This window comes from Deinococcus aetherius, from assembly GCF_025997855.1.
Lineage (GTDB): Bacteria > Deinococcota > Deinococci > Deinococcales > Deinococcaceae > Deinococcus > Deinococcus aetherius.
Genome location: NZ_AP026560.1, coordinates 2,831,417 through 2,886,262, shown reverse-complemented (window position 1 = coordinate 2,886,262; position 54,846 = coordinate 2,831,417). Strand labels below are relative to the sequence as shown.

At 70.3% G+C, this 54,846-nt stretch carries 58 protein-coding genes, 3 tRNA genes and 1 pseudogene (2 of these 62 only partly in view); 21 read left to right on the top strand and 41 right to left on the bottom strand.

Annotated features, from left to right (window positions below; translation table 11 throughout):
* Positions 1-240, top strand: the final stretch of a protein-coding gene (locus tag DAETH_RS14880; RefSeq protein ID WP_264775660.1) for an enoyl-CoA hydratase-related protein. Its footprint begins 546 nt before the window's first position; only the last 240 of its 786 coding nucleotides appear in the window; its start codon lies off the left edge, out of view; it ends in the stop codon at positions 238-240.
* A gap of 154 nt (positions 241-394) precedes the next feature.
* A complete protein-coding gene (locus DAETH_RS14875; protein WP_264775659.1) occupies positions 395-766 on the top strand; it encodes a hypothetical protein in 372 nt (123 codons plus the stop codon).
* A gap of 281 nt (positions 767-1,047) precedes the next feature.
* Here DAETH_RS14875 and DAETH_RS14870 read toward each other — a convergent pair whose 3' ends face one another.
* From DAETH_RS14870 to DAETH_RS14830, 9 genes are all read right to left on the bottom strand, one after another.
* Complete coding sequence (locus DAETH_RS14870; protein ID WP_264775658.1) at positions 1,048-1,872, bottom strand: hypothetical protein; 825 nt, start codon at positions 1,870-1,872, stop codon at positions 1,048-1,050.
* 132 nt (positions 1,873-2,004) lie between these two features.
* Positions 2,005-2,400, bottom strand: coding sequence for an MGMT family protein (locus tag DAETH_RS14865; protein WP_264775657.1), 396 nt, complete (start codon positions 2,398-2,400; stop codon positions 2,005-2,007).
* Complete coding sequence (locus DAETH_RS14860; protein ID WP_264775656.1) at positions 2,390-2,848, bottom strand: DinB family protein; 459 nt, start codon at positions 2,846-2,848, stop codon at positions 2,390-2,392. Before DAETH_RS14860 ends, DAETH_RS14865 begins: the two co-directional genes overlap by 11 nt.
* Before the next feature lie 39 nt (positions 2,849-2,887).
* Entirely contained in the window at positions 2,888-3,742 is an 855-nt protein-coding gene (locus DAETH_RS14855; protein ID WP_264775655.1) for a menaquinone biosynthetic enzyme MqnA/MqnD family protein, read from the bottom strand.
* A 118-nt stretch (positions 3,743-3,860) separates the two neighbouring features.
* A complete protein-coding gene (locus DAETH_RS14850; protein ID WP_264775654.1) occupies positions 3,861-4,178 on the bottom strand; it encodes a nuclear transport factor 2 family protein in 318 nt (105 codons plus the stop codon).
* A 14-nt stretch (positions 4,179-4,192) separates the two neighbouring features.
* Positions 4,193-4,618: a VOC family protein gene (locus tag DAETH_RS14845; RefSeq protein WP_264775653.1), complete on the bottom strand. Its 426-nt coding sequence runs from the start codon at positions 4,616-4,618 to the stop codon at positions 4,193-4,195.
* Positions 4,618-5,763, bottom strand: coding sequence for an aminofutalosine synthase MqnE (gene mqnE / locus DAETH_RS14840; protein WP_264775652.1), 1,146 nt, complete (start codon positions 5,761-5,763; stop codon positions 4,618-4,620). The genes DAETH_RS14845 and mqnE overlap by 1 nt, the downstream gene beginning before the upstream one ends.
* A gap of 65 nt (positions 5,764-5,828) precedes the next feature.
* A complete protein-coding gene (locus tag DAETH_RS14835; protein WP_264775651.1) occupies positions 5,829-6,488 on the bottom strand; it encodes an SMI1/KNR4 family protein in 660 nt (219 codons plus the stop codon).
* Between the two features lie 51 nt (positions 6,489-6,539).
* Positions 6,540-7,700 carry an AI-2E family transporter gene (locus tag DAETH_RS14830; protein ID WP_264775650.1) on the bottom strand — a complete coding sequence of 387 codons (1,161 nt, stop codon included), beginning with the start codon at positions 7,698-7,700 and terminating at the stop codon, positions 6,540-6,542.
* Between the two features lie 153 nt (positions 7,701-7,853).
* On the opposite strand from DAETH_RS14830, the gene DAETH_RS14825 reads away from it, so the two are divergent.
* The 4 genes from DAETH_RS14825 to DAETH_RS14810 are packed head-to-tail and all read left to right on the top strand — an operon-like array spanning position 7,854 to position 11,463.
* Positions 7,854-9,086, top strand: coding sequence for a class I SAM-dependent RNA methyltransferase (locus DAETH_RS14825; protein WP_264775649.1), 1,233 nt, complete (start codon positions 7,854-7,856; stop codon positions 9,084-9,086).
* Between the two features lie 41 nt (positions 9,087-9,127).
* Positions 9,128-9,517 carry a hypothetical protein gene (locus tag DAETH_RS14820; RefSeq protein ID WP_264775648.1) on the top strand — a complete coding sequence of 130 codons (390 nt, stop codon included), beginning with the start codon at positions 9,128-9,130 and terminating at the stop codon, positions 9,515-9,517.
* Between the two features lie 31 nt (positions 9,518-9,548).
* Positions 9,549-10,814 (top strand): NAD(P)/FAD-dependent oxidoreductase, encoded by a 1,266-nt coding sequence (locus tag DAETH_RS14815; protein WP_264775647.1) that lies wholly within the window; start codon positions 9,549-9,551, stop codon positions 10,812-10,814.
* 25 nt (positions 10,815-10,839) lie between these two features.
* Positions 10,840-11,463, top strand: coding sequence for a VOC family protein (locus tag DAETH_RS14810; protein WP_264775646.1), 624 nt, complete (start codon positions 10,840-10,842; stop codon positions 11,461-11,463).
* Positions 11,464-11,466: 3 nt separating this feature from the next.
* On the opposite strand, the gene DAETH_RS14805 is transcribed toward DAETH_RS14810, so the two are convergent.
* The 5 genes from DAETH_RS14805 to plsY all read right to left on the bottom strand — a co-directional run bounded on the left by DAETH_RS14805 (position 11,467) and on the right by plsY (position 15,008).
* Entirely contained in the window at positions 11,467-12,114 is a 648-nt protein-coding gene (locus DAETH_RS14805) for a rhomboid family intramembrane serine protease (RefSeq protein ID WP_264775645.1), read from the bottom strand.
* A gap of 71 nt (positions 12,115-12,185) precedes the next feature.
* Positions 12,186-13,205 carry an aspartate-semialdehyde dehydrogenase gene (locus tag DAETH_RS14800; protein ID WP_264775644.1) on the bottom strand — a complete coding sequence of 340 codons (1,020 nt, stop codon included), beginning with the start codon at positions 13,203-13,205 and terminating at the stop codon, positions 12,186-12,188.
* Between the two features lie 137 nt (positions 13,206-13,342).
* Positions 13,343-13,930, bottom strand: a complete 588-nt coding sequence (locus tag DAETH_RS14795) for a HEAT repeat domain-containing protein (RefSeq protein ID WP_264775643.1) — start codon at positions 13,928-13,930, stop codon at positions 13,343-13,345.
* 57 nt (positions 13,931-13,987) lie between these two features.
* Positions 13,988-14,290 (bottom strand): hypothetical protein, encoded by a 303-nt coding sequence (locus DAETH_RS14790; RefSeq protein WP_264775642.1) that lies wholly within the window; start codon positions 14,288-14,290, stop codon positions 13,988-13,990.
* A 124-nt stretch (positions 14,291-14,414) separates the two neighbouring features.
* Positions 14,415-15,008 (bottom strand): glycerol-3-phosphate 1-O-acyltransferase PlsY, encoded by a 594-nt coding sequence (gene plsY, locus DAETH_RS14785; protein ID WP_264775641.1) that lies wholly within the window; start codon positions 15,006-15,008, stop codon positions 14,415-14,417.
* A 91-nt stretch (positions 15,009-15,099) separates the two neighbouring features.
* Here plsY and DAETH_RS14780 point away from each other — a divergent pair, with 91 nt between their 5' ends.
* The 5 genes from DAETH_RS14780 to DAETH_RS14760 all read left to right on the top strand — a co-directional run bounded on the left by DAETH_RS14780 (position 15,100) and on the right by DAETH_RS14760 (position 21,353).
* The gene (locus tag DAETH_RS14780) at positions 15,100-16,617 is read left to right on the top strand and encodes a sensor domain-containing diguanylate cyclase (protein WP_264775640.1); all 1,518 of its coding nucleotides are present in this window, start codon (positions 15,100-15,102) and stop codon (positions 16,615-16,617) included.
* Between the two features lie 80 nt (positions 16,618-16,697).
* The gene (locus DAETH_RS14775; RefSeq protein ID WP_264775639.1) at positions 16,698-17,129 is read left to right on the top strand and encodes a VOC family protein; all 432 of its coding nucleotides are present in this window, start codon (positions 16,698-16,700) and stop codon (positions 17,127-17,129) included.
* Positions 17,130-17,173: 44 nt separating this feature from the next.
* On the top strand, positions 17,174-17,506 hold the full coding sequence (locus DAETH_RS14770) for a VanZ family protein (RefSeq protein WP_264777443.1): 333 nt from the start codon (positions 17,174-17,176) through the stop codon (positions 17,504-17,506).
* Positions 17,507-17,516: 10 nt separating this feature from the next.
* Positions 17,517-18,485 carry an AAA family ATPase gene (locus DAETH_RS14765; protein ID WP_264775638.1) on the top strand — a complete coding sequence of 323 codons (969 nt, stop codon included), beginning with the start codon at positions 17,517-17,519 and terminating at the stop codon, positions 18,483-18,485.
* 39 nt (positions 18,486-18,524) lie between these two features.
* The gene (locus DAETH_RS14760; protein WP_264775637.1) at positions 18,525-21,353 is read left to right on the top strand and encodes a transglutaminaseTgpA domain-containing protein; all 2,829 of its coding nucleotides are present in this window, start codon (positions 18,525-18,527) and stop codon (positions 21,351-21,353) included.
* Between the two features lie 53 nt (positions 21,354-21,406).
* Here the strand turns inward: DAETH_RS14760 and DAETH_RS14755 are convergent, their stop codons facing one another.
* The 5 genes from DAETH_RS14755 to moaA form a co-directional block, all read right to left on the bottom strand.
* Complete coding sequence (locus DAETH_RS14755; protein ID WP_264775636.1) at positions 21,407-22,108, bottom strand: histidine phosphatase family protein; 702 nt, start codon at positions 22,106-22,108, stop codon at positions 21,407-21,409.
* 50 nt (positions 22,109-22,158) lie between these two features.
* Positions 22,159-23,637 carry an ATP cone domain-containing protein gene (locus DAETH_RS14750; protein WP_264775635.1) on the bottom strand — a complete coding sequence of 493 codons (1,479 nt, stop codon included), beginning with the start codon at positions 23,635-23,637 and terminating at the stop codon, positions 22,159-22,161.
* A 122-nt stretch (positions 23,638-23,759) separates the two neighbouring features.
* The gene (locus DAETH_RS14745; RefSeq protein ID WP_264775634.1) at positions 23,760-24,383 is read right to left on the bottom strand and encodes a TetR/AcrR family transcriptional regulator; all 624 of its coding nucleotides are present in this window, start codon (positions 24,381-24,383) and stop codon (positions 23,760-23,762) included.
* A gap of 175 nt (positions 24,384-24,558) precedes the next feature.
* Positions 24,559-25,251, bottom strand: coding sequence for a GntR family transcriptional regulator (locus tag DAETH_RS14740; RefSeq protein WP_264775633.1), 693 nt, complete (start codon positions 25,249-25,251; stop codon positions 24,559-24,561).
* Between the two features lie 142 nt (positions 25,252-25,393).
* Positions 25,394-26,413, bottom strand: a complete 1,020-nt coding sequence (gene moaA, locus DAETH_RS14735; RefSeq protein WP_319993744.1) for a GTP 3',8-cyclase MoaA — start codon at positions 26,411-26,413, stop codon at positions 25,394-25,396.
* A gap of 227 nt (positions 26,414-26,640) precedes the next feature.
* On the opposite strand from moaA, the gene DAETH_RS14730 reads away from it, so the two are divergent.
* The 4 genes from DAETH_RS14730 (at position 26,641) to DAETH_RS14715 (ending at position 31,266) form a co-directional block, all read left to right on the top strand.
* Positions 26,641-26,940: a DUF485 domain-containing protein gene (locus tag DAETH_RS14730; RefSeq protein WP_264775632.1), complete on the top strand. Its 300-nt coding sequence runs from the start codon at positions 26,641-26,643 to the stop codon at positions 26,938-26,940.
* Positions 26,937-28,526 carry a solute symporter family protein gene (locus tag DAETH_RS14725; protein WP_264775631.1) on the top strand — a complete coding sequence of 530 codons (1,590 nt, stop codon included), beginning with the start codon at positions 26,937-26,939 and terminating at the stop codon, positions 28,524-28,526. Before DAETH_RS14730 ends, DAETH_RS14725 begins: the two co-directional genes overlap by 4 nt.
* A 222-nt stretch (positions 28,527-28,748) precedes the next feature.
* Positions 28,749-30,716 (top strand): acetate--CoA ligase, encoded by a 1,968-nt coding sequence (gene acs / locus DAETH_RS14720; protein ID WP_264775630.1) that lies wholly within the window; start codon positions 28,749-28,751, stop codon positions 30,714-30,716.
* 7 nt (positions 30,717-30,723) lie between these two features.
* Positions 30,724-31,266 (top strand): AAA family ATPase, encoded by a 543-nt coding sequence (locus DAETH_RS14715; protein ID WP_264775629.1) that lies wholly within the window; start codon positions 30,724-30,726, stop codon positions 31,264-31,266.
* A gap of 40 nt (positions 31,267-31,306) precedes the next feature.
* Here DAETH_RS14715 and DAETH_RS14710 read toward each other — a convergent pair whose 3' ends face one another.
* Entirely contained in the window at positions 31,307-32,473 is a 1,167-nt protein-coding gene (locus DAETH_RS14710; protein WP_264775628.1) for an aminotransferase class I/II-fold pyridoxal phosphate-dependent enzyme, read from the bottom strand.
* A gap of 137 nt (positions 32,474-32,610) precedes the next feature.
* Here DAETH_RS14710 and DAETH_RS14705 point away from each other — a divergent pair, with 137 nt between their 5' ends.
* Positions 32,611-32,847: a hypothetical protein gene (locus DAETH_RS14705; RefSeq protein ID WP_264775627.1), complete on the top strand. Its 237-nt coding sequence runs from the start codon at positions 32,611-32,613 to the stop codon at positions 32,845-32,847.
* Positions 32,848-33,032: 185 nt separating this feature from the next.
* On the opposite strand, the gene DAETH_RS14700 is transcribed toward DAETH_RS14705, so the two are convergent.
* The 3 genes from DAETH_RS14700 to lon form a co-directional block, all read right to left on the bottom strand.
* Positions 33,033-33,107 (bottom strand) — tRNA-Asn (locus DAETH_RS14700).
* Between the two features lie 70 nt (positions 33,108-33,177).
* Positions 33,178-33,705 (bottom strand): YqgE/AlgH family protein, encoded by a 528-nt coding sequence (locus DAETH_RS14695; protein ID WP_264775626.1) that lies wholly within the window; start codon positions 33,703-33,705, stop codon positions 33,178-33,180.
* A 115-nt stretch (positions 33,706-33,820) separates the two neighbouring features.
* Positions 33,821-36,286, bottom strand: a complete 2,466-nt coding sequence (gene lon, locus DAETH_RS14690) for an endopeptidase La (RefSeq protein ID WP_264775625.1) — start codon at positions 36,284-36,286, stop codon at positions 33,821-33,823.
* A gap of 275 nt (positions 36,287-36,561) precedes the next feature.
* Between lon and DAETH_RS14685 the strand changes: the two genes are divergently transcribed.
* Positions 36,562-37,647, top strand: coding sequence for an alpha/beta hydrolase (locus DAETH_RS14685; protein WP_264775624.1), 1,086 nt, complete (start codon positions 36,562-36,564; stop codon positions 37,645-37,647).
* Here the strand turns inward: DAETH_RS14685 and DAETH_RS14680 are convergent.
* Positions 37,644-38,786, bottom strand: coding sequence for an acyl-CoA dehydrogenase family protein (locus tag DAETH_RS14680; protein WP_264775623.1), 1,143 nt, complete (start codon positions 38,784-38,786; stop codon positions 37,644-37,646). The genes DAETH_RS14685 and DAETH_RS14680 overlap by 4 nt on opposite strands.
* Positions 38,787-38,955: 169 nt before the next feature.
* On the opposite strand from DAETH_RS14680, the gene DAETH_RS14675 reads away from it, so the two are divergent.
* The 3 genes and pseudogenes from DAETH_RS14675 to tig form a co-directional block, all read left to right on the top strand.
* A tRNA-His gene (locus tag DAETH_RS14675) sits at positions 38,956-39,032 on the top strand.
* A 62-nt stretch (positions 39,033-39,094) separates the two neighbouring features.
* Positions 39,095-39,180 (top strand) — tRNA-Leu (locus DAETH_RS14670).
* Positions 39,181-39,431: 251 nt separating this feature from the next.
* Positions 39,432-40,775, top strand: a pseudogene (gene tig / locus DAETH_RS14665) (trigger factor); the annotation flags it as partial.
* Positions 40,776-41,241: 466 nt separating this feature from the next.
* Here tig and DAETH_RS14660 read toward each other — a convergent pair.
* Positions 41,242-41,457 (bottom strand): helix-turn-helix domain-containing protein, encoded by a 216-nt coding sequence (locus DAETH_RS14660; protein ID WP_264775622.1) that lies wholly within the window; start codon positions 41,455-41,457, stop codon positions 41,242-41,244.
* A gap of 105 nt (positions 41,458-41,562) precedes the next feature.
* Here DAETH_RS14660 and DAETH_RS14655 point away from each other — a divergent pair, with 105 nt between their 5' ends.
* Positions 41,563-41,784, top strand: a complete 222-nt coding sequence (locus DAETH_RS14655) for a hypothetical protein (protein ID WP_264775621.1) — start codon at positions 41,563-41,565, stop codon at positions 41,782-41,784.
* A 67-nt stretch (positions 41,785-41,851) separates the two neighbouring features.
* Here the strand turns inward: DAETH_RS14655 and DAETH_RS14650 are convergent, their stop codons facing one another.
* From DAETH_RS14650 to DAETH_RS14575, 16 genes are all read right to left on the bottom strand, one after another.
* Positions 41,852-42,340 carry a hypothetical protein gene (locus DAETH_RS14650; RefSeq protein ID WP_264775620.1) on the bottom strand — a complete coding sequence of 163 codons (489 nt, stop codon included), beginning with the start codon at positions 42,338-42,340 and terminating at the stop codon, positions 41,852-41,854.
* A gap of 3 nt (positions 42,341-42,343) precedes the next feature.
* Positions 42,344-42,853: a hypothetical protein gene (locus tag DAETH_RS14645; protein ID WP_264775619.1), complete on the bottom strand. Its 510-nt coding sequence runs from the start codon at positions 42,851-42,853 to the stop codon at positions 42,344-42,346.
* Between the two features lie 9 nt (positions 42,854-42,862).
* Positions 42,863-43,426, bottom strand: coding sequence for a hypothetical protein (locus DAETH_RS14640; RefSeq protein WP_264775618.1), 564 nt, complete (start codon positions 43,424-43,426; stop codon positions 42,863-42,865).
* Positions 43,423-43,764 (bottom strand): hypothetical protein, encoded by a 342-nt coding sequence (locus tag DAETH_RS14635; RefSeq protein ID WP_264775617.1) that lies wholly within the window; start codon positions 43,762-43,764, stop codon positions 43,423-43,425. The genes DAETH_RS14640 and DAETH_RS14635 overlap by 4 nt, the downstream gene beginning before the upstream one ends.
* Positions 43,765-43,766: 2 nt before the next feature.
* Positions 43,767-44,264 carry a hypothetical protein gene (locus DAETH_RS14630; protein ID WP_264775616.1) on the bottom strand — a complete coding sequence of 166 codons (498 nt, stop codon included), beginning with the start codon at positions 44,262-44,264 and terminating at the stop codon, positions 43,767-43,769.
* A 79-nt stretch (positions 44,265-44,343) separates the two neighbouring features.
* The gene (locus tag DAETH_RS14625; RefSeq protein ID WP_264775615.1) at positions 44,344-44,979 is read right to left on the bottom strand and encodes a CHAP domain-containing protein; all 636 of its coding nucleotides are present in this window, start codon (positions 44,977-44,979) and stop codon (positions 44,344-44,346) included.
* Entirely contained in the window at positions 44,976-45,404 is a 429-nt protein-coding gene (locus DAETH_RS14620) for a hypothetical protein (protein ID WP_264775614.1), read from the bottom strand. Before DAETH_RS14620 ends, DAETH_RS14625 begins: the two co-directional genes overlap by 4 nt.
* Entirely contained in the window at positions 45,397-45,780 is a 384-nt protein-coding gene (locus DAETH_RS14615; RefSeq protein WP_264775613.1) for a hypothetical protein, read from the bottom strand. The genes DAETH_RS14620 and DAETH_RS14615 overlap by 8 nt, the downstream gene beginning before the upstream one ends.
* A 23-nt stretch (positions 45,781-45,803) precedes the next feature.
* Positions 45,804-48,518: a polysaccharide deacetylase family protein gene (locus DAETH_RS14610; protein ID WP_264775612.1), complete on the bottom strand. Its 2,715-nt coding sequence runs from the start codon at positions 48,516-48,518 to the stop codon at positions 45,804-45,806.
* A complete protein-coding gene (locus DAETH_RS14605; protein ID WP_264775611.1) occupies positions 48,515-49,126 on the bottom strand; it encodes a collagen-like protein in 612 nt (203 codons plus the stop codon). The genes DAETH_RS14610 and DAETH_RS14605 overlap by 4 nt, the downstream gene beginning before the upstream one ends.
* Positions 49,123-49,545, bottom strand: a complete 423-nt coding sequence (locus DAETH_RS14600; protein ID WP_264775610.1) for a hypothetical protein — start codon at positions 49,543-49,545, stop codon at positions 49,123-49,125. The genes DAETH_RS14605 and DAETH_RS14600 overlap by 4 nt, the downstream gene beginning before the upstream one ends.
* Positions 49,542-50,450: a hypothetical protein gene (locus DAETH_RS14595; RefSeq protein ID WP_264775609.1), complete on the bottom strand. Its 909-nt coding sequence runs from the start codon at positions 50,448-50,450 to the stop codon at positions 49,542-49,544. The genes DAETH_RS14600 and DAETH_RS14595 overlap by 4 nt, the downstream gene beginning before the upstream one ends.
* Positions 50,443-50,988, bottom strand: coding sequence for a hypothetical protein (locus DAETH_RS14590; RefSeq protein ID WP_264775608.1), 546 nt, complete (start codon positions 50,986-50,988; stop codon positions 50,443-50,445). The genes DAETH_RS14595 and DAETH_RS14590 overlap by 8 nt, the downstream gene beginning before the upstream one ends.
* A 9-nt stretch (positions 50,989-50,997) precedes the next feature.
* Positions 50,998-51,429, bottom strand: a complete 432-nt coding sequence (locus DAETH_RS14585; protein ID WP_264775607.1) for a hypothetical protein — start codon at positions 51,427-51,429, stop codon at positions 50,998-51,000.
* Entirely contained in the window at positions 51,426-52,913 is a 1,488-nt protein-coding gene (locus DAETH_RS14580; protein ID WP_264775606.1) for a hypothetical protein, read from the bottom strand. The genes DAETH_RS14585 and DAETH_RS14580 overlap by 4 nt, the downstream gene beginning before the upstream one ends.
* A gap of 16 nt (positions 52,914-52,929) precedes the next feature.
* On the bottom strand, positions 52,930-54,846 hold the end of the coding sequence (locus DAETH_RS14575) for a phage tail tape measure protein (protein WP_264775605.1). It continues 2,625 nt past the right edge of the window; only the last 1,917 of its 4,542 coding nucleotides appear in the window; the start codon falls outside the window, past its right edge; it ends in the stop codon at positions 52,930-52,932.

Sequence of the window (54,846 nt, the reverse complement as noted above, 5' to 3'; positions counted from 1 at the left end):
TACCCCGACGAACGGTTCGCGGACGAGGTGCAGGCCTACGCCGAGCGGCTGGCGGCGCGGCCCGCCAACGCCCTGAAGCTCACCAAACAGGCGTTGAACTTCGCCCTGACGACCACCCTCGACCAGGCCCTCGACCGGGAGGCCGAACTCCAGCAGCTCGCCGGGGACCACTGGGAACACGAGGAGGGGGTGCGCGCCTTCAAGGAGAAGCGGGCGCCGGAGTTCGTGCGTGAGGGTTGAAGAACCAGCCGTCCGTCAGGCCCTGGGAAACCTCTGCGAGGTCGTCGGAGAGCGCCCACACCCGGAGCCGAACCCCCGGGCCGAACAAAGCTCGTGGTGGCCGCGTCTTACCGACGAAGCACGGACGCTCTACCTCTGGCTTCCCGAGAATGGGTTGACCCTACCGGGCGCCAATGAACCCTGGCTCGCCCCCCTGGACGAACAGGACAGGCTCCGCGAAGGCTACGTGGGGCTGCCCTGGACAGAGCGTTTGATCCTCGTGGACGAAGGGGGGTTCCCGGCCTTTCAACAGCTTGGCGGCCCGTCCGCCGTTCTGTTTCAGGACCCCACAGTCCTGCGCGGGCAAGCGCAGCCTGTCCTGACTCTGGCGCCGAACCTCACGGCGTTCCTGCGTGGCCTGAAAGCGTATGCCCTGCTGCGCTCGGTCGAGGAGGTTGATTGGAAGACCCTGCCCGCGCGCCTGGTGCACGCAGACGGTCCGTTGGCGGAACATGTGGAGTCCTGGCGAGCGTGGCTTGGGGTGTAAGCCCAGCGTTCCCACCTTATGCCCTGCATATATTTGACAACCCCTGCATCCCACGCTATCTTTTTCTTATCACCGCCCGAGAGGCGGCTTTTTTATTGCCCCACCCGTACGTCCTCGCTGCCTCGGCGAGCAGCGTGGCGTGTACGCCGTCCTCGACCCCGTGAACGCGTGCCGGACAAGGGAAACGCCGCCCTGCCCCGGAGGCAAGGCGGCGCTGTGGAGGGGGGACTCCTGGACCCGTCCTGGAAAGGCTCACCTCCGGGCGGAGGGTCCGGGGCGAGTCAGTTCCCCCCGTTTTGCCGGGGGGCGGACTCGGGGTTGCCGCCGACCTCGTCGGGGTTGCTCTTCAGGCCGCCCTCCCCGGTCGTGGCGGGGTTCCCGTCCACGATCTCGGAGGAGTCGTTCAGGCCCGCGCCCTGGGTCGGGGCGAAAGAGTTCACGTCGTCCGCCGTGCCCTCGGCGCGGGCCACGTCCGAACCGGAGTCACCGGTCGGGGCCACCGTGGAGCCCGTGCCCGTCTGCTCGGCGACGGAACGGGTATCGGGGGTGCCGTTTGCCTCGGTGTCGCTCTCGCCCGCCGCACCCGTGGCCCCGGGGGTCCGGTTGCCCTGGGCCTGACCGGCCGTGCCCTCCGGGGTGCCGTTGGGAGCGGTGCCCTGATCCTCCACTTCCCCGGCCTCGGCCCCCTGACCGCCGCCTCCGCCGGTGGCCGCCGTGCCCGCCGCGCCGCTCGTGGTGCCCTGTTCACCGCCCTGAGAGCCCTGGTTCGCGGCTCCCGCACTCCCCCCGGTTCCCTGCCCGGTTCCGGCAGCGCCAGCGCCCGCACCGCCTCCCTGCGCCGCTCCGGCCGCCGCCGCACCACCTGCGGTCCCGGTGCCCTGGGCGCTCCCCGTGCCGCCGCCGCCCCCCGTGCCCGCCTCGCCCGTCTGCCGTTCGGGGGGGGCGGCGATGGTGCCCCCGGCAGAGGGAGCCGCGTTGCCCTGGGCCTTCCCGAGACGCGGGATGACAATCAGCATCGCCACCCCCAGGATCAGGCCGAGCGTCACGCCCAGCGCCCACGACATGGCGTCGCCCGCCACCCAACGGTTCGTCCTCGTTCGCTTCATGGTTGTCAGGATACGCCGCGTCCCTGGGGACGTTTCTCTCCTGAGGCAGCCCCATGCTCACCAAATCTCCAGGGATTCCGAGGCACGCAGCCGGTCCCCTGCGCGCTCCGCCGCCGTGCCTCGCACCCCGGGTCAGAGCAGGGCGTCCGGGGGGGCATCCCGGCCCTCCTCCTCCGGCCACCATTGCAGCCGGGCGAGGTCGCAGCGCCCGGACTCGTCGAAGGTCACCCCCTCGGCCTCCAGCAGGTGCTCCTGCACGTCCCCGAAGCCCAGCTTGTGGGTGCTCACGCGGCCCTGGGCGTTGATCACCCGCTGCCAGGGCAACGCCTCCTCGTCCGTCTGGGCCTTTCCCGCGAGGCTGCCCATGACGAAGCCCGCCAGCCGCGCCCCGCCCGGCCCGGGTCGCCCCGCGAGGAGCGCGAGTTGCCCGTACGTCATCACCCGCCCCGGCGGAATGCGGGCCACGAGGGCGAGGACTCGCTGGCGGAAGTTCGCCTCCGTCACCTCCCCGAGGGCGTCATTCGCCACGGAGCGTCCCCCACATGGCGTCCTCGTCGGGAAGGGGAAAACCGTTCACTTTCAGGGCGAGCAGAATTTGCCCCCGGTGGTGGGCGTCGTGGATGAGCATGTGGGTGACGAACTGCGCGGTGCTGGGGTGCGAAAGGTTCCCTGTGCCCCCGGCGGTGATTGCCGTCTCCAGCGCCATCCCCCACACCGCCCGCGCCGGGTCCTCCTGGGTGACGAAGGCGTCCTCCCGCGTGTCGTCGTGGAGGATGGGAAGGGGAGCGGCGGTTCCCTCGTCGAGTTGCGAGAGCCATCCCCTCGTTACGCCCGCCATGTGCGTCATCCCGCCGCCCGGCGTCTGCGCCCTCATCATCTCGGGCGTCGGGTGGGCGCACAGCACGTCGTTGACGCGGCGGTTCGCCTCCACCGTCGTCAGCGCCCCCGCCAGTTTCCCGGCCATCACTGTTGTCATGCCCTCAGCGTACCCGGAGAGGGGGACAGAACCTGTCGCCTATCCCGACTCCACCCGGACACCCGGCCTCGGCCCGAAGCGCAGCGGCGCGTGTCCGGGCACGGCCTGGGCGGCGAACTCGTGCAGCCCCAGGCGGTCGGGAGCTTCCAGGTGATACCGGAAGTTCCACAGGTAGTGCTGCACCACCCGTTCCGGGAGCCCCAGCCCCGCCGCGTGCCGCCGCGCCACGTCCGCGAGGTGCCCGATGCCCTCCCGCCGCGCCTCCCGCATCGCCTGGACGAGGGCGGCGGGGGGCGGCGCGTCCTTGCGGTAGGCCCATACCGCGAACACGAAGGTATGTCCGGTGAGGCGGAACCACTCCTCGGCGAGGTCGGTCACCGTGATGCCGCGCGCCGTGTGGGGCAGGGTAGTCATCGTCGTCTCCGGGGTGAGCGGCCCCACCACCCGGTACCATTCACGCAGGGCGCTGTCCCCGATCCGCAGCACCCCGTCGTAGCCCGAGGCGAGCAGGTTCTCGGCCTCCCCCTCCGCCCGCTCCAGGGTGGGGCTCAGACCTCGGGCCGCCAGCAGCACCTCCAACAGCGCCACGCTCATTGCGCTCTGCCGGGTCAGGGCCACCCGCCGCAGGTTTGGCAGCGGCACCGTGTGGAAGAGGTTCACCGAGTACACCGGCCCCAGCACCGCCACGCTGAAATCCGGCAACGCCTCCAACTTGTCCGCGTGCCGGATGAACTCCACCGCGCTGATGTTGGCGATGTCCACTCGGCCTTCGAGCAGCGCGGCGTTCATCTCGGTCGGCACGCCCGTCACCGCCGTCACGTTGTTTGGCAGCACGAGCGAGTCGAGGATGGGGGCGACGTTGGTGTAGTGAATCCAGCCCGCGCGGTAGGTCATAGGCGGCGCTCCGCGCGGGGAGTGGTGAGTGGGAAGTGGTGAGTGGGAACGACACGGCCACAGCGGAAGGCGGATGCCAAAGCCCCCACTAACCACTGACCACTTCCCACGAACAGTTTCATGGCACCACCTGCACGCTCACTGCCCGCCACTCCCCTTCCCGCCGCGCGTACACCCGCAGGAAGCTCTGCACCCGCTCGCCGTTCGCGTAGAGGGTGCCGCGCGTGACCGCTGCGTCGCCGAACACGCGGGCCGCGTGGCGCTCGAACATCAGGGCCGCGTCGGGGTTGCGGGGTACCTGGGCGAGCAACTCGGCCCTGAAGACCACCCGCCCGTCCGGGAAGAAGGCCAGCCAGTCGTCGGCAAGCACGCGCTCCAGCGCCGCCGCGTCCTTGCGGTGGTAGGCCGCGTTCCAGGCATCGTCCAAGCTCAACACGTCGTCGAGGGCGCTCAGTCCGCCGCTTCCTTTTTTGTCTGGTCGAAGAGCACGACCCGCCAGCCGTCCGGGTCCTCAAAGGAGAGGCTCTTGCCATACCAGTAGGGGTTTTCCGGCTCTACCGGAGCGTGCCCTAAAGCCGTTAGGGCTGCCCTGAATCGCTCCAGTGCGGCTTCGTCGGGTAGATACAAGACAAGCAGGTTGTCCCGGCTGGGGGCGTCCCCGGGCGTGCCGTGCGCGTCGTGGGTGAACTCCAGGTGCAGGTCGCGTCCCGGCAGCCCGAGCATCACGCCGTCGTATCCCGCATGCTCCCGGAACTCACCGATCACGGGCAGGCCGAGGCCGTCCCGGTAGAACGCGACAACCTCCTCCAGGCGCCGCGTAGGCCGGGCGATACGAATCATCTCGACCCTGGCGCCATTAGGGAAGACGGCGGCCATCAGTCCGCCGCCTCCGCCGAGGGGCGTGGGAAGACTTCGAGTTCGTTGTAGTAGGCGTCGCGCAGCACGGGTACGCGTCCGGCCCGCTGGATCATCCGCACCATGCCCGCTTGAGAAAGCGCCATCGGGGAGGTCGCCCCCGCCGCGTGCGCGATGTGCTCCTCCTGAATGGTGCCGTCGATGTCGGACACGCCCCAGTCGAGGCTGACCTGGGTGAGTTCGGAGCCGATCATCACCCAGTAGCCCTTGATGTGCGGGAAGTTGTCGAGGTAGAGGCGGGCCACCGCGAGGTTCCGCAGGTCGTCCAGCCCGGTCGTGAAGTCCGTCTTGCCCAGGTTCTGTGCCAGCGTGTTCCCGAATGGCTGGAAGGCGAGGGGGATGAAGGCGTGGAAGCCGCCCCCAAACTGGGCAACACTGTCGTCCTGAAGGTCGCGCAGGCGGTGCATGTGGTCCAGCCGCTCCTCCAGCGTCTCGATGTGGCCGTAGAGCATGGTCGCGTTCGTCCGCATCCCCAGCGAGTGCGCCTCGCGGTGGATCTGGAGCCACTTCTCGGCCTTCACCTTGTTCTTCGCCACCTGCCGCCGCACCCGGTCGGCGAAGATTTCCGCCCCGCCGCCCGGCATCGCGCTCAACCCCGCCGCCTGCAACTCGCGCAGGACTTCCAGGGTGGGCTTCTTGCTGATCTTCGACAGGTGCTCGATCTCGGCGGCGGTGAACGCCTTGACCTGAAGCTCGGGGAAGGCCTCGCGGAGCCTCTGCACCATCTCGGGGTAGTACTCCCACCTGTGATTGGGGTGGTGGCCACTGCTCATGTGCAGTTCGGTGATGCCGGGGAGGTAGCGGCGCCGCACCTGCTCCACCACCTCGTCGGGCGAGTAGTCCCAGGCGCGCTCCTCGCCCTTGCGAGCAGCGAAGGCGCAGAAGGTGCAGCCGACGTAGCAGATGTTGGTGAACTCCAGGCGCATGGAGTGGACGAAATAGGTCTTGTCGCCGTGCCGCCGCTCGCGGGCGAGGTTTGCCAGGCGCATCAGGGCGCTCAGGTCGCGGGTGTGATACAGGCTCAGCCCCTCGGCGAAGGTCAGGCGTTCGCCCGCCTCCACCTTCTCCGCGACGGGGGCGAGCCGGGGGTCGCGCAACCACTTCATGAGGGGCAGGATACGCCCGGGGCGGGTGGGGAAGTGTCCCGGGCGGGGATTGAGGAAGGCTGAATTCAACGTGAACGCCGGGCGGGGGCGGCGCCGAAGCCGGGGTAGAAATCGGTGAGCGGGCTGTAGGTGTTGGCGCTGTGGCCCGTGGAGTCCGTGAGCTGAATGTCCCACGTCGGTTTCGAGAAACCCTCCAGCTGCACGACCCGCACCCGCCCCGACTCCAGCCGCGCCACGTATTCGGTCAGGAAGGCTTCGAGGCCCGGGGCCAGCACGTACTTGTGCTCCTCGTCGCGCCCGTAGGTGATGATCTGCCCGACCTTCCCCGTAGGGCCGGGCTTCAGGTCCACGCCCACCTCGTTGCCGCCCCTGTCCTCCAACAAGGGAATCCACCCCAGGTTGATGTACTGGGGCTTGATCGCTCCGGGCGGGTGCGAGACGTGGCCTTCGGTCTCCTGAGAGTCCGGTTCGAGGTCGCGCCAGGTGTTCCAACTGGACAGGACGCTCCCCAGCGGCATGTGCCCCAGCCCGAACGTCCCGCCCCACGAGCCGTGCGTCTTGTACAGAATCCGGTACGCCTCCGGCAGCTTGAGCCCGGTGTGTGCCTCCAACGCGTCCAGTTCCGCACCGGTCACACCGGGAGTCAGTTGGGCATGGATGGCCGGGGCGTGTGCCGAGAGCCACGTTTCCAGTCGAGCGAGGGTGGCGGGTAGGTCGGTGCTCACGCCCACAAGGTATCCCGCCCCGCCTGGGCAGCGAGCCGCTCCTGCTCCCTTCTAACGAACTGGGTCTTGCACCCTCTCGTCAACCTGGCCCACCCCTTCCTCCTTCCCCAGCTCCCCCCGCCCCTTCCCCCCCTGATACGCGCGGCTGTGTAACCAGTAGCGCGTGCCCCAGCGGTAGACGAGCAGGGCGACGGGACTGGCGAGGAATGCGCCCAGCGCCCCGCCGACGGCCAGGCCGATCAGCACGGCGACCATCAGGGCCGAGGGGGGAATCTGGATGGTCCGGCCCATGATCAGCGGGCTCAGCAGGTTGCCGCCCACCTGGTTGAGGACAAAGTACAGCACCACCACCAGCACCACCGCCGTCGTGCCCAGCGGGATCGCCTGGAGCAGCGCGGGGACCACCGCGATCAGGATGCCCACGTAGGGCACCAGCCACATCGCTGCGGTAAAGACGCCCAGCACCAGCGGGGTGGGTACGTTCAGCAGCAGCAGGCCCAGCCCGGCCAGCGCCCCGACACTCAGGCCCACGAGGAGGTTGCCCCGGATGGCCCGGCCGAACGACTCGCTCACGTCCTCGGAAAGCCGCCCCACGGCGGGCTGCCAGTCGCGCGGAAAGACCGAGAGCAGCCCCCGGCTGACCCGGCGGTAGTCCAGGGCGAAGTACAGGGTCAGCGTGAGGAGCAGTCCGGCCCGCCCCAGCCAGTTCAACCAACCCGCCAGGACCGAGGGACTGGAGGAGAGCAGGCGGTCGAAGAGGGGACCCACGTCGCGGGCGAGTTCCTGGGCGCGGGACTGGACGTACTGGGCGAGCTGGTATTGAAGCAGGTCGATGCCGGGATCGGGGTTGGGTTTTTCCAGCGCACGTTCCAGGAGTGCGGTCACCCGGTCGGCGAGGGCGGGCAGGCTGAAGATGAAGCTCGTCATCTGGGCGGCCAGGCGCCAGAAGAGCAGGGTCACGACGGCGAACAGGACCAGGGTGAGCAGCAAGACGCCCCAGCCCCGGGCCAGCCCACGTTTTTCTAACCACACCAGCGCGGGGTTGACGAGGTAGGCCAGCCCGTAGGCGACGGCAACCGTGACGAGGACGCCCGAGAGCCGCCCGACCAGCAGAAACGCCAGCACGAGGAGTCCCAGGTAGCAGAGCAGCCGCGCCAGCGGCCTCGTCCACAGGTCCGCCAGAAGCTGCGGCACGGTTCGGTTCGGGTTCAAGGCTTCTCCTCGGGGTGGGGTGGGGGGGCGTCTCCCCAGACACTAGAACAATTGCCAGGACAAAGACGAGCTTTCCGGGGTCATTCCTGGCGACGGGAGGCTGGCGACCGGCGACCCTTCCCCGGCCCCCCGCCGCGCTACCCTGTCCCCCGTATGCCTGACCCCCTGATCACGCTGGACATCGAGAAACTCGTCGCCGGTGGGCTGGGCCTCTCCCGGGACGAGTCCGGTGTGGTCCTCGTGCGTGGGGCGCTGCCGGGCGAGCGGGTGAGCGCCGCCGTCCGCGCGGGCCGGGGTGTGCGCCAGGGCGTCACCCGCGAGGTCTTGACCCCCAGCCCCGACCGGGTCCAGGCCCCCGCCCTCCCCACCGTGGACCTCGCCCACGCCTCCTACCCCGCCCAACTACGCTTCAAGCGCGGCTTCGTGGAGGAGGCCCTGAGCCGCATCGCCAAGCTGCGGGCGTCCGTGGGGGAGACGGTGCCCAGTCCCCGCAAGTGGGCGTATCGCAACACCGCCCAGTACCTCGTCACCCCGCAGGGCCTCGCCTACCGGGAGCGGAGGGGCAAAGAGCCCCAGGTCGTCGGGCAAGACCCCCTGGTGATGGAGGCGATCCAGGCCGTCATGGACCGCCTCGACCCGGGGCGCCTCGACCCGGCGACCGAGGTGGCCTTTCGCGCGAGCCGCCTGACGGGCGAGGTCGTCGCCGCATTGATCGGGCCGGGGGAGCCGAGGGCCTATCTGCGCGCTTCGGATCACCTCCTCGACGCCGGGGTGGTGGGGGTCAGCCTCGCCCAGCCGTCGGAGCGGCGCTTCGGGGCGGGGGTGCGGCTGATCGCGGGTGAGGGCGAGATCCGGGAGCAGTTCGGGCGGGTGCAGGTCAGCGTCTCGGCGACGGGCTTCGCGCAGGTGAACCCGGAGGCGGCGGGGCTGGCGTACGTCCGCGCGGCGGAACTGGCCGGGAAGGGCACGCACGCGGTGGACCTCTACGGCGGGGCCGGGGCCATCGGGCGGCACCTCGCGCCGGGCTTCGACCGGGTGACGGTGCTCGACACCGCCCCCGAGGCCCTGTCGCGCGGGCGGCAGGACGTGGCGGTGAGCGGGGAGCGCAACGTGACCTTCCGGGCGGGGGACGCGGCGCGGCTTTCCGACCTCGGGACGGACGTCATCGTGGTGGACCCGCCGCGCGCCGGGCTGGACGAGGGGGCGCGCGGGCACATCCACGCGAGCACCGCCGACCGCCTGGTGTACGTGAGCTGCGACCCCGCAACGTGGGCGCGCGACGTGGGCGACCTCACCCGGCGGGGGTGGAAGCTCGGCCCCGTCACCCCGCACGACTTCTACCCGCAGACGAGCCACGTGGAGGTCGTGAGCGTGCTCGAACGCTGAGCGTTCATATACCGGGGGAAACGGCGCGTTAGCCTTCCCCCGTGAAGTGTGCCGCCCCCCTCCTTCTCGCCGCGCTGCTGTGCGGCTGCCAGGACCGCGAGGCCCGCGCCGAGAACGCCCGGCTCCAGGCAAGGGTGGCCCGGCTGGAGGCCGAGGTGCGGGCGCTGCGGCAGGAGACGCGGGCCGAGGACCCCGCCCAGGCCGGTCAGGTCGTCCTGCGCGCCGCCGCCCAGAACTGCGCGAACGCCCTCGCCCGCTTCCTGGAGACGACGCGGCAGGACGCGGGCGCCTACCCCCCCGCCCGGCTCGTCACCCTGCCCGACTCGTGCGTCGATCTGCGGGTGAACTGGCGCACCCTGTCCCCGCAGGTCTACGCCTTCGACGTGGCCGACCGGGCGGGGCAGACCCTCGCCAGCGGGCGCTCGCCCTGATCGGAGTGGGCGACCCTGCTAGGCTCCTGACATGCTGGACGTTCTGGTGGTGGGTGGCGGGCTCGCGGGCCTGACGGCGGCGCGGGTGCTCACGCGCGCCGGGCGCCGCGTGCGCGTGCTGGAGGCGGCGGACGGGGTGGGCGGGCGCGTCCGCTCGCGGGTGGTGGAGGGCTTCACCCTGGAGGCGGGGTATCAGGTCCTCTTTCCGGCCTACCCGGCGGTGCGGCGGCACCTCGACCTCGACGCCCTCGACCTCGTGCCCATCCCGCCCGCCGCCGTCATTCGCCGGGGAGAACGGGCCGCTGTGGTCGGCGACCCATTCCGCGACCCCAGCGGGCTGCCGAGCACCCTGACCACCCTGGCGCTGCCCCTCGGGGACAAGCTGCGGGTGGCGAGGCTCGCGGCCCGGTTGCGCGCTCCCGCCCCCCACACCCTGTTGAACGGCCCCGACGAGACGACCGAGAGCTACCTGCGCCGCCAGGGCTTCAGCGAGGCGACCATCGACCGTTTCTTCCGGCCCTTCTTCGGCGGCATCTTCCTGCGACGCGACCTGCACACGAGCGCGCGGCTCTTCCGCTACTACTTCCGGATGCTGATGGAAGGCGGTGCGGCCCTGCCCCGGGCGGGGATCGGCGCCCTGTCCCAGCAACTCGCGCGGGACGTGGACGTGACGACGGGCGTGCGCGTGACCCGCCTGGCTCCCCAACCGGGCGGTCACGTGTCCGCCGCGACCTCCGCCGGGGAGATCGACGCCCGCCACGTCATCGTCGCCACTGACCCGAACACTGCCCAGAACCTTACCGGGGAGCCCGTCTCGCGCGGGAGCCTCGCCAGCACGTACCTGTACTACGCCTCGCCCGTGAGCCTCGACCGCCAGCCCCGCCTCCTCCTGAACGTGGAGGGCGGCCTGATCAACAACGCCCAGTGGCTCAGCAACGCGATTCCGGGGCGGGCGCCGGGGGGCCAGCACCTCCTCGCCGTGTCCGTCCTCGGGCTGCCCGGCCTCGACGACGCCTCGCTCGACGCCCGGGTGCGCGGGGAACTCGGGCGGTGGTACGGGTCGGGGGTCGCCGGGCTCCGCACCCTGCACGTCGAGCGCATTCCGCATGCCCAGTACCCCCAGCCCCCCGGGTACGCCGCCCACCTCGCCGGGCACGCCACCCGCCTCCCTGGCGTGCTCCTGGCCTCCGAGGTCACCTCGTCGAGCAGCATCCAGGGGGCGATGGAGAGCGGGGAGAAGGCCGCGGCCATCCTCCTCGGCGACCTGGCGGGGATGAGCCGACCGAGGGGGGCGTGATGGTGAGGCGCCTATCCTGCCTTCCATGACCGCCCACCTCGACCACCTCGTCGTCGCCGCCCGCACGCTCAAAGAAGGCCGCGCGTGGCTGGAGGGGCGCCTGAACGTGCCCACCCAGCCGGGCGGCGAGCACGGACAGTTCGGCACCCACAACGTCCTGCTCTCCCTCGGCGGAGCCGCCTACCTGGAGGTTCTCGCCGTCAATCCGCAGGCTCCCACCCCGGCCCGCCCGCGCTGGTTCGGCCTGGACACCCCGGAGCTGCGCGAACGGCTGGAGGACGGCCCCCTCCTCATCCACTGGGTCGCGCGGGTCCCCGACCTGGGCGGTCTCGACCTCGGGCCGTTCGGGGAGCCCCTCGACCTCGCGCGTGGCGAGAACCGCTGGACGCTCACGGTGCCGCCAGAAGGCTCGCTTCCCGGCGGTGGGGTGCGGCCCAGCCTGATCCGCTGGCACACGCCGCCTCCGCCCACCCGCCTGCCCGACGCGGGCGTGAGCCTCCTGACCCTGCGCCTGGGCACGCCCGACCCGGACGGCCTGCGCAACGTGCTGAACGCCCTGAATTTCGTGGGCGAGGTCGAGGTCTACGAGGCTCCTCAACCCGAGTTGACGGCGATGCTGGAGACGCCGGAGGGGCCGGTCACGCTGTAGGGGTCACCACCGGGAGCGGGAGGAATACGGGTTCACCCGAGCGATCCTGGCCGGTCGCTTCCGGTGCAGCAGCGCCGCCGCGAGGAGCCCCGCCACGAAGCCGAAGAGGTGCGCCTCCCACGAGATCAGCGGGTTCGACGGCAGCACTCCCCAGATCGCCCCGCCGTACAGGAACACCGCGACGAGCGCGACCACGACGGCACCGGGCGTTCTTTCCCACCACCCCACCCCGATCAGGTAGGCGAGGTAGCCGAAGACGAGTTCCGAGGCGCCCAGGTGCAGGCTGCCCCCGCGTCCCAGGAGCCACACCAGCCCGCCCCCGACGACCACGATCACCAGCGTCGCCACCAGGAAGCGCCACGCGCTCCGCAGCGCGCTCATGAAGGCGAGCACGGCCAGCGGCACGGTGTTGGCGAGGAGGTGCCCGAAGCCGCCGTGCAGGAAGGGCGCGGTCAGGACGTGGGACAGGCTCCCCGGGTCGCGCGGCACGATCCCGTATTGATCGAGTGCCCCGCCGAACGCGAACTGGTCCACGATCTCCTGCGCCCACACCCCGCCGACAAGCAGGAGGGTGAGCAGGGCCGCGAGGATGGGCTGGGACCCTCGGCGTGGGCGGTCAGGTCCCGGGCGAGGAGAGGAGGGAGCGCGCACCCCTCCAGTCTGCCCCCAAAAGAGAAGGACCACCGGGAGCGTTCCCCCAGTGGCCCCCGGTCCTCACTCCCTCAGCCCGCGACCCTGCCCTTGAGCGCGCCCTTCTCCTGCAAGTACTCGGCGATCTGCACGGCGTTCAGCGCCGCCCCCTTGAGAAGCTGGTCGCCCGCCACGAAGAGGTCGAGCCCGCCGTCGAACACCAGCGAGGAGCGGATGCGCCCCACCTCCACGTCATACTTGCCGCTCGCGGTGAGGGGCATGGGGTAGAGCCTCGCCGCCGGGTCGTCGCGCACCTCGACGCCCGCCGCCTGACGGAGCAGTTCGCGCGCCTCCTCGGGGGTGGCGGGGCGCTCCAGCTCCAGGGTGATCGCCTCGCTGTGCGTCCGCAGGGTGGGGATGCGGACCGCCGTGCAACTGATCTTCAGCGAGTCGTCGCCGATGATCTTGCGCGTCTCCCAGACGACCTTCATCTCCTCCTTGGTGTACCCGTTGTCCTGGAAGGCGTCGATGTGCGGGATCACGTTGAAGGGGATGGGGTGCGCGAAGACCTCGGCGCCCGCCTCGCCCCCACTCAGGGTCACGCGCGTCTGCTCCAGCAGCTCCTCGATGCCCTTCTGCCCCGCCCCGCTCGTCGCCTGATAGGTGGAGACGATCATGCGCCTCACGCCGAAGGCCCGGTGCAGCGGAGCGACCGCGACCACCGCCACCGCCGTCGTGCAGTTGGGGTTGGCGATGATGCCCTTGTGCCCCAGCGCCGCCTCGCCGTTCACCTCGGGCACGACGAGGGGCACCTCCGGGTCGTAGCGGAAGGCGCTGGAGTTGTCGATCACGACGGCGCCGCCCGCCACCCACGCCGGGGCGAGGGCCTTGCTAATGGACCCGCCCGCAGAGGCCAGGATCAGGTCGGCGTCGATGGCGCCCTCGGGCGTGGCGCGTACGGTCAGCTCCTGGCCGTTAAAGGGCAGCTTCGTCCCCGCCGAGCGCGGGCTGGCGTAGAGCTGCAACTCGTCGAATTGCAGCGTGCTGTTTTCCAGCACCCGCAAGAGTTCGTGTCCGACCGCCCCCGTGGCTCCCACAATCGCTACGCGCATCTCACGCCTCCTGTAAGAAAAAACCGCCACGCAGTTCGCGGGCGGCTGTTCAAGCAGTCCGCCCTCACGGAATGGTGGTCGTGTGGCGGCGCATGGGGGCAAGGTAACGGGCGCGGGGCGGGGGGTCAAGAGGTGAACTATTCAGGGTCGGGCACCGCTGACCGCGCCTCAATGGCCTGAATCGCCTCTTGTGCCGCCCAAGCGACAGAGAACCCCTCGTAGTCACAGCCGGAGTCATGTTGCTCCGCGTGTCGCAGAGCAGGGAGCGCGCTTTCATCTCCAATGAGCTTCAGGGACTCGGCAGCGGTGAACCGCACGTCGGAGTCCTGGTCATGAATGAGAACACGGATGAGAAGCTGGGTGGCGCGGACGCCTGGACGTTCTGACAACTCCTTCACCGCCACCCACCGCCAGCCGCTATCGTCGAGCGAAAGCACCTCTTCCAGAAAAGCAATTGGGTCACGGCTCTTGAGATTTAAGATAGCACGGAAAGCTCGCCCATTGTTGGGTGAGTGTTGGTAAGTGCTCTCGTCTTTTGTATCATTAAAGGTGATGTCCCAAAGAAACAGATAAACGTCAATGTCATCAAACGTATTGACGAAATCGAAAGCTGCTTGCTCGATGTCTTCGTCTATTTCATTCTGCCACGGCTCCAAGTCTGGCCCTATCTGGGGCTCGAAGCTCAGGTAATGGACAATTCTAGCCTTGGTCTTCTCGTCAAGCATAAAATGATGATGGGCGAATAGATTTAGGGACACGAGGCGCTCTGACGGGGGTTGCCCTTACCTCTTCTTCCTCAGGAACGACAACCACCCGGCCCGCTCGGGCCTCTGCGCGGGGGCGAAGTCGGTGATCTTGATCTCGGCCTCGGGGTGGGGGGCGGGGCTCCACTCTCCGCCCTCGCTGGCGATCAGGCCGCCGAACCTCCCGGCGGCGTAGAGGGCGTGGGCGTGCTCCTGCTCCTGGGTGAGCGCGCGGGGGTCGGCGAGGGCTTCGAGCATGGCCTGGAGGCTGTCATCCTCGCAGGTCCAGCAGCCCCTGGAGAAGGTGGCCTCCTTGCCGTAAATCCGAATCCTGACGGGCATGACTGGCTCTCCGGGCCGAACGGGCTGACTCTCCGTCCGGGCTTGTGGGTTGGGTTGACCCTCCCAGGATAGCGCGTGGGCTCCCGGGGAACCTTCCCGAAAGGACACTTTTGTCCCGACACGGCTACTTCGGCTCGCCCAGGCGGCGCTCGTTGCCTGCCTGGAGGCGGCGGATGTTGTCGCGGTGCTGCCAGATGATCAGGGCGGCGAGCGCGGCGACAACCCCGCTGAGCCACGCGGGCTGGGCGGTGACCAGGGCGAGCAGGACGGCGGTGACGGCCCCGAGGATGCTTCCGGCGGAGACGAAGCGGGTCAGGAATACGGTGGCGAGGCTGATGACGAGGACGACGAGCCCTACCACCGGGGCGGCGGCGGCGATCACGCCAAAGCTGGTGGCGACTCCCTTGCCGCCCCGCCAGCCCAGGAAGGGGCTGAAGTTGTGCCCGAGGACGGCGGCGACCCCACAGAGGGTGGCCGGGAAGGGCCCCAGGCCGAGTGCGCCCCCCAGCCCCACGGCGAGGGCACCCTTGAGGATGTCGAAGACGGCGACGAGCAGCGCCGGGCCGGGGCCCAGGGCGCGCAGCACGTTGGTCGCACCGCTGTTGCCGCTGCCGACCCGGCGGATGTCCACCCCGCGCGCCCGGGCGACCCACGCGGCGGCGGGAACCGAGCCGAGCAGGTACGAGAGGGCCAGGGCGAGGACGGCGAGCAAGGTCACGGCCCCGATTGTACGCGGCCCCGCCGGAGTCTGAAGGGAGAGCCGGGGTTCTGTCACGTGCCCGTCAGGGCCGGGCCGCTAGGGTGGCCCCGTGTCCACGTCCTCCCCGCCCTCCGAATCCGAGCGACTCGCCGCCCTGCACGAGTACCTCGGCCTCGACCGGCTGCCCGGGGAGGCCTTCGACCGGATCACGGCACTGGCCGCGCAGGTGCTCGACGTGCCCTATGCCGCCCTGAATTTCCTGGGCGAGGACTGGCAGTTCACGGTGGCGAGCCACGGGGCCGACCTCGCCGGGCTGGTTTCCCCCCGGGACGAGGTGCCCTGCTCCCTGACGGTCCTCCGGCAGGGGCCGGTCGTCATCGAGGACCTGGGGGCCGACCCGCGCTTTTCGCACCACCCGGAGGTCGGGCCGGGGTCGGCGGTCGGGGTGCGGATGTACGCGGGCGCCCCGCTCGTCACCGCCGGGGGGCAGCCCATCGGGACCCTGTGCGTGTTCGACACCCGGGTGCGTGCGCTGGGGGAGCGCGAGCGGGGCGTTCTGGTCACGCTCGCCGGGCTAGTGATGGACGAACTCGACCTGCGGCTCACGGCCCGGGAACTGACCCGCGCCCGAGACCATGCCCGCACCCTGCGCGACCTCGCCGAACTCATGCACGAGCCCCAGGGCCCCGAGGAGACGGCGGGGCGCGCCCTGGCTCTCCTGCACGCGCGGATGCGGCTCGACTGGTCGGGCCTGCTGCGCCTCACGCCGGGGGGCCCCGAGGTGCTGCGCGACCACGCGGAGGGGCGCGGCGCGGCCTACCGGGCGGTGATGCGCGGGGCCGTGCCGCTGGAGGGCACGGCCCTGTGGGCGGCGACCCTGCGCCACGAACACGTCTTCGTGGACGACTGCACCGCGCCACCGACCACCCTTCCGCACCTGTTCGCGGCGGGCCTGCGCAGCGCGGCGTGGCTGCATCTGCGTGACGGCCCGGACGGGAACCCCTACGTGCTCGCGCTCGCCCGCCTGGGTGAACCGGCGGGGTGGAGCCCAGGCGAGCGCGGGTTGCTGGAGGCGGCGGCGCGCAGCGTGGGCGTGGCCCTGGAGCGCGCCGAACACGTCCGCGAACTCGAACGCGCGGCCCTCACCGACGCCCTGACCGGGCTGGGGAACCGCCGCGCGCTCGACGAGGCGCTCGACGAGGCCACCCGGCTCCACGCGGAGGCGGGGGCGGGGTACGTCCTCGCGGTGGTGGACCTCGACGGCATGAAGCGCGTGAACGACACTCAAGGCCACGCGAGCGGCGACGACCTGCTGCGCTCCTTCGCCCTCGCCCTGCGGGCCCCCGACGTCACCGCCTACCGCCTGGGGGGCGACGAGTACGCCCTGCTCCAGATGGCGTCCGGGGGCGGCGCGGCGGCCCGCCAGCAGCTTGCCGCGCTCGTGGAGGAGGCCGCCCGGCAGGTCCGCTCCCAGGGCTACCCCGCCGACGCCTCGGTGGGGGTGGCGGCGGTGCCCGGCGACGCCCGTGACGCCACGGCCGCCCTGCGTACCGCCGACACCCGGATGTACGCCCAGAAGCGCGAGCGGGTGCGCGACCGCGAGGGGCGGGAGGGGAAGGAGGGCTGAGCCGCCTTCCCCTCCCGCCCCCGCCGGGGGGGAGGTCCGGCCCTCGTGCGCCCTCCTCCCGGCCCGCTACCCTACCGGGCATGACTGCCCTGCTGCTCGATCACGTCGCCGTCGCCACGCCCGACCTGGACTCGGGCAGCGCCCCCTACCTCGCCCTGGGCCTGAGCCCCGAGGGCCCCGACGAGGAGGTCACCTCCCAGGGGGTTTTGGTGCGCGCCTTCGTGGTGGGGGAGAGCCTGATCGAACTCCTGGCCCCCACCCGCCCGGACAGCCCGCTGGCCGCCTTCCTGGAGCGGCGCGGCCCGGGCCTCCACCACACCGCCTACCGGGTCGCGGACCTGGAGGCCGAGATGGAACGGTTGCGCGCGGAGGGGGCCCGCTTCCTCTCCGAGGGGCCGACCCCGGGCCGGGCGGGGACGCGGGTGGCCTTCCTCCACCCGAAGTGGGGGGCGGGCACCCTGATTGAACTCGTCGAGCACCCGGTCGGGGGCGCCCACGGGAGGGGAGCTTGACCGGCCGGGCGCGTCCCCTCTGGTGGCTGCCCGCCCTGGTGGTCATGGGTTTGATCTGGTGGCTGAGTTCGCAGTCGGATACCCCGGGGCCGCCCCTGCCCCACCCGCGCGACTGGGCGGCGCACTTCACGGCGTACCTGGCGCTGAGCTTTTGCCTGGGGCGGGCGACGGGGCGGCGGGGGCTGGCCCTGGTGATCGCCGCGTGGTTCGGGGCCCTCGACGAGGTCCACCAGGCCTTCGTGCCCGGGCGCGAGGCGGGGCCCGCCGACTGGGTGTTCGACGTGGCGGGCGCATGGGTGGGGGCGTGGCTCGCGGTGCGCGGGCGGTCGGGGACGCGCCCTGCCCCTGTCCCAGTTCTGTCAGACCCGCCCCGCTAGGTTGGGGCGCATGACGCGCGCCGTGACCTCCGCCTCTGTCCCGGGTGCCGGGAGTGCCCCCCCGGGGAGCGCGGGGGCCGTGCTCGCCGTTCTGAACGCACTCGACCGGGTGATCCTGGGCAAGTCCGCGCAGGTCCGGCTCGCCCTGGCGTGCCTGCTCGCGCGCGGTCACCTCCTGATCGAGGACCAGCCGGGGGTGGGCAAGACCACCCTCGCGCACGCGCTGGCCCGCACGCTGGGGCTGGAGTTCCGGCGGGTGCAGTTCACCGCCGACCTCCTCCCCGCCGACCTCCTGGGCGTGAGCGTCTGGGACGCGCGGGAGGGGACCTTCCGCTACCACCCCGGCCCGATCTTCTCGCAGGTTCTGCTCGCCGACGAGATCAACCGCGCGACCCCCAAGACGCAGGGCGCCCTGCTGGAGGCGATGGAGGAGCGTCAGGTCAGCGAGGGCGGCGTGACCCGTCTCCTCCCCGAGCCCTTCTTCGTGATCGCCACGCAAAACCCCGCCGCGTACGTGGGGACCTCGCCCCTGCCGGAGGCGCAGCTCGACCGCTTTCTGCTGACCGTCACGCTGGGCTACCCCGACCCCCGCGCCGAGCGCGCCCTGCTGGAGACGGGGGGCCGGGCGGGGGCGGTGCGCGACCTCCCCGCCGTGCTGGGTCCCGCCGCCCTGCTCGCCGCCCAGCGCGAGGTGGACGAGGTGTACGCCGCCCCGCCCCTGCTCGACTACCTGCAACTGCTCGCCCGGGCGACCCGGGGCCACCCCGCGCTGGTGGGCGGGCTCAGCCCCCGCGCCCTGCTGGGCCTGCTCGGGGCCGCCCGCGCCTGGGCCTTCCTGGCGGGGCGCCCCATGGTCCTCCCCGAGGACGTGCAGGCCGTCTTCCCGGCGCTGGGCGCCCACCGCCTGCCCCCCCGCGACCCGGGCGCCCGGGTGGGGGAGATTCTGGCCCGCGTCCTCGCCGAGACGCCCATTCCCTGAGCCGCCGTGGGGAAACCTCAGGCGTCGGGTGAAGGCGGGGTGGGACCCGCAGGCCGATTGCGCCCCACCCGGCTGGGCCTCGCCTTCCTGGGGCTGATCCTGCTCACCCTGGTGGGGTGCATCAACTACGCCCTGAGCCTGGGCTACGCCGTCACGTTCCTGCTGGGCGGCGTGTGGGTGGTCACCGCGACGCAGGCGAGCCGCGCGGGGCGGGCCCTGGGCGGCACCCTGACGCCGCCCCCGGAGGCGGTGGCCGGGACGGAGGCGCTCTTCACGGCCACCCTCGTGAGCGCGGGGCCCCCCTGCGCTGCGGCGGTGCGGGTCGGTGGGCGCGGCACCCCGGAGGTCCGGGCTCACGTCCCGGCGGGGGGCCGGGTCACCCTCGCCCTGCCCGTGCCCGCCCCAGTGCGCGGGCGGCTCACCCTGCCGCGCCCCCGCGTGGTCGCCCTCGACCCCCTCGGGCTGTGGGAGGTCACCCGGCCCCTGTCGGTGCCCGTGGCCCTGACCGTGAGTCCCGCCCCGGAGGTGGGCGCCCCACCGCCCCCACCGCGCCCGGTTCCCGGGGAGGGGGAAGGCGGGCGCCGCGTGCCCGGCCACGAGGACTTCAGCGGCCTGCGGGCCTACGTCCCCGGCGACTCGCCCCGGCAGGTGTCGTGGCGACACGCGGCCCGGACGGGCGCCCTCCTCACCCGGGAGACGGACGCACCCGCCACGACGGCCAGGGTCCTCGACTGGGCCGACACGGCGGCGCTCGGGGAGACGGAGGCCCGGCTGTCGCGCCTGGCGGCGTGGGTGAGCGCGGCCAGGCACGAGGACATCCCCTTCGGGCTCGTGCTGCCCGGCGTGACCCTTCCGGTCGGGCGGGGGGAGGCGCACGCGCGGGAAGCGCTGGCGGCCCTCGCCGGGCATCCGCCGCTTCCCCAGGGCCCGGCGAGGGGCTCTGCGCGGAAGTCCCCCGCCCCCCTGCCGGGTGGGCCGCTGCGCTTTACCCTGTTCGCCCTCGCGGTGGCCCTGGCGCCCGCCGTGCTGCGGCAGCCGGGGTGGGCGACCCTGCTGCTGGTGGGGGTGCTGGGCCACAGCGCCGCGCGCACCCTGCCCCGCTGGCGAGACCGACTAGCCCCGCCGCCCACTGGGCTCCTCGTCCTCGCGGCGGTCGGGTCGGGCGCCCTGCTCCAGACGGGGTACGGCACCCTGCTCGGGCGGGACGCGGGCACGGCGTTCCTGGCCCTGCTCGTCGCGCTCAAGGCGGCGGAGACCCGCACCCTGCGGGACGCGAAGCTCCTGGCCCTGCTCGGGGTGTTCGTCACGCTGACCCACTTCTTCTTCGGGCAAGGGCCCCTCGCGGCGGCGCACGCGGTTCTGAGCGTGCTGCTGCTCCTGGCGGCCCTGAGCGGCTGGACACTGCCCGCAGGGCGGCAGGGAGCGTCCCCCCTGCGGGTCGCGGCCCGCCTCGGCCTGCGGGCCACCCCCCTCACCCTCGCCCTCTTCCTGCTCTTTCCGCGCCCCGACGGCCCCCTGTGGCAGCTTCCCGTGCAATCGGGCGCCCAGACCGGCCTCGCCGACCGGATCAGCGCGGGCGAGTTCGGGCACCTCGCCGGGAGCCGCGCCGTCGCCTTCCGGGCCGACTTCGGCGGCGCCCTGCCCGCGCCGGACGAACGCTACTGGCGCGGCCCGGTCTACGAGGCCTACGACGGGGTGAACTGGACCCAGGTCCGTTCGCGCGGCCCCTCGCCCAGCGTGGAGCCCGGCGGGCCCCCCCTCGCCTACACCCTGACGCTGGAGCCCAATGGGCGGCCCTGGCTTCCCGCGCTCGACGTGCCCACCGCCCTGCCGCCGGGCACGTTCCTGACGAACGCCTTCCAGGCCGTCACGCCCCGCCCCCCCACGGCCCGCACCCGCTACGCCCTCCAGAGCCGGGCGGCCCGCCTGGGGGTGGCCGAGAGCCGGGAACGGCTGGAGTTCGACCTGCGGCTGCCGCCCGGGGAGAGCCCGCGCGCCCTCGCCCTGGCCTCCCGCTGGCGGTCCCTGACGCCGGAGGCCAGGGTGGAGGCCGCCCTGACCCTCCTGCGCGCGGGCGGCTTCACCTACACCCTCGACCCCCCCACCCTGCCGGAACGGGACCGGGTGGACGCCCTCCTCTTCGGCTCCCGGCGGGGCTTTTGCGAGCACTACGCCTCGGCCTTCGCCTTCCTGATGCGCGCGGCGGGGCTGCCCGCCCGAATCGTCGGCGGCTACCTGGGCGGCGAGGTGAATCCCGACGGCGGCTACCTGATCGTGCGCGCCCAGGACGCCCACGCCTGGACCGAGGTGTGGCTGCCGGGCCGGGGCTGGGTGCGGGTGGACCCCACCGCCGCCGTCGCCCCCGCCCGGGTGAACGCGGGGCTCGCCACGGCCCTGAGTTCGCCCACCGCCCGCGCCGCCCCCGTCCCCACGCCGTTGCGCCGGGCCGCCCTGCGCCTCGACGCCCTGCAAACCCGCTGGAACGCCTGGGTCGCCGGGTACGACGGCACCCAGCAGCGCGACCTCCTGGCCCAGGTGGGGGTGGGGCGGGTCGGCGGGGTTCCCTACCTCGCCCTCGCCGGGGGGCTGCTCGCGCTCGCCCTCCTGCCCGTCCTGTTCGCCCGGCGCCCCCGGCCCGCCGACCCCGCCGCCCGCCTGCTCGACGACCTCACCCGCCGCCTGCGGCTGCCCCGCGCTCCCGGGGAGACGCCGAGCGCGTACGCCGGGCGCGCCTGCCTGGAACGTCCACGCCACGCCGAGGCGATCCGCGCCGCCGTTCATGCGTACCACGCGGCCCGGTACGCCCCCGACTCCGGGACGGCCGCCCTGCGCGAGCTGTGGGCGGCGGTGCGGCGGGTAAGACGGTAGGGTCCACTACCGAACGACCTCACGAGTCGCTCGTGTAGCTGTTAGCTGGGAGGTCAAAGCGTGACAGAATCCGCAGTAAGGTGACATGCACGGTTGAACCAGTGCAGCACACGTTGTGTCTTCCCATCAGGAGCCACGTTCAACTCAATGTAGGCAGTAGCTGTGTTGTTCAATCGGAACGTTAAGGCTTCACCGTGCGACGTGGGCAGCTCAAGCAAGTCTGCGATCAGATATTGAGCGAAGTCATGGTGGGTGATGAGTGCCACCACGTCTACCTTATCGGCAACCATCCGCAGTCGAGCCGTTACGCTGGCCGCCCGTGTGGCAAAGCGCGCACTCTCCCAGGGCTCGCAGCCGCCGTCCCAGGCCTGGCCGTGTATTTCCTCCGGCCACAGGAGTGCAGGACAGTCGACCTGAAGTGAAGCGTGGTCGCGGCCGACGACAGGTGTGAAGCCTCCACCGGAACCACTGTTGAGGCCACCGCATTCGTAAGCCTCCGTGAGGCCGTGAACCTTCAGATGGAGCGCCCGGGCAAGCGGTGTGGCCGTCTGCACCGCTCGGGTCGTGAGGCTGGTGTAGAGATGCGTGATTCGCTGGGAAAAGCCATCCCTGGCTGCCCAATCTGCCAGCCGTGACGCCTGCCGGTGACCCAGCTCCGTGAGTGGTGGGTCTGCCAACCTGCCTTTGAGGTAATCCGGCGTTCCTTCTATGTGGTTGTTGCCCGATTGTGCATGCCGGATCAGGAGCAGATGCATCCAAGCAAGCTAACACGTCGTTTCAGGGGCATTCAGGAGAAGAACCAGACCTACCGCCCCGCCGCCTTGTCCTCCTCCCCCAGCAGGGCCGCGCGCTCCCCCGGGGTCAGCGCCGCCATCACCCGGCGCAGCACCACGTCGACGGCCTGGTCGGCGCTCTCGTCGAGGGTCAGGGCGTCGAGCAGGGGCACGTCCTCGCGGGCGGCGAGGTCTTCGAGAAAACGCTGCATGGTGCGAATCTCACGGAAGTAACGCATGTAACGGTGCAGCGGCCGACTCGCCGCCGTCTCCTGGTCGCGCGACTCGAAGTGGCGGCGGTGTTCCTCCTCGTCCGGCAGCACGACCAGCATGGGCACCACGATAGCCCCCGTGTAGGCCTCCGCCCGCAGGTAGCCGGGCACGAGGTGGACCCCCTCCAGCACGACGCTCGCCCCCTCCTCGACCGAGCGGCGCACCACCGCCCCCAGCCCCACGTTGACCTGCCCGACCTGATCGCGGAAGCCCGCCAGGAGTGCCCCGTCGCTGGGGTGCTCGGGCCTGGGCTCGCCGGGGGGGATCAGCGCCTCCCAGGCGTTGAAGGTGCTCGCGTGCAGGGTGGGCACCAGGGCGGGGGAGACCATCGCCCGCATGACCTGCCGGATCGAGTCGGTGCTCACCACCCGCGTGATCCCCAGCCGGTACGCGATCTCGGCGGCGAGGTAGCTCTTGCCCGTGCCGCTCACGCCGCCGAGGAGCACGACGAGGGGCCGGGGCGGGCGGCGGATCACCCGCAGCAGGCGGTAACGCGCGCTCACGTCGGGGCCTACCTCGTCGCGCAGCAACGCCTCGACCTTCTCGCGGATGGCGTGGCGGGTCACCACCCGGTCCTCGCTCCCGCGCAGGTCGCGCTGGGTCACCCGGGCCACCTTGCGCGCTACGTCGGGCGCCACCCCCGCCGCCAGGAGCGACTGGACCAGGATGCCCTTGCTGAAGGGCGTCGGCGTGCCCCCGTGCCCGCTCACCACCCCCAGCCGCCCCCGGTTGCGCTTCAGGAAGCGGTACGTCAGCCGCAGGTGCTCGCCGTACCGCTCTGCAAGGGTCCGCTCGGTGATCGCGTCGAGGTCCTCCACCCCGAGTTCGCGCACGCCCGCCTGCCGCAACTCCACGTCCACCGCGCTCGCCACGGCGTAAGCGTCTCGCGGCGAGAGGCCGGTGTCCTCCAGCGTGCGGGCGAGCACCCCCCGGCTGAAGGGCAGCGTCCCCTTCTTCGCCCTCACCAGGATGTCCACGAAGGCGGGCGTCTGCCGGGCGGCGGCGTCCGCGACCTCCTCCCCCGCCACGTCGCGCGCTACCTCGACCATCAGGGCCTGCAACTCGTCCGGGCTGATCGGCGACCTGCGGGCGTAGCGAAGCTGCCCCTCCACCCGACGGGCCACCGCCGCCGCCGTGGGCGCACTCGCCCCCGCGTTCACCAGCGACTCCACCACCAGCCCCCGGCTGAAGGGCCAGTGGTGGCGGGGGGAACCGACGGTGAGTTCGGGCTGCGTCAAGAGCGTGGACCTCCGGAAAACCGGGGGCATTCTACGCGCCCCCACCCGGAGCTATGGGGTGGACGGTCAGGGTCGGAGCTGGGAATGACCCGGAGCATTGTCCCGGGGAGCGGGACGTGCGGCTAACTCGTCCGCCCGGTGGGCTCGCGCCGCAGCGCCCCCTCCAGCAGCAGGTTGAGCGCCAGCCTCGTCTCTTCCTGCAACGTGCGGTCGGTGCCGTAGGCGCTCCAGCGCAGGGCGACCATTAGGTACGTGTCGGCGATCAGGTTGCTGATGCGCTGGAGGCTCATGTCGGTGCGAATCTGCCCGGCCTGGTGCAGGGGCCGCAGGATCAGCTCGATCACCTTGCTCAGCGGGAGCGCCTGGTAGGCCGTGCGGGCGCGCTCGGGGTTGGGGTTCATCACCTCGTAGGCGAGCGGCGGGAAGAGGTCGCGCTCCCGGCCGTTCTCCTCGGCGAGCTGGTCCCAGATCTCGTACAGGACGGCCAGGGGCGGTGTGCCCTCCGAGAGCCGGGCCTCGGCCTGGTCGCGCAGGCGGTCCATGACCTCGCTGCCGTAGTCGAGGAGCACCGCCTCCTTGTAGGGGTAGTAGTTGAAAAAGGTCCCGCGCGACACGTTGCTCGCCTTGGCGATGTCGGTTGCCGTCGTCGCCTGAAAGCCACTCCGCTTGAACAGCTCCAGGGCGACGTTGTAGATCCGCGCGCGGCGGCGTTCCTTCTGACGCTCCCGGAGAGAAGAGGAATCCATGATCTTTCACGTATAGCGCCTGGAGTCCAAAATTGCACCCCGTCAAACATGAAGGCGGGCGGGGGTGTCTACACCGCGCGGCAGGAGAGGGCGGGAGGGGGAGTGGTCAGTGGGAAGTGGAAAAAGAAAGGGCCGGAATGCGGGGGCATCGGCCTCTTCTCCCCACTCACCGCTCCTACGGCTCGAAGCTGTCCTGAAACGCGTACCTATCCCCGCGCACCCAGTAGTTCACGTAGGAGACGCGCTTGGGACCGCTGTAGGTCGTGCGCCTGAGCAAGAAGGCGGCGGTGCCCAGCGGCACCCGCAGCAGGTCGGCCTCCTCCTGGCGCAGGTTGACGGCCTCCAGATTCTGCTCGACGCGGGTGAGCGGCACGCCCATCGACACCATGACCTCGTGGATGCTCTCGGCCCCGAGGTTGTGCTCCATCAGCGCGGGGGCAAGGTGGGCATTGATGTACCGCTTCTCGATCACCAGCGACTCGTCGCCCGCCGTGCGCAGGCGGTGGACGAAGATCACCGGGTCGCCCGGCTGAATCTGGAGGACGATGGCGATCTCGGGCGTGGCGTCGATCTGCATGGCGCGCAACACGGTCGTGCGGTGTTCGGGGTGCCGCGCCCACTCCTTGAAAGGCCGCACCCGGAACATGCCCTGGCGAAAGCGTTTGCCGGTCGGAAAGGTGCCCGCCCCCTGTACCCGGTACACGTACCCCTCACGTTCGAGTTCGTCGATGGCCCGCCGGGCCGTCATGCGCGAGACCTCGAACTCCCGCGCGAGTTGCGGTTCGCTGGGGAGGGGCAGCCCCTCCGGGTAGTGCCCACCCAGCAGACGGTCTTTCAGGGTAGTCTTGATGAGCGGGTATTTCGCCATGCATCCCTCCCGGGCCACCGCCGGGAGGCGGGGCTATACAAGCTCATCTTAGGGTTGGTGTCCAAGGTACACAAGGCTGCCTTGCCTGTCACCGAACCCGGGACAACAACTCGGCTGGGCGCGTGCCCGAAGGCCGTCGTTCTCAGCCCCCGATGTGCGACATCTCGATCTTGCGCCCCTGGCCCTTTTCCCCGGCTGCGGTGGCCTCGCCGCGCTCCTCGCTGTAGCGGTCGCGGCGCTCACGCCACACGCCCGCGATCAGGTCGCGCAGTTCCTCGTCGCCCGCCCCGGCGCGCAGGGGAGCGCGTAGGTCGGTGCCCGCGACCGCGAAGAGGCAGGTGTACAGAACGCCCACCGCCGAGAGCCGTGCCCGTGAGCAGTCCCCGCAGAAGGGGGCGGTGACGGAGGAAATCAATCCGACCTCGTAGCCGTCCTCGCTCACGTGCCGCTCGGCGACCTCGCCCCGGTAGTTGGGGTCGACGGGCCGGAACTCCGCCCCCGTGCCGTCCGCGCTCAGGCGGGCCAGCACCTCGCGCGAGGGCACCACCGAGTCCAGGTTCCAGCCGTTGTGGTTGCCCACATCCATGAACTCGATGAAGCGCACGACCGCCCCCTCGCGCAGGGCGAGCCACAGGTTCCGCAGCCCCTCGTCGTTCACCCCGCGCTGCACGACCGTGTTCACCTTCACGCCCAGCCCGGCGGAGAGCGCCGCCTCGATGCCGTCGAGCACCCGCCGGGGGTGGACGCCCTGCCCGTTCATCCGCCCGAACACCTCCGGGTCGAGGCTGTCGATGCTGACCGTCACGCGCCTGAGCCCGGCCGCCTTCAGCTCGGCGGCGAGGCGGGGCAGGAGCAGGCCGTTGGTGGTGAGGGCCACGTCCTCCACCCCGCTCAACCGGGTGAGGCGCCCGACGAGGTCCGGCAGGTCACGCCGCAGCAGGGGCTCGCCCCCCGTGATCCTGAGTTTGCGGACGCCCGAAGCCACGAAGACGCCGCAGAGGCGCTCGATCTCCTCGAAGCTCAGCAGTTCCGTTCTGGGCAAGAAGGCGTAGCCCGGGCCGAAGACCTCGGCGGGCATGCAGTACGTGCAGCGCAGGTTGCAGCGGTCGGTCACGCTGATCCGCAGGTCACGCAGGGGACGGCCCAGCCGGTCGAGGAGCATCCTCCTCACCATACCCGGCGCGGGAGCCGCCGTTGGGGTCGTGCTCACGCTGTCCCACGTTCCGCGTCTCCCAGGCTCCTCTGTTCCGTCCCCAGAGACGTGCTTTTTGGACTCGGTTCATTGCTATTGGGTTAATGGCGCCCTAACCTTTGGGACAACCTTCAATTCGCCCGCGCGCCGCCCAGGCGCACCCCGTTCCCCGTGCTCCCCGCCCCCAGGAGGCCCGCATGACCGTATCCCGTTTGCAGTCCGGCTCGCCGCCCGTTCGCAACGCCGCCTACGCGCGTCTCGTGGCTGAACGGACCCGCTTCACCGTGATCATGACGGTGACCTTCCTCGTGCTGTACTTCATGCTGCCCATCCTGGCGGGGTACAACAAGCCGCTGATGGCGACGAAGGTGTTCGGGAACGTCACCTTCGGGTACGTGTTCGCCTTCCTGGAGTTCGTCATGGGCTGGGTGATGGCGGCGATCTACGTCGTGAAGGCCCGCACCTTCGACCGACTCGCGGCGGAGGCTCAGCGATGACCTTCCTCCTCGCGGCCGTCATCGTCGCCATCACGCTCGGGATTACCTTCTGGGCGAGCAGGCGCAACACCTCGGCGAGCGACTTCTACGTGGCGGGCGGGCGGATCAGCGCGCCGCAAAACGGCATCGCCATCGCCGGGGACTACATGAGCGCGGCGTCCTTCCTGGGCATCACCGGCCTCATCGCCCTCAACGGCTACGACGGCTTCATGTACTCGGTGGGGTGGTTCATCGCCTACCTCACGGTGCTGTTCATCGTGGCCGAGCCCCTGCGCAACCTCGGCAAGTACACGCTCGCCGACATGCTCGTGTACCGCCTGAAAGACCCCCGGGTGCGGACCTACGCGGCGATCAGCACCATCGTCGTCAGTTCCTTCTACATGATCGCGCAGGTGGTGGGCGCCGGGTCGCTGATCAGCCTGCTCTCGGGCGGCGCCATCGGGCCGAGCCTCGCCATCCCACTCGTGGGCGTCCTGATGATCATCTACGTGGTGGTCGGCGGGATGCTGGCGACCACGTGGGTGCAGATCATTAAAGCCGTCCTCCTGATGTTCGCCACCATCGTGATGACGGTGCTGATCCTGAACCGCTTCGGCTGGAGCTTTTCCAACCTGTTGGGTGCGGTCGAGCAGCGCAACGGGGCCGAGTTCCTGGGCGCGGGCGTGAAGTACAAGAACCCCATCGACCTGATCTCGCTCGGTCTCGCGCTCGTGCTGGGTACGGCGGGCCTGCCTCACATCCTGGTGCGCTTCTACACCGTGCCGACCGCGCAGGACGCTCGCAAGAGCGTCGTGTGGGCGATGGTCCTGATCGGCGCCTTCTACGTGATGACGGCCTTCATGGGCAACGCGGCGAACGTGCTCGTCGGCAAGGACACGATCACCACGGCGAACGCGGCGGGCAACATGGCCGCCCCCCTCCTCGCGCAGGCCCTCTTCGGCGGAGCGGGCACGGTCGGCGGCGAGTTCGGCCTCGCGTTCGTGACCGCCGTGGCCTTCGCCACCATCCTCGCGGTCGTGGCGGGCCTGACCATCGCGGCGAGCACCAGCTTCACCCACGACATCTACAAGGGCGTGATCCGCAAGGGGCAGGCCACCGAGCAGCAGGAGTTCCGGGTGGCGCGGCTGGCGACGGTCGCCGTCGGCGTGGTCGCTATCCTGCTCGGCCTCGCCGCCCAGACGCAGAACGTGGCCTTCCTGGTGGCGCTGGCCTTCGCCATCGCCGCGAGTTCCAACCTGCCGGTGATCCTCTTCACCCTGTTCTGGCGGCGGTTCAACGCCACGGGCGCGATCTGGGGCATCGTGGGCGGCATCCTGACCTGCCTCGCCCTGATCGCGGTCAGCCCCAACATCCGGGGCATCGACCCGCCCGAGAAGACCACCGGCCGCCACCTCGTCCAGGCCCCCGCGATCTTCCCGCTGGAGAACCCTGGCATCGTCTCGATCCCCGCCGGATTCGCCTTCGCGGTCCTCGGCACCCTGCTCGGCGCCCGCCGCCGCGAGGGCACCGAGCAGGCCTTCGAGGAGATGCAGTTCCGCGCCTACACCGGGGCGGGCGTGGACGGGACCGTCGCCGCGCACGACTGAGGAACAAGCCCTCAGCGATCAGCCCTCAGCCGTCAGCCCCCGGCCCCTTGGTCGGGGGTTTTGCTCTCCAGGAGCGGGGAAAGCCGCTTGAACTCGGTTCAGTACCCCTCCTGTAACGACAGGCCTCTTCCCGCCCCGGCGGCGCTAGAGTAAGCGCACCCACAACCCGCAGAGCCCGCTCCAGAGGCGCCAGAAGCGCGCCGCACGCCCGGAGGTTCCCGCATGACCGACCCCGCCCTGTCCCAACCCAGCCCGAACGACCACATCGACGCGATGCTGCACGAGAACCGGGTGATTCCGCCCAGCGAGGAGTTCGCCGCGCGGGCCCGCGTCTCCCGCGAGCAGTACGAGGAACGCTACCGCCGCAGCCTCGACGACCCCGACGGCTTCTGGAGCGAGGTGGCGGACGAACTCGCCTGGATGCGCCGCTGGGATGAGGTGCTCGACTGGCAGGAGCCGCACGCCCGCTGGTTCGTCGGCGGCCAGACGAACATCGCCTACAACGCCCTCGACCGGAATGTAGCGCGCGGCCTGGGCGACAAGACGGCCATCATCTGGGAGGGCGAGGACGGCACGGTCCGCACCTCCACCTACTCCGAACTCCTGCGCGAGGTGAAGAAGGCGGCGAACGCGCTGACCTCCCTGGGGGTGCAACAGGGCGACCGGGTGACCCTCTACCTGCCCCTGATCCCCGAGGCGGCGGTCGCCATGCTCGCCTGCGCCCGGATCGGGGCCGTCCACAGCGTCGTTTTTGGCGGCTTCTCGGTGAGTGCGCTCTCCGACCGCATCAATGACGCGCAGAGCAAGGTCCTGATCACCGCCGACGCTGGGCAGCGCCGGGGCGCGCTCGTGCGGCTCAAGGAGAACGCGGACCAGGCGGCCCAGAACACGCCGAGCCTGGAAAAGATCGTGGTGGTCTGCCGCGCGAACTGCGACGCCCCCATGCAGGAGGGCCGCGACGTGTGGTGGCACGACGTGGTGGGTGCGGCCAGTGAGGAGCACGAGGCCGTCCCCCTCGACTCCGAGCACCCCCTCTTCATCCTCTACACCTCGGGAAGCACGGGCAAGCCCAAGGGCGTGCAGCACACGACGGGCGGCTACATGGTGGGCACCTACCTCACCACCCAGGCCGTGTTCGACCTGCGCGAGGACGACGTGTACTGGTGCACCGCCGACGTGGGCTGGGTGACCGGGCACTCCTACAGCGTGTACGGGCCGCTGCTCAACGGCGCGACGGTCGTGCTGTACGAGGGCGCACCCAACCACCCCGACTGGGGCCGCTTCTGGGAGGTCGTTCAGAAGCACCGGGTCACGATCCTCTACACCGCGCCGACCGCCATCCGCTCCTTCATGCGGCAGGGAGACGAGATTCCCTCCCGCTACGACCTGAGCAGCCTGCGCCTCCTCGGCTCGGTCGGCGAGCCCATCAACCCGGAGGCGTGGATGTGGTACTACCGCGTGATCGGCGGCGAGCGGTGCCCGGTGGTGGATACGTGGTGGCAGACCGAGACGGGCGCGATCATGCTGACCACCCTGCCCGGCGCGCACCCCAGCAAGCCCGGCAGCGCGGGCCTCCCGATGTTCGGCGTCGAGCCCGCGATCATGACCCACGCAGGGGAGGAACTCGGGCCCGACGACGGCGGGCTGCTGGTCATCAAGCGGCCCTGGCCATCCATGCTGCGCACCGTGTACGGCGACGACGAGCGTTACCGCAAGAGCTACTGGGGCGAGATTCCGGGCGTGTACTTCGCCGGGGACGGGGCGCGCCGCGATCATGAGGGCTACATTACAGTGGTCGGGCGCGTGGACGACGTGCTCAACGTCTCCGGGCACCGCCTGGGCACGATGGAGATCGAGTCGGCGCTCGTCGCTCACCCGAGCATCGCCGAGGCCGCCGTCGTGGGCCGTCCCGACGACGTGAAGGGCGAGTGCGTCGTCGCTTTCGTGCTGCCCCAGAGCGGTTTCGAGGTCGATCCCAAGGTAATCCGTGCCCACGTCTCCAAGGAGATCGGTGCCCTCGCCCGCCCCGACGCGATCATCATCGCCGACGCCCTGCCCAAGACCCGCAGCGGCAAGATCATGCGCCGCTTCCTGCGCCAGATCGCCGCCGGGAAGGAGATTCAGGGCGACACGAGCACGCTGGAGGACCCCGGCGTGCTGGACAGATTGGCGGCGACTCAGGCGGTGTAGGGGAGGGATGCCTCCGGTCCTCTTGCTCCTGACGGGTGCGCCAGCCAGCGGCAAGAGCCGGTTGGCCGCCCGACTTGCCGCCGAGTTGGCGTGGCCTCTGCTGTCTCGTGACCGAATCAGGGAGTTGTTGTGGGACGCCCTGCCTTCGGAAGGTGATGCGCGGGGGGCGTCTTCCGATGCTGCCTGGAGGTTGTTCTACTCGCTGACCGAAGACCTCCTCTTCAACGGCTCGAACGTCGTTGCGGAAAGCAGCCTGCACTTCCGGCGGTCGGTGAACGAACTTCAGCCCGTCCTGTCGCGGGCCACCACGGCACACATTCACCTGGACTGTGACCGCGCCATTCGCGTAGAACGCTATGCCGCCCGTGTAGCGGGCCGCCACCCCTGTTTCAATGACTCGGCACTGGCCCAACGCTACCGTGAGGAGCCGGATCGCTGGGTTTATTTCGAGGAGCCGCCTGCCCTGGACGTTCCCCTGCTAAGGCTGAACACCTCTACTGGAGAGGATCGTCTGGAACAGGCATTGGCCTTTGTAAGGACGTTCGGGTAAGACGGGTAGTTCCCGCCCTCTTTCAGGACGTGGCGCCCGATCAACTGTATACGCGGTCCTGAATCGCTACGCCCGCCAGCCGCCCAGCCGCCTCCACCAGCACCTCCGGCGGCTGCACGAGGGCGAAGCGCACGAAGCCCTCGCCCCTTTCCCCGAAAGCGCGGCCGGGGTTGACCGCCACGCCGGTCGTCTCGGCCGCGCGCACGGCGTAGGTCACGCTGTCGGTGAGGCCCGGCACCCGTGCCCAGACGTACATGCTCGCCTGCGGCAGGGCGACCTCCCAGCCGATCTCCCGCAGGGCCGGGACCAGGGCGTCCCGCCGCGCCTCGAAGGCCCTTGCCCCCGCCCGCCCAATTTCGTCCGGCAGGCCCAAAGCGACCGCCGCCGCCCGCTGGATGCCCAGGTAGGGGTGGAAGTCCACCGCGCCCTTGACCCGGGCGAGGGCGGCCAGCGCACCCGCGTCCCCCGCCGCGAAGCCCACTCGAAAGCCACCCATGTGGTGCGTCTTGGAAAGCGAGTGCAGCTCCAAGGCGCCCTCCAGCCCGGCCTCCAGGGCACTTGGCGCCCGGTAATCTCCGAACGTCAGCTCGGCGTAGGGGTGGTCGTGAACGAGCAGCGTGCCCCGCGAACGGCACCACGCGGCGGCCTCCCGGAAAAACGCCGCGTCCGCCACCGCCGAGGTCGGATTGTTGGGGTAGTTCAGCAGCAGGACGCGGGGCCGCACCTCCTCCGGGACCGCCCCCAGGTCGGGGAGGAAACCGCGTTCGGGGAGCAGCGGCAGGGAGACCACTTGGAGCCCCGCGACCGCCACCGCGCCCAGGTACGGGGGATAGCAGGGGTCGGGGAGCAGCACGGTGTCGGCGGGGTCGGTGACCGCCAGCAGCAGGTGCGCCAGGCCCTCCTGCGCGCCGATCAGGGGCAGCACCTCGCGGTCCACGTCCACCCGCACCCCGAAGCGGCTCGCCAGATACGCGGCCGCCGCCTCGCGCAGGGGCGCCGTGTCGCTGAAGAGGGGGTAACGGTAGGTGGCGGGGTCGCGGGTGGCCTCCCGCAACTCTTGCAGGGCGGCCTCCGGGGGCGGTCGGTCGCTCGATCCTATGCTGAGGTCGATCACGTTCAGTCCCGCCGCCCGCGCCCGACCCTTTGCCGCGTCCATCAGGGCGAAGACACTGCCCGGCACAGCCGCCGCCCGCTTTGAAGCCCACATGACCGGCAGGCTAACACTCCCGGCCTGATCCTGCCGCTGGCCCCGGCGGGGCGCGTTGAAAGAAGTCGGTAAGAAAGTGAAACTATCCTTAAGACAGTCCTACAGCCCAACGGCGGGACTTCTCCACCGGAGGCGAGATGCTGACCGTAAAGCTTCACCTGTGTAACGGCGACGTAATCACCACCACCCTGACCCTGGCCCAGAAGAATCGCCTGAGCCGGACGCTGAACCAGGCCGTCCTCCCCGCGACCCCCTTCATCCTGAATGCTGGCGGCGCCGAGTTGGAAATCCCCTGGCGGACCATCGGCTACATCTCCTCCGAGCCCGTGGTCAAGCCCGAGTTCCAGGCCCAGGAGCAGGAAGCGGCAGACTGAGCGGCGAGACGGGCCTCTCGACCAGGCGTTCAGAATATCGGCCGACAACAGGGGTGACCCAAAGCCCCGCCTGAGTACCTAAATTTTATCTGGCTGCCGCCATCTGCACGAGGCGGCGGTCAGTGTTTGGCCCCACGGCTTTTGACCCTAAAGGCAAACCCCCGCGCGAGGCGGGGGCTTTCTTCTGGCTCGGCAGGTTGGGGTCGAACCAACGACCGTCCGATTAACAGTCGGATGCTCTGCCACTGAGCTACTGCCGAATACCGTGGTGGCGGGCCGTTTCCGGCGCGAGAGGGATAGTAGCACGGACCTCCCGATCCTGCAAGCGCCCTACGCCTGTGCCCCACCCGGCATGATCGTCCCCGGACTCACCCCCAGGCGGTCGAGCGCCGCCTGCCAGCGTTCCCCGGCGGGCACGTTCCAGAGGAGGTCGGGTGTCTCCTGCTCGACCCACAGCCAGGTGCCCTCGCGGGCTTCTTCGGCAAGCTGCCCGGCCCCCCACCCCGCGTACCCCAGCAGCAGCATGAAGGTCTGCCCGCTCGCCATCACCGCGCGCAGCACGTCCAGGCTGCTCGTGACCAGCAGGCCCGGGGCGAGGCGGACCTCCCCGGGCAGGTTCGTGGGCTCACGGTACAGGCACCACCCGACGGTGGGGTCCACCGGGCCGCCCGACCACGCGACCCCCGCCTCGCCCCCGGGCACGTCGGGGAGGAGTTCGCCGACCGTCTGCCGCAGGGGCGAGGTGACCAGCAGGCCCATCGCCCCCTTCTCGTCGTGTTCCAGCAGCAGGATCACTGCGCCCTTGAAGAACCCGTGCAGGTGAGGGCTGGCGACCAGGAACGTGAGCGGCACAGACATCGGGGACAGGATAAGGGCTGAGGCGTGAGGACCCCAGGAGGGTTAACCGGGCGTGAGCGGGTCTAAAAAACCTCCCCCGGCATGAGACAGGGGGAGGGCAGAGGAGAGGTTCGCCTTACGCGCTCGCGCCGGGTGCCCGGCGGGTGGACTTGCGCTTGGGGGCGGGCGGGGTCACCCCGGCGGGGGCGTCCGTTCCGCGTTCCAGTGCCCCCAGGCCGCCGACGAGGGCCACGTCCAGCACCTCGTCCACCGTTTCGCAGGGGTGGAAGCGCATCGAGGAACGCAGGTGGAGGGGAATGTCCCGCAGGTCTGCCTCGTTCGCCTTGGGCATGATGATGTGGCGGATACCCGCGCGCCGGGCGCCCAGCACCTTCTCTTTCAGGCCGCCGATGGGCAGGTAACGGCCCGTCAGGGTGATCTCACCCGTCATTGCCACGTCACGCCGGGCGGGCACGCCGCTCAGGGCCGAGATCAGGCTGGTGGCGATGGCGCCGCCCGCGCTGGGACCTTCCTTGGGGATCGCCCCCGCCGGAACGTGAATGTGGATTTCCGAGTTGTCGATCTTGTCACGGTCGAGGTGGAATCTCCCCGCGTTGCTCTTGGCGTACGTCAGGGCGGCGCGGGCCGACTCCTTCATCACGTCGCCGAGCTGGCCGGTCAGGACCAACCCGCCCTTGCCGGGCATCACAGAGGTTTCCACGAAAAGGATGTCGCCGCCCACCGGCGTGTAGAACATCCCGGTGCTGACCCCCACCATGTCCTCGCGCGCCTCCGACTCGGGCTGGTAGCGGCTCTGGCCGAGGTAGCGGTCGAGTTCCTTGTCGGTCACCTTGACCCGCTTGACCTCCCCGGTGGCGATGCGGCGGGCCACCTTGCGGGCCACCGTGCCGATCTCGCGCTCCAGGTTGCGCACGCCCGCTTCCCGCGTGTAGTGGCTGATCAGCCTTTCGAGCGCCGCGTCCGTGAAGCTGATCTGGTTTTCCTTCAGCCCGTTTTGCACGAGCTGGCGGGGCAGCAGGTACCGCTTAGCGATCTCCAGCTTCTCCTGCTCGATGTACGAGGAGAAGTCGATGACCTCCATGCGGTCCATCAGCGCGGCGGGGATCTGCTCGGGGTAGTTCGCCGTGGCGATGAACATCACTTCGCTGAGGTCGAAGGCCACGCCGAGGTAGTGGTCGGTGAAGTGCTGGTTCTGCGCTGGGTCGAGGACTTCCAGCAGCGCCGCCGAGGGGTCACCCTGGTACGAGGAGCCGAGCTTGTCCACCTCGTCGAGCAGGATCACCGGGTTCTTGGTGGCCGCCGTGCGCATCCCCTGGATGATCCGCCCCGGCATCGCGCCGATGTAGGTGCGGCGGTGGCCGCGAATGTCGCTCTCGTCCCGCGCGCCGCCCAGGGCGATGCGGACGTACTTGCGCCCCAGCGCCTTGGCGATGCTCTGCGCGATGCTCGTCTTGCCGACGCCAGGAGGGCCCGTGAACACCAGGATCGGCCCCTTGTTGACCTCGGAGGCCTCGATCTCGCCGCGCTCGGCGCGCTCCTTACGCAGGCGGCGTACGGCGAGGAACTCCAGCACCCGGTCCTTGACCTTCTCCAGGCCGTAGTGGTCCTCGTCGAGAATCTTGGCGGCCTCGGGCACGTCCAGCCGGTCCTCGCTGCGGACGTTCCAGGGGAGTTCGGTGATCCAGGTGAGGTAGGTGCGGATGACCGAGGCCTCGGCGGCGTCGGGGTGCATCCGGGCGAGGCGGCCCACCTCGCGGTCGATCTCCTTTTTCACCTCGGGCTTCAGGCCCAGCGCGTCGATCTTGGCGCGGAACTGCTCGGCCTCGTCGCCCTCCTCGCCCTCCTCGCCGCCCTGAAGCTCCTTCTGGATGACCTTCATCTGCTCGCGCAGGTAGTACTCGCGCTGGTTCTTGTCGATCTCCTCCTTGACCTGGGCGCGGATGCGGGCCTGGACAGCCTGCACCTCCTGCTCGGTGTCGAGGAGGGTCAGCACCCGGCGGATGCGGTCGGTGACGCGGGTGGCCTCCAGAATCGCCTGCTTGTCCTCCAGCTTGAAGTCGAGGTTGAAGGCGATGTGGTCGGCCATCTCACCGGGGTTGTCCTTGCCCTGGATGGCCTGAACGCTCTCGGCGCTCACCTTGCCGCCCGCAGCAACGACCTCGAACTTCTCGCGCAGCTCGCGGGTCAGCGCCTGGAGTTCGACCGGGTCGCCCGTCTCGGTGGGCAGCGGCACGATGTCGGCCTTGAGGTAGTCGCCCCGGGTGTAGCGCGTCACGCGGGCGCGCGACGTGGCGGCCACCAGCATCTGCACTGTGCCGTCGGGGTTCTTGCGCACGCGCAGCACGTTGCAGGCGGTGCCCACGTCGTAAAGGTCGCTCCCCTGTGGGTCGTCCACGTCCTTGTCGCGCTGGGAGACGATCAATATGACCTTCTCGCCGCTCATCGCCGCCTCGATGGCCTGGATGGAGAGGGCGCGGCTGGCGTCGATGTGCTGCACCATCGTCGGGTAAATGACGCTACCGCGCACCGGGCACACGGGCACGTTGGCGGGCAGCGGGGTAGGAAGGTTTTCAGTGGGCATGGAGGCTCCTTTCGCCCTAGAGCGGTCCTGCTGTGAGGCTTCTGGCACTGGAAATGCCAGGAAACTTGAGTGCGACTATATCAACTTCTGGGGGATGTCGCAAGCAGGGAGCCGTCTTCTCCCCACCAAATTACAGCGCGTCCAGCACAAGAAAACCGTACGCCCGGCAGGGTGACTGGGGCTTCACGGGAAGCTGACGCAACGTTTAGCGTTGGGGGGGCAAGGCGCCCAGATTGTGGCATGGCCCGCTCACCACGGCTCCCTATCCTGAGCCTATGCCCCACATCCGCTTTCGCCTGTCCGCGCCGCCCCCCGTGCCCGGAGCCACGCTCTTCCTGACCGGCGAGCACCGTAGCTGGAGCAGCGACCCGGAGGGGTGGACTTTTCGGGAGGAACCGAATGGGGCAGAACTGGAAGCGGACTTCCCCGAGGGAACGCTGCTCGCCGTGAAGGTCCGCGCCCGGCACCCGGACGGCACCGTCACCGAGGAGGGCGACGCTTGGGGCGGGCGGGCACCGACCCATCAGGCCGTGGTGCGGGGCGACCTGACCCTCGACCTCGCGGTGGCGGGCTGGCAGGACGGGCGCGCGGGTCAGGACCGGCCAAGCCGCAGCGCTCCGCCGCGCGAGACGGTCACGCTCGCCACTCCTTGGGGAAAGCAAACGGTTAAATTGTGGTGGCCGCAAGGTCACGATGGCGCGCTCCCCCTGCTGATCCTGCACGACGGCCAGAACGTCTTCGACGAGGGGCCTACCTTCTCGGGTGAGAGCTGGGACGCCGCCGGGGCCGCGCAGAGGCTGGCGGACGAGGGCTTGCCCTGCCGCATCGCCGCGCTGCCCGTGAATCACGAGCGCAATCGCCGCTACGTGCCCTTCCCGTTCGAACTCAACGGGCACGACCCCGGCGCGGACGAGTACGGGGACTGGCTGAGGGACATCCTCCTGCCGTACCTGCAAGAGCGTTTCGGAACCGTGCCCGCCTCACGACTTGCCCTGGCCGGGTCGTCCTTCGGTGGCCTGATCACCGCCTACTTAGGCCTGCGCGACCCCGGCACCTACGGCACGTTGGGCGTGTTCAGCCCGGCCATCTGGCCCGCCGACTTCGCCTTCCTGCACTGGCTGGAGGGAAGAAGCGATCCCCGGGCCCGCCTGTGGCTCGACATGGGCGACCACGAGGGCGGCAGTCTTGAGGAGGCTGCCGAGATTGTGAACCTCACCCGCGACCTCGCCGTGCGCCTGCGCCCGAGAGTGGCCGAGTTCCACCTCACCATCAGCGAGGGCCACTGGCACGACGAGGCGGCGTGGCGCGCCCGTTTTCCTGACTTCCTCCGGTGGTGGTGGACCGGGATGCGGCGCGCCTAAGCCAAGAGGTCCCGCGCGATGATCAGCTTCTGAATCTCGCTGGTGCCCTCGTAAATCCGCAGCAGCCGCTGGTCGCGGTAGTACCGCTCCACGGGCGAGTCCTTCATGTAGCCCATGCCGCCCGCGACCTGCACGGCCTTGTCGGCGACCTGGGAGAGCATCTCGGTCGCGTGGTACTTCGCCACCGAGGCCATGCGGCGCACGTCCTGGCCCTGATCCACCATCCAGGCGACTTTCTGCCACAGCAGGCGCGAGGTCTGGATGGCGACCTCCATCTCCGCGAGCATGAACTGCACCGCCTGGAACTCGGCGATGGGCTGGCCGAACTGCTCGCGGGTCTTGGCGTGATTGACCGAGAGGTCGAGGAGGCGCTGCATCGCCCCGGTCGAGCGCGCGGCGATCCCCACCCGCCCGTTCGTCAGGATGCCCAGCGCCTCGCGGTAGCCCAGGTGCTCGGGGCCGAGGAGGTTCCCCGCCGGAATCTCGGCATCCTCGAAGATCACCTCGGCGGACAGGGAGCCCTTCTGGCCCATCTTCTCGTCGATCTTGCCGATCTTCACGCCGGGGGTGGTCTGCGGCTCGATGAGGAAGGCGCTCATGCCGCGCGTGCCCTTCGACGGGTCGGTGATGGCGATGACGGTCAGCAGGCCCGCGATGGGCGCGTTGGAGATGTAGTGCTTCGTGCCGTTGAGGACGTAGCAGTCGCCCCTCTTCTCGGCCCGAGTGCGGATGTTCGCCGCGTCCGACCCGCTGCTGGGCTCGGTGATAGCGAAGCCCGCGATGCACTCGCCGCTCGCCATGCGGGGGAGGAACTGCCGCTTCTGCTCCTCGTTGCCGAGCCTCACCAGCCCGCTCGTGCCGATGGAGGCGTGCGCGCTGATCACCCCGCCGAAGCCCATGTGCCCCTGCCCCAGCGCCTCGTACACGGCGCAGCGGCCCAGCGCCCCCAGCCCGACGCCGCCGTACTCCTCGGGGATGCTCAGGCCGAAGAGGCCCAGGTCGGCGGCCCCGCGCATCAGCTCGCCGGGCACGCGGTTCGTCTCCTCGATCTCGTGCGCGCGGGGCTCGACCACGCTCAGCATGAAGTCACGGACGGTCGCCTGCACGTCCCGCAGGTCCTCGGGCAGATTGAATTCCATAGGTGGGGACAGGGTAGCGCCGGGAACGGTGAGTGGTCAGTGGTGAGTGGTACGTGGGAAAAGATGCGGTCCACTCACCACTGACCACTTTCCACTGACGGCGCCCCCGGCGCCACATTGACACCCCGCCTGCCCCCATCTAAGATGTGTGGGCCTGCAAAGGCGCGCGGTGGGTTTAGCTCAGCCGGTTAGAGCGCCGCTCTGTGGAAGCGGAGGCCGTGGGTTCAAGTCCCATAACCCACCCCAATCTCCCGGACTCTGCCCAGCGCGGGGTCCGGGGCTTTTTTGAAGTACGGGCTTTTCGTCGTGCGGGGATGGCGGAACTGGTAGACGCACCAGACTTAGGATCTGGTTCCTGACAGGAGTGAGGGTTCAAGTCCCTTTCCTCGCACCAAAACAAGCACCCAGGCGGCTCCCGGTCTTCCCGGTGGGCCGCCGCGTTTTCTGCCCCACCCGGTGAGGAGGTCCGAGGCAGTCGCGCACTCGGCGCCCCAGGCTTTATGATGCACGGCGGCATGTCGCGCGCCCCGGCTCCTGTGTTGGCGCAGGGGGCGCGAGAGCGGCACAGGCACACGAGAGGACCCGCCCCACCCGAATTCCGCGCGAGAAGCGGGGCGGGAACGGGGGCGCCAGGATGGGAGACGTATGGCAGAGCTGATCAGTCGTGAAGGTAACAAGGTGCAATTCCGGGTCGCGGTGCCCACCGCCGAGGTGAACCGCGCCTTCGAGCAGGTCTGGGCGGGGCTCGCGCGCGACGTGCGCGTGCCCGGCTTCCGGCCCGGCAAGGCGCCGCGCAAGGTGTTGGAGAACCGCGTGGGCAAGGGCTACGTCGAGAACGAGGTTCGCGACCGCCTCCTCCAGTCGCACTACCCGCAGGCTGCCCGCGAACTGGGCCTCAACCTGGTGGACGCGCAGATTGACCCCGGCACGCTGGCGAGCGGGCAGGGCTTCGACTTCACGGTGAACGGCGAGACGTACCCCGAGGTCACGCTGGGCGACTGGCGTTCGATTCGGCTCACGGCGGCGTCTCCCGAGATCACCGATGAGGTGCTGGACCGCACGCTGGCCGACCTTCAGGAGCGCAACGCGACCTTCCAGACCGCCGAGCGGCCCATCGAGGCCAGCGATCAGGTCACCATCGAGGAACTCGGTGAGGAGGGCGGCACCTACCCCGTCTACCTCGACGTGGCCGAGCCGCATGTGCGTGACGCGTTGATTGGCAAGAGCGTGGGCGACGAGGTGGAGATCACCGTACCCGCCCACCAGCACGGCGACCACGAGCACCCCGAGCACACCGTCCGGGTGCGGGTGCAGGGGGTGCAGACCAAGCAGCTCCAGCCCCTCGACGACGACTTCGCCAGGTCGCTGAACTTCGAGGGCCTGGAGCGCCTTCGCACCGACCTGCGCGCCGAGCTGGAGCGCCGCGCCCGCCAGGAGGGGGACGCCGCCCGCCGCGAGGAGTTCGTAGGCGGGCTGGTGGAGGGGATGCAGGTCGAGATTCCCCGGGCGCTCATCGACCGCCGCCGCGAGGCGATGCTGGAGGAAATCCAGGACGATCTGGGCCGTCAGGGTGTGAAGTGGGCCGAGTACGAGACCTTTATGCAGGAGCAGGGCAAGCTCGACGAGTTCATGGGAGACCTGGCGAAGAACGCCGAGGCCCGCGTCCGGCGTGACCTCGCGCTGGAGCAGCTCGCCGAGGACCTGAAGGTGCAGGTCACCCAGGCCGAGTTCGACGCCTCCCTCGCCGCCCTCGCCCAGAGCAACGGGATGCCCGTCCAGCAACTGCGCGGCCAGCTCGGGCCCAACGGCCTGAACGGCTACCTCGTCAGCCTGACCCGCGAGAAGGGGCTACAGCAGGCCCTGACCGGGTTGGCGAGCGCGCAGGCCCAGACGGCGACGACCGCGAACGAAGGCGCCCGGGCCGGGGAGGCCACGGCCCAGCAGGCCGGCGACGAGCAGGGCGCGGAGCAGACCGAGGCCGGGCAGGAGGGCGCCCAGGCTGAGGCATCGGCCACCAGCGGCACCGACACGGACGCGGACCAGGAGGGCGTTCAGGCGGAGAGCGCCGGGCAGACGACGGAGGGGAGCGCCAGCGGTGACGTCCCGCAGATCGGAGCCCAGGAGATGGTCACCGAGCGGGCGGACGACGTGCAGGGTGGCGAGCAGGAAGACACCGCTCCGACCGCTGTGACGACCGCGAGCGAGGAGCAGACCCCCGTCGCGCAGGGCGACACTCAGGCTATCGGCGGCGAGCAGGTCGGCGAGCCGCAGACCGGGGAGCAGACCCAGGAGCAGCGCACCGAATAACCGTCCTTGCCCACGTAGGTGTCACGCAAAGAATTATTTGTCAAAGTTGCGACAATTTATTTGTCAACGCCGTTGACACCTAATTCTTTGCAAATTGACAGATAATTCTTTTCACCCGCAGGGCGCCCGGTCAGCCGACTGGGCGCCCTCACTCTTGCTCCCGCTGCCGCTTGGGCTGCACCACGATCTCCAGCCCGAGAGCATCCAGGATGTCCTGCCACCGCTGGGGGATGTTGCTCCGCTTCCCAGCGAGCATGTCCCAGAGGTACTGCGGGTTCATGTCGATCATCTCGGCGAGCTGCTGACGGTTGATCCCCTTGCGCTGCATCTCTTCGAGGACCTGCTCGCGTACTTGATCAGTCACCCGGCGATTTTGCATAAGTGTTAGGAGCTTAGTCGATAAGGCGCAAAGACTTACCGGAAATCGCACAGCGCCCGTAAGTCTCTCAGACTTATACTCGCCGGGCTCATGGACAGCCTGCCCAGCCTTGCCGAAACGGCCGCTACCGCGCCTGAATTCGAGTTCTCGCCCATCGACGGCTTGGTGGACGTGCGGGTCTCCCAGATGCTGCTCGCCCTCGACGTGAGGCCGGGCACTGACCTCTTCGATACCCTTCGCCACGCCCTCACCCTCGCCTACCGCCAGGGCCTGCGCGACGGCGTGGTGCGGCTGGGGGAGCTGGTGGAGTAAACAAGATTCTGCTGTTGCGAGAGGCTCCAGCGCCCCCTGCCAACCGGCGGGGGCGCCCTGCTTTGGCCTAGAGCTTGTAGGCGGTGAACGTGGTGACCTGATTGTTCACGTCGCCGTAGATCGTCCGCCCCGCCGTCCCGGTCCGCATCTGCACGGTGACCAGATCGCCGACGGCGAGCCGCAGGTGGAACCCAGCGGTCAGCGCCAGCGTCCCCGCCACCGCGTTCTGCTCGCCCACCTTCGCCCGCTCCGCACCGTTGATGTAGAGCGAGCAGTTGACGTACTCGTTGGCGGCCAGCCCCGTGATCACGACCCCCACGTCGATGGCCCAGATGCCCGCCCCACCGGCAGGCACCGTGAGGGTGTTGTTGGCGAACACGTCTGAGCCGTCGGAGACACCACCGAAGGCTACGAGCGCCATGCTCGCGCTCGTAGCCTGCCCCGCCGACGCGTAGGCGCGGACGTATGTTCGGCTCCCCAGGTCCAGCACATCACCGGTGGGCAATTCACCACTGCTCGCGTTGCTCAGGACGACGAGCGCCTTGCGAACCGCCACGGCTCAGGCCCGGACCGTGACCGGCCCCGCGTTGAAGGACAGCTCCGTCGCGCTCTTGGCGACCCCCACGGGCTGAGCGATGCTGCCGGTGGCCGTGGGGATGGCTGTCGCCAGCCCTCCTGCCGTCCCAAGGACGTACTGAGCACCCGGCGTCAGGCCGGAGAGACCGCTGATCAGCCCGGAGGTCAGGTAGACCGTCCCGCTCGCGCTGGCCGCGATAGCAGCAGGCGCGTAGCCATGTGCCCGGGTGCCCGCTCCTGCGTTTGTCGCGTTGCGAATCCTGACCACGCCGCTGCCGCTGTCGTAGATGTTGATGAGCGCCCCGGCGGCGATGGCCTCGGACGCCGTGAAGGTGATCGTGTTGATGTTGGGGATGAGGCTGGGGTGCCACTGACCGTTGGCGTCGGTCTGCGCGATCTTGCCAGCATCCGCAGCACCCGCCGTGCTCGTGATGGGCTGAACTTCCTGGTAGTCGCCGTTGCCGCTGGTGCTCTCTTGCAGGTACTTCGCCATGTGGGTCTCCTATGGAGCGAGTAGGACGGAGGGCCGGAGCTGCACGACGATCTGGCCGGGTTCGGGGCTGTGGGCGACAACCTGACGCCACGCCCCCGCAGACGGGGAGCCCCTGGGCTGGCCGTCCGCACCCACCCAGAGCAGCCCCTGCGGACCGCCCCAGCCGGGGAGGGCTCCGATGACGGCCACCTGCACGCGCTCGCCCGCCGCCCCACTCTGGGTGAGCAGCCCGACAACGCGCCCGGCGTGGGTAGGGTCGCTGGGGTCGGCGACGCGCAGGGCACCCCCCAGGGCGACGACCACGCTGTACACCGACGCGGACTCGGCGAGCGAGGCACTGAACGTCCCACCGCGCTCGCCGGGCAGCATCCCGGCGTCCACCTCGCGCCCGTCGGTCAGCTTGAAGGTCAGGTGGCCCTGCGGGTCGATGCCCACGTCGGCCACGCCCACCCCAGGCGGCCCGGAGGGAGTCAGCCCGCCCTCCAGTGCAGCCGCCTCGCCCAGTGCGCCCGAAAACCGAGCCTCCGAGCGCACCTCCCCCCCTTCGAGGACCACCTCGTCGGGCGCGGTCACGAGCTGCTCCGGATGCCCGGCTCGAAGTCAACCGTCCCCCAGTGGATCGGCTCGACGTGCCCGCCCCTGATCACGTCGAACTGCCAGAACTTCGCCCGCAACTCCTGGGCCTGGACGGGCGTGAGCGTCCCGACGAACTCGGAGCCGTCCCGCACGAGCCCGCTCCCGAGCGTCAGCTCCAGCTCGGCGCGGCCGTCACGGGACTGGGCGAACCGGGCGCGGGCGGTGGCGTTGGTGAGGTCGGCAGGAGCGCCGTCCTCGGTGATGGAGACCCGGAAAACGTACGTCCTGCCGCGCCAGATCGCCCGCGTACCGGTGAGGTCCTGGCGGGTGGTCATGGTTACCGCTCACCCGGGGGGTTGGTTGCCATGCTTGGGCCGAAATCCGCGTCCGTCGTGGGGCTGCCGTCGGCGAGCGGGGCCGAGGTGTAGGTCACCGGGTTACTCACCCCAGGGGGGCTGCTCTGACCGAACACTCGCTGGAACGCGGCCTCGATCAGCGCCCTCACCGCCTCGCCCTGGAGGAGCGGGAGCACCCACCTCTCGGCGACGCTGGGCAGCACCTCGCGGGCGGCGACGACGAGCACCGCCTGGGCGATCTGCGCCCGCTCCAGGCCCGCGAAGATGCCCTTGAGGTCCTGGGCGGCCCGGACGCTCGTCTCAGCGAGACTTCCGATCTCGGCGTACCCGAACCCGCCGCGAATCAGACCCCGGGCCTTTTCGAGGACCACCGGCAGGAACTTGTCCGCCCAGGCGTCGAGCGCCGTCTGCTGGGGCTGGGTGACGGCACCCAGGGCGAGGGACATGGTGAGCAGGGACAGGAAGGCAGCTTTGTTCATGTGGCACCTCATGGGCGCGGCCCCCGCGTCTGCGAGGGCCGGAAGAGGCGGATGGGGAGCGCCCAGGGGCGCGGCGGGCCTAGTTCTTGAGGGGCTTGGCGGGCGGCAGCGCCCCCACGTTCACGGCGATCCGCACCGTGTCCGGCTGCTCGGCGTTGATCGTGACCCCCCGCGCCTCCATGATCTCCAGGCGCTTGCCGGTGATGTTCTCGACGGCGGGCCCGCGCTCCAGCAGCACGCGCCGCTCGGGCTGGGGCGGGTCGTCCACCTCCGCGTCCGGCAGCCGCCCGATGGTCGTGATGCCGTCCCAGAGGTGGAGCGGGCACAGGTTGATGGCCGCGTACTGATGCAGACCGCGCCGGACCTGCGCGTTCTCCAGCACGTACAGCCCGCCTGCGTGCGCGACGACCACGCCGACGTGGCCGTAAGGCATGGACGTGTGGTTGAACACGAGGTCTCCGGGCCGGGGGCTCTGCCAGAGGGGGACGGTCAGCCCCCGCGCCCTGAAGGACTTCTCGGCGTCGGTCGCCCAGGGCGTGCCCGTCGTGTTCGCCTGGACGTGCTCGGTGACGATCCGGCGGTACAGCTCGTGCGAGGGCCAGCCGAACGCGCGCTCGACCACCGTGCGGGTGGCGGCGAGGCACATGCCGGGCTCGGTGGGGAGATCGTAGTCGCGCCGGACCGCCGCCCTCGCGGCCTCGTTGATCAGGTTCATGGGGACCTCTCGGGGTGTTGGATGCGGGCCGTCAGCCAGGCCAGGAACTGTGCCAACCCGACGAGCGCCAGGAACAGCGCCCCGTACCCCCAGACGAAGAAGACAGTCAGCCGCGCGAGCGTCCCTGCCGCGCCCGTCGCCACCTGCGCGAGCAGCGCCAGCGCGAGCAGCGCGGCCCCGACTTTCAGGAGGGGGAACTCGCGCAGCCGCAGCCAGAACCACCACCGCAGCCAGTACACGACGTTGACGAGGGCGTGCGGCGGGGGCAGGGCGGCCCGGGTGTAGCGGACGAGGTTCCGGACGGCGAGCAGCGCGGCCCACGCGCACAGGACGCGCAGGCTGGAGTTCAGCAGGTAGCTCACGCCCGGGTCGAGGGAGAGGGGGCCGTTGATCGCGGTGTCGAGTCGGGTGAGGAGGTCACGCATCGGGGGGCTTCTCCTTCGGGGGCTGCTCGCCCGGCGGCGGGGGCAGGTCGGGCGGCTTGAACCACGGGGCCACCCGGTCCACCCCGCCGAGCGCACCCCGCCCGAACCACCACAGCGCCTGGGGCCCGAGCGTGTGCCCGACGACCGCCACGACGGCGACGGCGAGGAGGGGCGAGATAACACTCGGCAGGAGTTCGAGGAGCTGCGAGGCGAGCAGGCCGCCCGCCGCCGAGGCGACGAGGTTGCCCCGGAACGCTCGCGGGCGCACCTCGTCGGCGGAGGCGACGACGGCCGCCCAGTGGAGCCCAGCGGCCGTTACCGCGCACACGGCGGCCAGGATGACCCGATCCGTGTGCAGGTCGGTGGAAAGGGGCATGGGAACCTCGGTGCGGGGAGGGATCAGCTCACGACGATGTAGTTGCCGCCGCCGATCTCGGTCTTGACCCCGATGTACTTTGACCGCACGATGCGGAGGTTCGTGCCGCCGCCGCCCCACGCCGTCTCGCCGTTCGTGAAGATGGTGTCCTCGAACGTCACGTTGGCTGTCCCGCTCCACGAGCCGACACCATCGACCGTGAAGTCGCTGATCTCAGTGAACCTCCACAACCCGCCGTTCGCCGCGTCCATGAACATGGGCGTTTTGACCCGGCGACCGCTGGTGCTCCTGAGCTTGTTGCGGTCGCCGCCGATGTTGTCGGACTGACGGACGTGTATCTGCCAGAGATAGTCCCAGAGGATGTTGTCGTCCACCTTGATGTTGCGGCTGCGGGCGGCCTGGTAGTTCACGACCGCGATCCCCGAGCCGTCGAGCCCCAGGCCGGGCCCCCACGCCTCGTTGCCCGTCATCTCGCCGCCGTCCACGCCCTGAAGGGTGAACGCCGAGCCCCCGACAGGCTCCAGCCTCCGGTAGTTGCGGGCCTTGTTCCGCCGCATGTACCCACCGACCACAGGCGGGCCACCCGGCTCGGGCATGATCTTGAACGCATCCCTCCCGTACCCGTCCACCTCGTTGTCCTCGTACGTCATGTTGGCGGTGCCCTCGGACTTCGTGGCCGTGCCCGGAGTGTTCCTGATGATGTTCCAGCGCGCGAGGACCCCGTTGTCGTGGTAGCTGAACAGCGCGATGCCGCCGTGGTCGGTGTACCCGACGGTCCACTTGAGGTCGAGGATGTTGTAGAAAATTTTCACGTCGGTGCTGTAGCTCGTGGCGATGCCCTGCCCGTGCGAGCCGTCGTCCTCGCACCACTGGATCGTCACCAGGCTGCACTTGCTCGTCTCGAAGGAGGCCGTGTGGGCGTCTTTCGAGAAGATGTTCTCCAGCAGCACGGTTTTGCTGTTCGTGACCCTGAGCGTCTCGCAGCGGTCGTCGAGCGGCTGGATGTTGCGGTCAGGCTTACCCAGCAGGCGACCACCTCGCCCGATGAAGTTGTCGCACCGCTGGAAGTGGACCATCCCGCTCTCCTCATCGTTCGGCGGGTCCCCGAAGTGGGTGAGAGGCTGCACCACGGCGCGAGGGTCCATGTAGAAGTGCAGGTTAGGCCAGTCGCGCCGGATCAGCCTGCGGCTCAGGCCGTAGACCCCCTCCGGGAGCACCACGGGCCGTGCCAACCGCTGCGCCTCATCGAGAGCCACACTCAGCCCCGTGATGTCGTCGCTGGCGCCCGTCTGGCCGATGCTGTAGCCCTTGAGGGACGCGAACTCGCGCAGATTGACGGCATTCTGCGGGGGAACGAGCTGGGGTCTGGTGGCCGTGCCCGAGGTCGGGGTGGGCGCGGGGGCGGTCGAGGCGTAGGAGAGCGTGATGATGCGGTCCTGGTCCATCACGTACTCGGCGCTCGGGGGCGTGTTGTACCCCGCGATGGGAAGCGGCTCGACGATGAGGGTGTCGCCGTCCGCGAAATTGCGGTTGAACGTGTGGCCCGACTTCAGGGCCTGCACCTCGTCGAGGGGCCACCCACGGTTCTTGACGCGGACACGCACCGGAGCGGAAGGGACCCCGACCACCTGGATGATGAGGTCGTTGACGCTCACGACCGGACCGGGCCGGTACGGGATTTCGACCGTCTTGTTGCTGTCCGCGACGACCGTGAACGCCGGGACCTGGCGATAGTCCCGGATCATCTGGGGGATGATCGTGAGTTCGTCGCCCTGATCGACGCGGAGCTTGTCGCCGCTCGTGACGGTGAGGGGCGTGGTCTTCTTCTTCGTGACGTTGAACACTTCGACGGTGGCGACGCTGGGGGCGGGGGCAGGCGTCGCGGCCACACCTCTGATCAGGTCGGCCCCCCGGTTCAGGGTGACGAAGCTCATGCCCTTCGTGCGCGCGTAGGCGACGATATCGCGGAGCAATGCCTGCTGGGTCGCCCCGAACGCGATGCCCGACGTGAACAGGATCAGCCAGCCGTTGGCAGCCACGGTCTGGTCGATGATGCCGGTGTAGCGCGTGAGCGGGTCCTGGTCGTAGAGCCCGACGCGCCGGAGGCGGTACAGGTTGTCGAAGGTGGTGTTGGTGACCTCCCCGCCGCCCGCCGCCGCCCGGAAGTACTTCGCGGCGAGGCCCTCCACGCGTGCGTCGCTCGCGCTGTTCGGCCAGAGGAGATTGTTGCCCGAGAGGCCGCGACTCCGCAGGTCAGCCTGGGAATTGCGCAGTTGCGCGTCCGCGTCCGCGTCCGAGAGGGCCGTGAGGCTCGCACCGTTGAATCCCCGCGTGGCGACCTCGTCGCCCTTGCGCTCGCGAGCGACGTAGAAGTCCCAGTTGGGGGCGGGGTTCGTGCGGCGCGTGAAGGGGGCCCAGACGACTGGGATAGCCAGCTCGTCGAACACGGGCGCCCGGGTAGCGTCTTCGGGGGCACCGTCATCCACGACGACGGTCAGCATGGGCCCCCGGGCGGTCGTGGTGCCGACAGTCTCCTCCAGGCTGGTCAGGTTCAGGGTCAGCTCGACGGCGGTGGCCGGGTTGGTAGGGGGGACGGTGCCCAGGGCCCGCAGCGCGGCGGTCACCTCGGCCATGTTCTGGCTAAGCGTCTGAACCTGCCCCTCGATGCTGGTGATACGTTGCTCGACGGTCTTGTGCTGGCTCATGTTCGGGGAGAAGTCCGCGTCGTTCGTGGTCATGATGCTGCCCTCCAGATGATGGCGCCGTCCTCGCGCCGGATGAGTTCGAGGTCGGGGTAGGAGAGGGCGCCGTCCTCGCGGACGACACGCCGGGTGCCGGTGATGGAGAGGGCGCCGTCCTCGCGCCGGACGAGCTGGGCGGTGGAGCCGGGCGTGGTCCCCGGGATGACGGGCACGATGTGCCCGCCGATGACAGTGAGCAAGGCGCCGTCCGGGATGCCCGTGAGATCGAGGCCGATGCCGGGCGGTCCCTGGATGCCGGGCTCGCCCTTTTCCCCCCTCGGTCCCTGCAACCCGCGCTCGCCCTGGAGCCCCAGAAGACCGCGCTCGCCTTGAAGACCGGGGAGACCGCGCTCCCCCTGGAGACCCTGGAGACCGCGCTCACCCTGGGTGCCGGGCACCCCCTGAGCCCCTTGCGCTCCCGGGAGGCCACGTTCGCCTCGCAGCCCCTGCTCACCTCGCAGCCCCTGGAGCCCGCGCGGCCCCGCAGGGCCCGGGTCGCCCTTGCGCTGGCCGACGTAAGCGACCTGCACGCTGGCGATGCTCGACAGACGCGAGGTGCGGACCCCCCCGACCCGCACCCCCTTCACTTCGCGTAGGTCGCTCATTCGAGCCTCGTCGCCTCGTAGGCCAGGTCGTAGTCGCCGTACAGGACCTCCCGGACCTCGGTGCCGTCCACGACCTCGATGTCGTAGGCCCCGGCAGCGGCGGTCATCCGGCGGGTGTCGGTGCTCCGCTCCGGGTCGTGCCCTCGGCGGTGGAGAACGACCCAGGGCTCGCCGAATTCGTCGATCTCGCGGATGAAGTCGGCATCCACCACCTCCAGTTCCACGTCCCCCGCCACGCCGCCCGCCCGGAACTGCGAGCGGAAGGTCAGGCCGGTGAGGTCGGTGAAGCGTCCTTGGGAGTCCGGCGTAGGCAGCTCGTCGTAGAGCTGGAAGGCGAGGTAGAAGTCCGCCCCCTGCCGGACGGGCCGGTCGAGTTCGGAGTCCGTCGAGAACTTCAGGTCGTGCCGGACCCCCCTCATCTGGGCACCACCCGGTAGTCCACGAACACCCGGACGGGGAGCGCCGAGAAAACGCTGACCCCGACGTAGGCGCCGGGGTAGTAGCTCCCGCAGTTGAAGCCCGCGAGGTGGACCAGGCCGTCCTGGTGGATCGAGTCCGCCACCGCCGAGCCCGACTCGATGCGGGTGTCGGCCGTAGGCTCGATGCTCCAGTAGCAGTGGCGCGGCGCGGCCCTCGTCGCCGTGAGCATCCTCATGCTGAAGCTGAGCCGAAAGGTCGTGCCCCTGTCATCCAGCCAGAGCGTGTCGGTGGTCTCGTGCTTCCACTGGTCAGGCGAGCCCCAGAGGTCCCGTGCCACCTGCCCGAATGGTGGCAGGTAGAGCACCGGGCGCCGCTGCGCCTGGAACCCGTTCGCGTCCAGCGTCGCCAGCCCGAACGGCACCCCCCGGCTATCCAGCAGCCCCCGGAACGCCGTCTGACTCGGCACGAGGTTGTCGAGGTCCGAAGTGAGCAGCGCCCCGGCCGGGACGCCAGGGCGACTCACGACGGGCGGCTGCCCCTCTGGTGGAGGCGTGCGCAGGTCCACCGTGCCGCCGCCGAGGGAGACGGCACGCCACAGGAAGGTGCTGGTGTACCAGTCTCCAGCCGTGGTCTGGAGCTTGTACGTGACCCTCATGCGCGGCCCGGCGTAGGTCGTGCCCGGATCGTCACCGGGGACGTACAGGTCACCGCCGTTGCGCTCGACGAGCGCGTTGCCGAGGATACCGGGCGTCCCCTCGATGGGCCACGCGGGGCGGTAGCCGGGGACCGCCCACCGCGCCGCCTCCTCGTCGGCGGGGTCGAACCGGACGAACCCCACTCCGTTGCGCCAGCCGTCGTCTGCGGGGGGCGTGAGGATGCCGGTCAGGCGCAGACGGTTAGGCATCGTCGTTCACCTCCTCGGCGGCGTACCGCTGCTCCAGCGCGGCGAGACGCTCCTCGAACCCCATCGCCTCGCGCACCTGGGCGGGCGTGAGCGAGGTGCGGGCCATCGCGCGGACAACGTGGTCGTGTCGCTCCTTGGCCTGCGTCTGCTCAGCAGCCAAGTCGGAGGCGAGGTGCCCGATCCGCTCGGGCAGCGGCGCCGTCAGCTCCTCCTGCGCGGCGAGGCGGCGCTCCAGGGGTTCGAGGTCGGTCGGAGCCTGGGCCGGGGAGCGTTGCCCTTTCATCTTCTTGGCGATAAGCCCCTCCACCTCCTCCGGGGTGAGGGAGGCCGGGCGTTCCAGGTTGGCGACGGCTCGCACGACCTCGTGGTGACGCTCGACGGCCCCCTTCTCCAGCGCCTCGACGCGGGCATAGAGGTCGGAGAGGTCGGGCGGGGGGGCGGCGGCAGGCGCGGGAGGGGCAGGGAGGGCACTTCGCATCTGCCGCCTCACCTCCTCCTCCACCATCTCCCGCATCAGGCTGCGGTCCAGATCGTTCATTCGGTCTCCTCAGAACAGGCGCTCGGTGTTGTCGGCGCCGTTGCGCCATTTCGAGTCACGGGGGAGCAGGGTGAGGGTCAGCCGTTGATCGGCCCCGGGGCCCGGGACGTGCTGGACGGCGACGGCTGCCGCCCGGCGGATGTTGCGGTAGACCCGGGCATCGCGCTCCAACGCCGTGCAGGTGCGGGCGAACGCCCAGATGGCCGTCGCCTGATTCGCCGCGTCCTGCTCGCTGACGCCCTCCACCGTCATCTCCAGCACGAGCGGGGTGGGAACCGGCAGGCCGTCCCCAAACTCCTCCCACTCCTCGGCCTCGACCGCGCGGGCGAGCGTGAGCTGGAGGGCCACCCCGTCCCCGCTGGTGACGATGCAATCGGCCGGGAGGGTGAGGCGCGTCGTGTTGTTCGGCGGCCCGACGAGCACGTAACGTCCGGCGCTCACCCGCTGCCTCCGCGCACCGCGAACTTGATCGCCCTGGCCGTGTCGCTCTGCCCGTCACTGCCCAGGCGGATGCGGACGGTCCGAGGATTGGTGGGCGAGTGTTCGTACTCCCAGAGGTCAGCGGGGCCCGTCACGTCGCCATCCGGGGAGTCCCGGACGATGGCGGTGGGGCGCGGCTGGGTGAGGCCGGAGAGGGTGACCTCGGCAGGGGATGCGAACGGCTCCTGGAGGAAGGACGAGGCGACCCTCACCGCCGCCGCCTCGTCCACGAACAGGAAACGCACCCCATACACGCGCAACTCGATCCCCGAGACACCTGAGACGGCCATCAACGCGCCCACCAGCAGCCGCGCCCGCCAGGTGCCGGTGGTATTCGCGTCGGGGGGCAGAATCACCCGGAGGGTCCGCCGGTCCTGAGTCGTCGCCAGAGACATGGAGGCGAGCGCAGAGCCGCCCACCGTGAGCAGCACACCGTAGGCGTCGGCGGGCATGTTCTGTGCGGGGGACAGGGTGTAATCCACCTCGACGCCCACCGGGCGTCCCAGCGGGCTCTCCAGCTCGATCCCCTTCTGAGTCGTGGTCAACGGCACGGCGCTGTACGTGGTGTCGTTGCCGTCCATCGCGGCCCCGCCGTCCAGGTTCAGGGCGTCGGGCAGCCAACGCTCCGGCGCCCTGGGGACGACGAGCGCCACACCCTCCGGCGGCTCGAAGCCGGCCTCCGCCCGGTACAGGCCGTGCTGCGGGCCCTCGGCAACGCCGACGACCGTGGCGGGCACGCCGGAACCGGTGTAGAGGATGGATTCCCCCTCCCAGCCTGCGGGCGCGGTCGCCACTCGCACCAGGGCCCGCGTGACCGTCTCACGGCCTTGCACCCGCAGCCGCCGCCAACCGCGCCCGGAGTAGGCGACCTCGAACGCGACCGGGGCAGGGCGCCCGAAGAAGATTCGGCCCTCGGCGTCCACATCCCAGTCCACGCCCGCTGACTTCGCCAGACCGTCCAGCGCCGCCTCCAGGGTGCTCGTGGGTGAGTAGTAGGTGCCCAGGGTGGGCCCGGCATCTGTCCCCGTCCCGTCCCCGATCAGCCGGGCGTCGTAGATCAGGCTCGGGGGGCAGAGCCGGGAGAGGAGGTCTCGCACGATGGCGAACACGCCCCGATCCCGGTAGGCGCGGCCGTCGAGGAGCACCCGCCGCAACGCCTCGCGCCCGCCGAGCACCTGCACCGCCTCCGGGTCCGCGCTGTCCGCACTGGGCGGATCGGGCACGATGCCCCAGAAGTGGCTCGTCCCGTCGATTTTCAGCCTTACGACGCCGCGCGGCGCGAGCTTCGCCCGGTCGTTGCGCCCGGTGAGGTCGAGCTGGATGCAGCCGCCGTTGCCCCGCCGCTGCCATTTGAACCCCCCGTCGATGCCGCTGGGGGTGACCGAGGTGATGGTGTTCAGCACCTGACTCCTGTTGGCGTTCCAGACCTTCAGCTCGAATCCCACGTTTCACCCCCTCCCTTCACAGCCCGCCCGTGGCGAGGTCGTACGCGAGGCTGCTCCTCGCCGCTTCCGTCTGCACCGAGACCCGCAGGCCCCGGCGATTGATCTCGCGCCACTCCGCCACGCCTTCCCGGAATTCCCGGGCAGCGGCAGCGAGGATGGCGAACCCCTCCGGGGTGGCGGCGACCGTCACCTGCGAGGAGGGGATGTTGACGTTGCTGTTCGTCTCTGCCGCCGCCCGCTGGGCGATGGGGGCGGAGGAGCTGCCGCTCGCCGCCGTGGTGGTGACCCCCTGCACCCGGCTGGAGAGGCGCGACTCCAGGCCCGACGCGATGCCCGCGACGGCCGCCGCCGCGAGCGCGATGGCTGCCGCCCGGGCGAGCGCCACCGGGTTGAACGTGGCGAGGCTGGTGATCAGGTTGAGAATCTGGGTGGCGATGATCTGCGCCTGGATGGCGAGGATGCTCGTGGCTACGGACCTGATGATCCCCAGCGTCATGCTGGCGAACGCCCCCAGCACGCCCTTCGCGGTGACCTGCGCCCCGGAGGCGAGGTCGCTGAACACGCCCTGAACGACCCCCGCGACGCCCATCGCCGTGTCCTTGAACAGGTCGAGAGCCTGGATGCCGGTGTCGATGCCCCCGATCCGCACCGTGAGGTTGAGCGCCTGGGCGTTCTCCTCAGCAGCGCGTCCGGTCTCGCGGATAGCAGAGGCGACTTCGAGGAGGCGGTCCCGGTGCTCGATATCCTTCGCTGCCTGCTCCTCCAGCGCACGGGCGCGGGCCTCGTAGGCAGGCAGGGTCTCCCCCGTCAGGGTGGTGTGTAGTTCGCCCGCCGCCTCGGCGATTAGACGAAGAGAGTCGGCGCCCACTTGTGCCCGCCGCTCCTCCTCGGTCAGGATCGCGGTGAATTCGGCCACGTCGCGGCGAGCGATGGCCGCAGACTTCGCTGCCGCGAGCTGACCAGCATCCAGCCCCTTGAGCCGGGTAGCGGTCTCCTCCAGCCACTTCGAGTCCCCCACCTTGCGCTGGAGGTCGTCCCACGCCTTGCTCAGCTCCGCAGGGACGCGAGGATCGGAGGCCGTGCCCGGCTGGACGGCTGGGCGCTGCCCCCGCGCCTCGACCGGGCCGCCCTCGGTGTCCGGGGTGAACGGGTTGAGCCGCCCCTGCGGAACACCCCGCGCGGGGCTGGCCGTGTTGAGGTCGCCCTGCACGAGCTGATCGCGCACCTCGCGCTGCCTCTCCATGATGTCGAGGAGTTGCTGAGCCGCGACGGCGGCCCGCCCGCTGCCCTGCGCGAGGCTCTCCAGCCACGTGGTGAAGCCACTCTGGGCGGGATCGCGCCCTTGAGCGTTCAGCTCGGCGAGGATGCCGCTGAGGTAGTCGAACGTGATTGCGGCGTCGTCGGCGGCCTCCTGCTGGACCCGGTAGGCGTCGGCGATGCGACGGGCGCCGCCCTGGAAGTTCTGGAAGGTCTGCCGGTCGATTTCCTGCTGCTGGGCGGCCACCTCCCGGCGGTGCTTGAGGGCGTCGTCGTAAACGCGCTCGACGGTCGCTGCCACCGCCGGGGCGAACCGCTTCACGTCCGCCAGGGCCCCCTCCACGTCGGAGCGGACCTTCTCGACGCTGAAGCCGGTGAAGGCCACAAGCGAACGAATGAGCCCCTCATCGCCTGCCCCGTAGGTCTGCCGGTGGGCGCTGTCTGCCGCCCCCTGGGTGTCGGTGTAACGGGCGTTTGCGGACCTGATCTGCTCGTCCACGAGGTCCGAAACCGCGCCCGCCGCCTCCTCCGCCCGGCGCCGCTGCTCGGCGAGCACGTCGTTGTAACGCTGCTGATTGCCCGCCGCCTCGTACGCGGCCAGCCCGGAGGCGAGCTGAGCGTCGGTGGCCCCGCGCATGGCGACCTTCCAGGCTTCGTACTCGCGGGTATCGGCGAT

Coding starts and splice junctions, on each gene's coding strand:
- DAETH_RS14810 (WP_264775646.1), top strand. CDS start 10,840: ATGACCGCCCACCTCGACCACCTCGTCGTCGCCGCCCGCACGCTCAAA.
- DAETH_RS14775 (WP_264775639.1), top strand. CDS start 16,698: ATGACTGCCCTGCTGCTCGATCACGTCGCCGTCGCCACGCCCGACCTG.
- DAETH_RS14795 (WP_264775643.1), bottom strand. CDS start 13,930: ATGCTTGACGAGAAGACCAAGGCTAGAATTGTCCATTACCTGAGCTTC.
- DAETH_RS14730 (WP_264775632.1), top strand. CDS start 26,641: ATGACCGTATCCCGTTTGCAGTCCGGCTCGCCGCCCGTTCGCAACGCC.
- acs (WP_264775630.1), top strand. CDS start 28,749: ATGACCGACCCCGCCCTGTCCCAACCCAGCCCGAACGACCACATCGAC.
- DAETH_RS14680 (WP_264775623.1), bottom strand. CDS start 38,786: ATGGAATTCAATCTGCCCGAGGACCTGCGGGACGTGCAGGCGACCGTC.
- mqnE (WP_264775652.1), bottom strand. CDS start 5,763: ATGAAGTGGTTGCGCGACCCCCGGCTCGCCCCCGTCGCGGAGAAGGTG.
- DAETH_RS14595 (WP_264775609.1), bottom strand. CDS start 50,450: ATGCCTAACCGTCTGCGCCTGACCGGCATCCTCACGCCCCCCGCAGAC.
- DAETH_RS14725 (WP_264775631.1), top strand. CDS start 26,937: ATGACCTTCCTCCTCGCGGCCGTCATCGTCGCCATCACGCTCGGGATT.
- DAETH_RS14695 (WP_264775626.1), bottom strand. CDS start 33,705: ATGTCTGTGCCGCTCACGTTCCTGGTCGCCAGCCCTCACCTGCACGGG.
- DAETH_RS14715 (WP_264775629.1), top strand. CDS start 30,724: ATGCCTCCGGTCCTCTTGCTCCTGACGGGTGCGCCAGCCAGCGGCAAG.
- DAETH_RS14645 (WP_264775619.1), bottom strand. CDS start 42,853: ATGGCGAAGTACCTGCAAGAGAGCACCAGCGGCAACGGCGACTACCAG.
- lon (WP_264775625.1), bottom strand. CDS start 36,286: ATGCCCACTGAAAACCTTCCTACCCCGCTGCCCGCCAACGTGCCCGTG.
- DAETH_RS14765 (WP_264775638.1), top strand. CDS start 17,517: ATGACGCGCGCCGTGACCTCCGCCTCTGTCCCGGGTGCCGGGAGTGCC.
- DAETH_RS14770 (WP_264777443.1), top strand. CDS start 17,174: ATGGGTTTGATCTGGTGGCTGAGTTCGCAGTCGGATACCCCGGGGCCG.
- DAETH_RS14705 (WP_264775627.1), top strand. CDS start 32,611: ATGCTGACCGTAAAGCTTCACCTGTGTAACGGCGACGTAATCACCACC.
- DAETH_RS14615 (WP_264775613.1), bottom strand. CDS start 45,780: ATGCCCCTTTCCACCGACCTGCACACGGATCGGGTCATCCTGGCCGCC.
- DAETH_RS14635 (WP_264775617.1), bottom strand. CDS start 43,764: ATGACCACCCGCCAGGACCTCACCGGTACGCGGGCGATCTGGCGCGGC.
- DAETH_RS14800 (WP_264775644.1), bottom strand. CDS start 13,205: ATGCGCGTAGCGATTGTGGGAGCCACGGGGGCGGTCGGACACGAACTC.
- DAETH_RS14855 (WP_264775655.1), bottom strand. CDS start 3,742: ATGACCTACCGCGCGGGCTGGATTCACTACACCAACGTCGCCCCCATC.
- DAETH_RS14610 (WP_264775612.1), bottom strand. CDS start 48,518: ATGACCACGAACGACGCGGACTTCTCCCCGAACATGAGCCAGCACAAG.
- DAETH_RS14605 (WP_264775611.1), bottom strand. CDS start 49,126: ATGAGCGACCTACGCGAAGTGAAGGGGGTGCGGGTCGGGGGGGTCCGC.
- DAETH_RS14825 (WP_264775649.1), top strand. CDS start 7,854: ATGCCTGACCCCCTGATCACGCTGGACATCGAGAAACTCGTCGCCGGT.
- DAETH_RS14685 (WP_264775624.1), top strand. CDS start 36,562: ATGCCCCACATCCGCTTTCGCCTGTCCGCGCCGCCCCCCGTGCCCGGA.
- DAETH_RS14590 (WP_264775608.1), bottom strand. CDS start 50,988: ATGAACGATCTGGACCGCAGCCTGATGCGGGAGATGGTGGAGGAGGAG.
- DAETH_RS14600 (WP_264775610.1), bottom strand. CDS start 49,545: ATGAGGGGGGTCCGGCACGACCTGAAGTTCTCGACGGACTCCGAACTC.
- DAETH_RS14790 (WP_264775642.1), bottom strand. CDS start 14,290: ATGCCCGTCAGGATTCGGATTTACGGCAAGGAGGCCACCTTCTCCAGG.
- DAETH_RS14625 (WP_264775615.1), bottom strand. CDS start 44,979: ATGAACCTGATCAACGAGGCCGCGAGGGCGGCGGTCCGGCGCGACTAC.
- DAETH_RS14815 (WP_264775647.1), top strand. CDS start 9,549: ATGCTGGACGTTCTGGTGGTGGGTGGCGGGCTCGCGGGCCTGACGGCG.
- DAETH_RS14745 (WP_264775634.1), bottom strand. CDS start 24,383: ATGGATTCCTCTTCTCTCCGGGAGCGTCAGAAGGAACGCCGCCGCGCG.
- DAETH_RS14860 (WP_264775656.1), bottom strand. CDS start 2,848: ATGACAACAGTGATGGCCGGGAAACTGGCGGGGGCGCTGACGACGGTG.
- DAETH_RS14620 (WP_264775614.1), bottom strand. CDS start 45,404: ATGCGTGACCTCCTCACCCGACTCGACACCGCGATCAACGGCCCCCTC.
- DAETH_RS14630 (WP_264775616.1), bottom strand. CDS start 44,264: ATGAACAAAGCTGCCTTCCTGTCCCTGCTCACCATGTCCCTCGCCCTG.
- DAETH_RS14755 (WP_264775636.1), bottom strand. CDS start 22,108: ATGCATCTGCTCCTGATCCGGCATGCACAATCGGGCAACAACCACATA.
- DAETH_RS14655 (WP_264775621.1), top strand. CDS start 41,563: ATGGACAGCCTGCCCAGCCTTGCCGAAACGGCCGCTACCGCGCCTGAA.
- DAETH_RS14845 (WP_264775653.1), bottom strand. CDS start 4,618: ATGGCCGCCGTCTTCCCTAATGGCGCCAGGGTCGAGATGATTCGTATC.
- DAETH_RS14740 (WP_264775633.1), bottom strand. CDS start 25,251: ATGGCGAAATACCCGCTCATCAAGACTACCCTGAAAGACCGTCTGCTG.
- DAETH_RS14870 (WP_264775658.1), bottom strand. CDS start 1,872: ATGAAGCGAACGAGGACGAACCGTTGGGTGGCGGGCGACGCCATGTCG.
- DAETH_RS14710 (WP_264775628.1), bottom strand. CDS start 32,473: ATGTGGGCTTCAAAGCGGGCGGCGGCTGTGCCGGGCAGTGTCTTCGCC.
- moaA (WP_319993744.1), bottom strand. CDS start 26,413: ATGCTCCTCGACCGGCTGGGCCGTCCCCTGCGTGACCTGCGGATCAGC.